This is a genomic window from Cryobacterium sp. N19 (assembly GCF_002929595.1).
GTDB classification, from domain to species: Bacteria; Actinomycetota; Actinomycetes; order Actinomycetales; family Microbacteriaceae; genus Cryobacterium; species Cryobacterium flavum.
This window is the reverse complement of sequence record NZ_PJJR01000053.1, coordinates 1-55930: the sequence shown is the minus strand read 5'-3', so window position 1 is coordinate 55930 and position 55930 is coordinate 1. Positions and strand designations below refer to the sequence as shown.

The 55930-nt window shown below is 62.2% G+C and carries 57 protein-coding genes and 5 pseudogenes (1 of these 62 cut by a window edge); 29 read left to right on the top strand and 33 right to left on the bottom strand.

Annotation, left to right across the window (positions count from 1 at the left end; all coding sequences use genetic code 11):
* The 5 genes and pseudogenes from CXY78_RS16080 to CXY78_RS16060 all read right to left on the bottom strand — a co-directional run.
* Positions 1-247, bottom strand: the 5' portion of a protein-coding gene (locus CXY78_RS16080; protein WP_158253334.1) for an SRPBCC domain-containing protein. The gene continues 215 nt to the left of window position 1, outside the view; the window shows 247 of its 462 coding nt (coding positions 1-247); its start codon is at positions 245-247; its stop codon lies beyond the left edge, outside the window.
* A gap of 340 nt (positions 248-587) precedes the next feature.
* A pseudogene (locus CXY78_RS16075) lies at positions 588-942 on the bottom strand (NAD(+)--rifampin ADP-ribosyltransferase).
* 51 nt (positions 943-993) lie between these two features.
* Positions 994-1371: pseudogene (locus CXY78_RS21750) on the bottom strand (patatin-like phospholipase family protein); the annotation flags it as partial.
* Positions 1372-1484: 113 nt separating this feature from the next.
* Complete coding sequence (locus CXY78_RS16065) at positions 1485-2333, bottom strand: alpha/beta fold hydrolase (protein ID WP_092342083.1); 849 nt, start codon at positions 2331-2333, stop codon at positions 1485-1487.
* A 419-nt stretch (positions 2334-2752) separates the two neighbouring features.
* Positions 2753-3004 (bottom strand): helix-turn-helix domain-containing protein, encoded by a 252-nt coding sequence (locus CXY78_RS16060; RefSeq protein WP_233197520.1) that lies wholly within the window; start codon positions 3002-3004, stop codon positions 2753-2755.
* 501 nt (positions 3005-3505) lie between these two features.
* Between CXY78_RS16060 and chrA the strand changes: the two genes are divergently transcribed.
* The 9 genes from chrA (at position 3506) to CXY78_RS16015 (ending at position 11615) form a co-directional block, all read left to right on the top strand.
* Positions 3506-4720, top strand: coding sequence for a chromate efflux transporter (chrA, locus tag CXY78_RS16055; protein WP_104090237.1), 1215 nt, complete (start codon positions 3506-3508; stop codon positions 4718-4720).
* Between the two features lie 394 nt (positions 4721-5114).
* The gene (locus CXY78_RS16050; protein WP_092342088.1) at positions 5115-5507 is read left to right on the top strand and encodes a metalloregulator ArsR/SmtB family transcription factor; all 393 of its coding nucleotides are present in this window, start codon (positions 5115-5117) and stop codon (positions 5505-5507) included.
* Positions 5500-6738, top strand: a complete 1239-nt coding sequence (locus CXY78_RS16045; protein ID WP_092342183.1) for an MFS transporter — start codon at positions 5500-5502, stop codon at positions 6736-6738. The genes CXY78_RS16050 and CXY78_RS16045 overlap by 8 nt, the downstream gene beginning before the upstream one ends.
* Positions 6739-6903: 165 nt before the next feature.
* On the top strand, positions 6904-7362 hold the full coding sequence (locus CXY78_RS20835) for a hypothetical protein (protein WP_134505341.1): 459 nt from the start codon (positions 6904-6906) through the stop codon (positions 7360-7362).
* Between the two features lie 94 nt (positions 7363-7456).
* Positions 7457-8059: a DUF305 domain-containing protein gene (locus CXY78_RS16035; RefSeq protein WP_104090235.1), complete on the top strand. Its 603-nt coding sequence runs from the start codon at positions 7457-7459 to the stop codon at positions 8057-8059.
* 198 nt (positions 8060-8257) lie between these two features.
* A complete protein-coding gene (locus CXY78_RS16030) occupies positions 8258-9055 on the top strand; it encodes a M23 family metallopeptidase (protein WP_104090233.1) in 798 nt (265 codons plus the stop codon).
* Positions 9056-9215: 160 nt separating this feature from the next.
* Positions 9216-10295, top strand: coding sequence for a M23 family metallopeptidase (locus CXY78_RS16025; RefSeq protein ID WP_104090232.1), 1080 nt, complete (start codon positions 9216-9218; stop codon positions 10293-10295).
* Positions 10288-11253, top strand: a complete 966-nt coding sequence (locus tag CXY78_RS16020; RefSeq protein WP_158252894.1) for a F510_1955 family glycosylhydrolase — start codon at positions 10288-10290, stop codon at positions 11251-11253. The genes CXY78_RS16025 and CXY78_RS16020 overlap by 8 nt, the downstream gene beginning before the upstream one ends.
* Positions 11254-11363: 110 nt before the next feature.
* Complete coding sequence (locus CXY78_RS16015; protein WP_369827345.1) at positions 11364-11615, top strand: multicopper oxidase domain-containing protein; 252 nt, start codon at positions 11364-11366, stop codon at positions 11613-11615.
* A 3-nt stretch (positions 11616-11618) separates the two neighbouring features.
* Here CXY78_RS16015 and CXY78_RS16010 read toward each other — a convergent pair whose 3' ends face one another.
* The 10 genes and pseudogenes from CXY78_RS16010 to CXY78_RS15960 form a co-directional block, all read right to left on the bottom strand.
* Positions 11619-12281, bottom strand: coding sequence for a DedA family protein (locus tag CXY78_RS16010; RefSeq protein ID WP_104090228.1), 663 nt, complete (start codon positions 12279-12281; stop codon positions 11619-11621).
* A 63-nt stretch (positions 12282-12344) separates the two neighbouring features.
* Positions 12345-13148: a hypothetical protein gene (locus CXY78_RS16005; protein ID WP_199182628.1), complete on the bottom strand. Its 804-nt coding sequence runs from the start codon at positions 13146-13148 to the stop codon at positions 12345-12347.
* A gap of 122 nt (positions 13149-13270) precedes the next feature.
* Positions 13271-14281 (bottom strand): sensor histidine kinase KdpD, encoded by a 1011-nt coding sequence (locus CXY78_RS16000; protein ID WP_104090224.1) that lies wholly within the window; start codon positions 14279-14281, stop codon positions 13271-13273.
* Positions 14278-14952 carry a response regulator transcription factor gene (locus CXY78_RS15995; RefSeq protein ID WP_092342107.1) on the bottom strand — a complete coding sequence of 225 codons (675 nt, stop codon included), beginning with the start codon at positions 14950-14952 and terminating at the stop codon, positions 14278-14280. The genes CXY78_RS16000 and CXY78_RS15995 overlap by 4 nt, the downstream gene beginning before the upstream one ends.
* A complete protein-coding gene (locus CXY78_RS15990) occupies positions 14942-15655 on the bottom strand; it encodes a phosphatase PAP2 family protein (protein WP_158253333.1) in 714 nt (237 codons plus the stop codon). Before CXY78_RS15990 ends, CXY78_RS15995 begins: the two co-directional genes overlap by 11 nt.
* Before the next feature lie 88 nt (positions 15656-15743).
* On the bottom strand, positions 15744-16328 hold the full coding sequence (locus tag CXY78_RS15985; protein ID WP_104090221.1) for a sensor histidine kinase KdpD: 585 nt from the start codon (positions 16326-16328) through the stop codon (positions 15744-15746).
* Between the two features lie 6 nt (positions 16329-16334).
* The gene (locus CXY78_RS15980; RefSeq protein ID WP_104090219.1) at positions 16335-17339 is read right to left on the bottom strand and encodes a response regulator; all 1005 of its coding nucleotides are present in this window, start codon (positions 17337-17339) and stop codon (positions 16335-16337) included.
* A 253-nt stretch (positions 17340-17592) separates the two neighbouring features.
* Positions 17593-17883 (bottom strand): annotated as a pseudogene (locus CXY78_RS22180) (YkvA family protein); the annotation flags it as partial.
* 311 nt (positions 17884-18194) lie between these two features.
* On the bottom strand, positions 18195-18416 hold the full coding sequence (locus CXY78_RS15965; protein WP_092342117.1) for a hypothetical protein: 222 nt from the start codon (positions 18414-18416) through the stop codon (positions 18195-18197).
* Positions 18417-18620: 204 nt separating this feature from the next.
* Positions 18621-19295 (bottom strand): haloacid dehalogenase type II, encoded by a 675-nt coding sequence (locus CXY78_RS15960; protein ID WP_092342119.1) that lies wholly within the window; start codon positions 19293-19295, stop codon positions 18621-18623.
* 340 nt (positions 19296-19635) lie between these two features.
* Here CXY78_RS15960 and CXY78_RS15955 point away from each other — a divergent pair, with 340 nt between their 5' ends.
* Complete coding sequence (locus tag CXY78_RS15955) at positions 19636-20463, top strand: SDR family oxidoreductase (RefSeq protein WP_092342121.1); 828 nt, start codon at positions 19636-19638, stop codon at positions 20461-20463.
* A gap of 59 nt (positions 20464-20522) precedes the next feature.
* Here CXY78_RS15955 and CXY78_RS15950 read toward each other — a convergent pair whose 3' ends face one another.
* Positions 20523-21584, bottom strand: coding sequence for a sodium:calcium antiporter (locus CXY78_RS15950; RefSeq protein WP_233206216.1), 1062 nt, complete (start codon positions 21582-21584; stop codon positions 20523-20525).
* 186 nt (positions 21585-21770) lie between these two features.
* On the opposite strand from CXY78_RS15950, the gene CXY78_RS15945 reads away from it, so the two are divergent.
* Positions 21771-22577: a DUF1206 domain-containing protein gene (locus CXY78_RS15945; RefSeq protein ID WP_233206215.1), complete on the top strand. Its 807-nt coding sequence runs from the start codon at positions 21771-21773 to the stop codon at positions 22575-22577.
* On the opposite strand, the gene CXY78_RS21090 is transcribed toward CXY78_RS15945, so the two are convergent.
* Entirely contained in the window at positions 22574-24043 is a 1470-nt protein-coding gene (locus tag CXY78_RS21090) for a phosphatase PAP2 family protein (RefSeq protein WP_158253331.1), read from the bottom strand. The two genes, CXY78_RS15945 and CXY78_RS21090, sit on opposite strands and share 4 nt — an antisense overlap.
* 29 nt (positions 24044-24072) lie before the next feature.
* Positions 24073-25026 (bottom strand): diacylglycerol kinase family protein, encoded by a 954-nt coding sequence (locus CXY78_RS15935; protein ID WP_233206214.1) that lies wholly within the window; start codon positions 25024-25026, stop codon positions 24073-24075.
* Between the two features lie 222 nt (positions 25027-25248).
* Between CXY78_RS15935 and CXY78_RS15930 the strand changes: the two are divergent.
* Positions 25249-26104: pseudogene (locus tag CXY78_RS15930) on the top strand (PPK2 family polyphosphate kinase).
* A gap of 155 nt (positions 26105-26259) precedes the next feature.
* Here the strand turns inward: CXY78_RS15930 and CXY78_RS15925 are convergent.
* On the bottom strand, positions 26260-27084 hold the full coding sequence (locus tag CXY78_RS15925) for a hypothetical protein (RefSeq protein ID WP_104090211.1): 825 nt from the start codon (positions 27082-27084) through the stop codon (positions 26260-26262).
* Positions 27085-27291: 207 nt separating this feature from the next.
* Here CXY78_RS15925 and CXY78_RS21085 point away from each other — a divergent pair, with 207 nt between their 5' ends.
* Complete coding sequence (locus CXY78_RS21085; protein ID WP_158252890.1) at positions 27292-27450, top strand: hypothetical protein; 159 nt, start codon at positions 27292-27294, stop codon at positions 27448-27450.
* 323 nt (positions 27451-27773) lie between these two features.
* On the opposite strand, the gene CXY78_RS15920 is transcribed toward CXY78_RS21085, so the two are convergent.
* On the bottom strand, positions 27774-27899 hold the full coding sequence (locus CXY78_RS15920) for a helix-turn-helix domain-containing protein (RefSeq protein ID WP_158252889.1): 126 nt from the start codon (positions 27897-27899) through the stop codon (positions 27774-27776).
* A 164-nt stretch (positions 27900-28063) separates the two neighbouring features.
* Entirely contained in the window at positions 28064-29206 is a 1143-nt protein-coding gene (locus CXY78_RS15915; protein ID WP_092342133.1) for a glutathione-independent formaldehyde dehydrogenase, read from the bottom strand.
* Positions 29207-29382: 176 nt separating this feature from the next.
* Here CXY78_RS15915 and CXY78_RS20830 point away from each other — a divergent pair, with 176 nt between their 5' ends.
* Complete coding sequence (locus tag CXY78_RS20830) at positions 29383-29922, top strand: hypothetical protein (RefSeq protein WP_104130721.1); 540 nt, start codon at positions 29383-29385, stop codon at positions 29920-29922.
* A gap of 136 nt (positions 29923-30058) precedes the next feature.
* Positions 30059-30412: pseudogene (locus CXY78_RS15910) on the top strand (transposase); the annotation flags it as partial.
* A gap of 806 nt (positions 30413-31218) precedes the next feature.
* Here the strand turns inward: CXY78_RS15910 and CXY78_RS15905 are convergent.
* Positions 31219-32331, bottom strand: coding sequence for an aromatic acid exporter family protein (locus CXY78_RS15905; RefSeq protein ID WP_092342137.1), 1113 nt, complete (start codon positions 32329-32331; stop codon positions 31219-31221).
* A gap of 192 nt (positions 32332-32523) precedes the next feature.
* Here CXY78_RS15905 and CXY78_RS15900 point away from each other — a divergent pair, with 192 nt between their 5' ends.
* Together CXY78_RS15900 and CXY78_RS15895 are read left to right on the top strand one after the other, a co-directional pair.
* Positions 32524-32709 (top strand): hypothetical protein, encoded by a 186-nt coding sequence (locus tag CXY78_RS15900; protein ID WP_092342139.1) that lies wholly within the window; start codon positions 32524-32526, stop codon positions 32707-32709.
* Between the two features lie 139 nt (positions 32710-32848).
* Entirely contained in the window at positions 32849-33172 is a 324-nt protein-coding gene (locus tag CXY78_RS15895) for a low temperature requirement protein A (RefSeq protein WP_104090210.1), read from the top strand.
* Between the two features lie 533 nt (positions 33173-33705).
* Here CXY78_RS15895 and CXY78_RS21275 read toward each other — a convergent pair.
* Together CXY78_RS21275 and CXY78_RS15885 are read right to left on the bottom strand one after the other, a co-directional pair.
* Entirely contained in the window at positions 33706-33849 is a 144-nt protein-coding gene (locus tag CXY78_RS21275; protein WP_166789862.1) for a GPGG-motif small membrane protein, read from the bottom strand.
* A gap of 238 nt (positions 33850-34087) precedes the next feature.
* A complete protein-coding gene (locus CXY78_RS15885; protein ID WP_092342145.1) occupies positions 34088-34747 on the bottom strand; it encodes a recombinase family protein in 660 nt (219 codons plus the stop codon).
* A 16-nt stretch (positions 34748-34763) separates the two neighbouring features.
* On the opposite strand from CXY78_RS15885, the gene CXY78_RS15880 reads away from it, so the two are divergent.
* Positions 34764-35009 carry a transposase gene (locus tag CXY78_RS15880; protein WP_104090206.1) on the top strand — a complete coding sequence of 82 codons (246 nt, stop codon included), beginning with the start codon at positions 34764-34766 and terminating at the stop codon, positions 35007-35009.
* 13 nt (positions 35010-35022) lie between these two features.
* Positions 35023-36390, top strand: a complete 1368-nt coding sequence (locus CXY78_RS15875) for an NAD-dependent succinate-semialdehyde dehydrogenase (RefSeq protein WP_092342149.1) — start codon at positions 35023-35025, stop codon at positions 36388-36390.
* 215 nt (positions 36391-36605) lie between these two features.
* Here CXY78_RS15875 and CXY78_RS15870 read toward each other — a convergent pair whose 3' ends face one another.
* The 4 genes from CXY78_RS15870 to CXY78_RS15860 all read right to left on the bottom strand — a co-directional run bounded on the left by CXY78_RS15870 (position 36606) and on the right by CXY78_RS15860 (position 38796).
* Entirely contained in the window at positions 36606-37433 is an 828-nt protein-coding gene (locus CXY78_RS15870) for an SDR family oxidoreductase (RefSeq protein ID WP_198412838.1), read from the bottom strand.
* A 25-nt stretch (positions 37434-37458) separates the two neighbouring features.
* Positions 37459-37635, bottom strand: coding sequence for a hypothetical protein (locus CXY78_RS21080; RefSeq protein WP_158252888.1), 177 nt, complete (start codon positions 37633-37635; stop codon positions 37459-37461).
* Between the two features lie 96 nt (positions 37636-37731).
* Positions 37732-38259 (bottom strand): GNAT family N-acetyltransferase, encoded by a 528-nt coding sequence (locus CXY78_RS15865; protein WP_092342151.1) that lies wholly within the window; start codon positions 38257-38259, stop codon positions 37732-37734.
* 96 nt (positions 38260-38355) lie between these two features.
* Positions 38356-38796, bottom strand: coding sequence for a GNAT family N-acetyltransferase (locus tag CXY78_RS15860; protein WP_158253330.1), 441 nt, complete (start codon positions 38794-38796; stop codon positions 38356-38358).
* 355 nt (positions 38797-39151) lie between these two features.
* Here CXY78_RS15860 and CXY78_RS15855 point away from each other — a divergent pair, with 355 nt between their 5' ends.
* Positions 39152-39796 carry a class I SAM-dependent methyltransferase gene (locus CXY78_RS15855; protein ID WP_092342155.1) on the top strand — a complete coding sequence of 215 codons (645 nt, stop codon included), beginning with the start codon at positions 39152-39154 and terminating at the stop codon, positions 39794-39796.
* 25 nt (positions 39797-39821) lie between these two features.
* Here the strand turns inward: CXY78_RS15855 and CXY78_RS15850 are convergent, their stop codons facing one another.
* Positions 39822-40310: a hypothetical protein gene (locus CXY78_RS15850; RefSeq protein ID WP_104090204.1), complete on the bottom strand. Its 489-nt coding sequence runs from the start codon at positions 40308-40310 to the stop codon at positions 39822-39824.
* Between the two features lie 511 nt (positions 40311-40821).
* Between CXY78_RS15850 and CXY78_RS15845 the strand changes: the two genes are divergently transcribed.
* A complete protein-coding gene (locus tag CXY78_RS15845; RefSeq protein WP_092342159.1) occupies positions 40822-41595 on the top strand; it encodes a ParA family protein in 774 nt (257 codons plus the stop codon).
* 127 nt (positions 41596-41722) lie between these two features.
* Entirely contained in the window at positions 41723-42163 is a 441-nt protein-coding gene (locus CXY78_RS15840; RefSeq protein WP_092342161.1) for a hypothetical protein, read from the top strand.
* A gap of 47 nt (positions 42164-42210) precedes the next feature.
* Here CXY78_RS15840 and CXY78_RS15835 read toward each other — a convergent pair whose 3' ends face one another.
* Positions 42211-42441: a three-helix bundle dimerization domain-containing protein gene (locus CXY78_RS15835; RefSeq protein ID WP_092342163.1), complete on the bottom strand. Its 231-nt coding sequence runs from the start codon at positions 42439-42441 to the stop codon at positions 42211-42213.
* Between the two features lie 434 nt (positions 42442-42875).
* Between CXY78_RS15835 and CXY78_RS21745 the strand changes: the two genes are divergently transcribed.
* On the top strand, positions 42876-43043 hold the full coding sequence (locus CXY78_RS21745) for a hypothetical protein (protein ID WP_233206213.1): 168 nt from the start codon (positions 42876-42878) through the stop codon (positions 43041-43043).
* 421 nt (positions 43044-43464) lie between these two features.
* On the opposite strand, the gene CXY78_RS15825 is transcribed toward CXY78_RS21745, so the two are convergent.
* Positions 43465-44715, bottom strand: a complete 1251-nt coding sequence (locus CXY78_RS15825; RefSeq protein ID WP_104090203.1) for a CdaR family transcriptional regulator — start codon at positions 44713-44715, stop codon at positions 43465-43467.
* Positions 44716-44883: 168 nt separating this feature from the next.
* Here CXY78_RS15825 and CXY78_RS15820 point away from each other — a divergent pair, with 168 nt between their 5' ends.
* From CXY78_RS15820 to CXY78_RS15795, 4 genes are all read left to right on the top strand, one after another.
* A complete protein-coding gene (locus CXY78_RS15820) occupies positions 44884-46635 on the top strand; it encodes an aldehyde dehydrogenase family protein (RefSeq protein ID WP_199182627.1) in 1752 nt (583 codons plus the stop codon).
* A 58-nt stretch (positions 46636-46693) separates the two neighbouring features.
* A complete protein-coding gene (locus CXY78_RS15815; protein WP_092342167.1) occupies positions 46694-48280 on the top strand; it encodes an AMP-binding protein in 1587 nt (528 codons plus the stop codon).
* The gene (locus tag CXY78_RS15810) at positions 48277-49905 is read left to right on the top strand and encodes a GMC family oxidoreductase (RefSeq protein WP_092342169.1); all 1629 of its coding nucleotides are present in this window, start codon (positions 48277-48279) and stop codon (positions 49903-49905) included. Before CXY78_RS15815 ends, CXY78_RS15810 begins: the two co-directional genes overlap by 4 nt.
* 1105 nt (positions 49906-51010) lie before the next feature.
* On the top strand, positions 51011-51523 hold the full coding sequence (locus tag CXY78_RS15795; protein ID WP_092342174.1) for a pentapeptide repeat-containing protein: 513 nt from the start codon (positions 51011-51013) through the stop codon (positions 51521-51523).
* 232 nt (positions 51524-51755) lie between these two features.
* Here the strand turns inward: CXY78_RS15795 and CXY78_RS15790 are convergent, their stop codons facing one another.
* Complete coding sequence (locus CXY78_RS15790; RefSeq protein WP_092342176.1) at positions 51756-52103, bottom strand: DUF3140 domain-containing protein; 348 nt, start codon at positions 52101-52103, stop codon at positions 51756-51758.
* 205 nt (positions 52104-52308) lie between these two features.
* Here CXY78_RS15790 and CXY78_RS15785 point away from each other — a divergent pair, with 205 nt between their 5' ends.
* Complete coding sequence (locus CXY78_RS15785) at positions 52309-52524, top strand: DUF2945 domain-containing protein (protein ID WP_092342177.1); 216 nt, start codon at positions 52309-52311, stop codon at positions 52522-52524.
* A 30-nt stretch (positions 52525-52554) separates the two neighbouring features.
* On the opposite strand, the gene CXY78_RS15780 is transcribed toward CXY78_RS15785, so the two are convergent.
* The gene (locus CXY78_RS15780; RefSeq protein ID WP_369827329.1) at positions 52555-55158 is read right to left on the bottom strand and encodes an ATP-dependent RecD-like DNA helicase; all 2604 of its coding nucleotides are present in this window, start codon (positions 55156-55158) and stop codon (positions 52555-52557) included.
* A 79-nt stretch (positions 55159-55237) separates the two neighbouring features.
* Here CXY78_RS15780 and CXY78_RS15775 point away from each other — a divergent pair.
* Positions 55238-55930 (top strand): transposase (locus tag CXY78_RS15775; RefSeq protein WP_140425725.1); only part of this gene is annotated, 693 nt, incomplete at its 3' end.

The following is a 55930-nucleotide window of genomic DNA, read 5'->3' as shown; positions in this document are numbered from 1 at the left end:
CCGACCAACGGAAGCCGAACGAGCCGTCGGGCACGACCTCGGTGATTTCGATCGGGAAACTGCCGTAGTCATCCCAGTCGATGCTGCCCGTTGCACCGGGCTCGAGCGCGGCGAACCCCACACCGTCGCCAAACCACTTGACCATCACCTCGGGATCGGTCAGCGCCTTCCAGACGCTCGCGCGCGAGGCTTCGATGTGCACGGTGCGGGTCACGGTGTGCCCCTTGATTCTTGCGTGATCAGACACGGTGTTTCCCTCACGTTCAAGCCGAGCGCGGCGGGACATTGCCCGCCGAGCGGAACGCCGACAAGTTCTGCAAACGCCCCCCATCGAGCGTACCCATGATTGCGTGTCTGTTCACGGCCTGGCGAGCGCCATGAACGCGAAGGGCAACGCATCAGAGGTCGGTCCTTTGGCGCCCATGGTGCGTGTACGCCTTACGAGCTTAAACAGTCGCCAGGCGTGGTTCCCCCAGTCCAGCACTGGTATTCGGAAGAGCCCGGTTTGCTCAATCCTTTCGTTGCCATCGACTAGGAGAGCGCCCGTCGATCAACCGATTGATCCACCTGCGATATCACCGAATGGCCTAGTCGTCGATGACCGCGCGGCCTTTCCGGGTGAGGGCGGCGAGACTATCTCGCATCGACTGCACCTGAACCGGCGAGTGCCCAATCCAATCGACGAGTTCACCGACCACTTTCACCGGTTCGCGGGTGCGGTAAGAGTGAGTCGGATTGCCGGGGAACTGCCAGTTCAGCGCCCCCGGTTGCGGCGTCCAGCGTTTCCGTCAGGTAGACATGGTTCGCTCGCCTCCCGGCTTCGAAATTCGAGTCGCGACCAGCAACTAACAGGTCGCCCAGCGCCAAGTCTGCTTTTGTCCCATGCAACAGAACACGGGGTTCGTAGACATCGAATGGTTTGGGCTCGCCGGTCATCGTCACCTCCACAACAGTTGGTAGCAGATCTGAACTCGAACCGTAGGGTCCACGACCCCGCCAGAATTCGGCGAGGTAGTCAGCGCTTGCTGTGCCCTGCTCGTATCCAGCCCGAGCAGCGAGCGGCCGAAGCGACAGATTCATCGCGTGAACACCGAACAGGTGCTCGGAGCCCTCTTCTGGAAAGATCGTTTCGACCGTGCTGCCCTCGGCGCGGAGCTCGGCGATCTGAGTGGCGAGATGCACTCCCCAGGGCAGCGACGTCAATGATTTGCCGCCGAACGGTGACAGCACCAGCACCCGTCCGTATCCGGCGGCCAGATCAGCATTCTCGGCGTTCGATCGGTAGCCGCCGTCGATGTAGCGGATATCGTCGATTCGGTACGGAAGGCCACTGGCGCAGCTGGCGGCGACGGCATCAGTCAATTCGACTCCGCAACCGGTTGCAACTCGACGTGCCACGGTGATTTTGCGAGCGGGCCGAGTCGAGTCCGACCCCGGGCGGAGGAGAGCCCGCCACCGATCAGCGACGGGCTCTCCTCGAGTCTCTACTTCGCGAGAAACTCGAGAACGTGCCGGTTCCATTCGTCCGTGTGCGACACGGTGAGACCGTGCGGAGCACCTTCGATCAGCACGAGTTCACTGCCGGCGATGGCCTCGTGAGTACGCTTACCGCTGACCTCAAACGGCACGATCGTGTCGGAGTCGCCGTGGATGACCAGAGTAGGCACGGTGATTTTCGTCAGGTCGTCGCGAAAATCCGTCGTCGCAAACGCGGTCGTACAGTCGAGCGTGCCCTTCGGTGACGCTATTTCTGCGATGTCGCGGTTGTAGGCAATCTGCTCGGAGCTGACCTTAGGCTTGTTGACCAACGAGGGCTTACCGGCCGTGAAGAACATTTCAAGAAATTCGTGCAGAAATGCCGGCCGGTCGCCAGTCAGGCCGTCGTGGAACCACTGAGCCAGGCCGGCGTCGACACCGCCCTCGGGGTTGTCCTCCGACTTCCAGAGATACGGAGTTACTGCGCTGGCGAAGACGAGTTTCGCCACGCGGTCGGTGCCATGAGTGCCGACGTAGCGGGCGAGCTCACCGCCGCCCATCGAGAATCCGATGAGGGTGACCTCGTGCAGGTCGAGGGTGTCGAGCACGACCTTCAGGTCCGCAGCGAACGTGTCGTAGTCGTATCCGTTCCAAGGCTGGGACGACTGGCCGAACCCGCGACGGTCATAGGTGATCACCCGGTAGCCGGCGTCCACGAGTGCGGGCACCTGGCCCTCCCACGACCTGCCACTGAGTGGCCAGCCGTGAATCAGCACGACGGGCTTACCGGCGCCTGCGTCCTCGTAATGCAGTTCGACATCGGTTTCATTTGGCGCGGGAACGGTGATGAAGGGCATGGTCTCTCCTTGAAATTGGTATGGTGCCCCGAACGTAGTCGGGATAGTTGCGGGGCGTAATCCGAGTTTGCTAGGAGAAAGCTGAGTCCTGCCCGACCTGGGGGTGCACGCGAACTCCAGGGCGAAGGCGTCGCACCGCCGTTAGCTGCCTTCCTGCCCGTGATTGAGCCGCACCGAACGAATGGCCACCAGGAGCGGATGCCGCAATCGGCTCTCAGCCGGAAAGCAGCTTCACGAAATGGCTGCGCCCGAGCGTCTTCAACACACACGCTCACGGTCGATGGGCGAAAAACGCTCGAAGGCCACTTGGCCGCCCTCGCTCAGATCGCCGGCAGCCAGCCCGACGCCGTCAACTGAGAATCACAGCGTGCGCACCGACCAGATGCCCGACCAACTCGCCGTATTGCTCGACGCGCAAGTCACCCATGGGGCTCGTCCACAACATCGTCTTGGGGCCCGTCGGTGCCTGGATCGACCTCCATGTACATGCGAATACCGGTCTCCCGCATGATCGCAAAGATGCGCTCGATCACGATGGTGTTCTTGCCGGACTCCAAACCCCAGATGTACTTCTGGTCGGTGTCCAACCTCTCCGCGAGATCGCGCTGCGTCAGACCGCTTACGAGACGGCCCCGCTGCAGCATTCGACCGAGACCCTCTGGGCCCTTCACTTCTCCACGTGCAGCCAGGACAAACTCCTTCCGACGTTCTTAAACCCTTCAGCCTGGCTGGCGGTATTATCGCCGTCGAAGCTACCGATGGCTATATGACCGTCAAATTTTCGGCAGAGGTGATCGAACCCGATCATTGGCCGGGCTGTCGCCATGGCTCTTAACGAGAGTCCTGATCAAGGCCGAACAGAATGACGCCCCGCACCGGCTGGGGCACACGACTGCGATGGAGAGCTCATCGTCCTCGCCGGAGTGGCGTTTCCTCTCGGTTTCTTGTTCTACTTTCTCACCTCTAACCTCTAACCTCTAACCCCTAACCCCTAACCTCTGGACCTTGGTCCAGCACGTCACGTATCTTGGCGATCTCCCTGCGGTGCAGGGGGTATCCGCTCGATAACCGGAGCGTGCGACACTTCATTTGTGTCCAGAAAAGTAACTCACAAGCGGAACATCAGGCCGAACGCGTGGGGAGTGGGCCAAACAATAGCCTCGGAAGGCCGCATGGTTGAACCTCGCGTGCGTAAGAGCGCCTGGGAGGTCTTCTGGGTATTTTTGAGAATGGGATTAACATCCTTCGGGGGCCCGGTGGCACATCTCGCATATTTCCGTGAGGAGTTGGTCCAACGCCGCAGATGGCTAAGCGATAGCGATTACTCAGATCTCGTCGCGCTCGGGCAGTTCCTCCCGGGCCCTGCGTCGAGCCAGGTCGGATTCGGTCTGGGCCTGTACCGAGCAGGGCCGCTGGGGGCTATCGCCGCGTTCCTCGCTTTCACTCTCCCCTCTGCCGTCCTGATGGTGGCTTTCGGCTACGGTGCGAGCGTATTTCACGGCGAGATTGGTTCCGGGATCATCCTTGGACTCACGATCGTCGCCGTAGCGATTGTCGCTCAGGCTGTCTGGGGAATGGCACGTATGCTTACCCCCGATCCTGCTCGCGCTTCCATCGCAGTGATTGCTGTTCTCATCGCGCTTCTGCTCGCGGGACCAATGGGTCAGATCATCGCTCTTGTGGCGGGCGCGTGTGCTGGCCTGATCCGGTGCCGTGCTGGCTCCGGCACCGTGACTGAAATGATCCGATTCCCGGTCTCCCGTGCCGTCGGATGGGTTTGCCTGTCGCTCTTCGCAATCTTGCTGGTCGCGTTACCGGTTGCGGCTGCCGCGACCGAATGGGAGACGATTGAAGTGTTCGACGCGTTCTACCGGGCCGGGGCGCTGGTGTTTGGCGGCGGTCACGTCGTTTTGCCGTTGTTGCAAGCCGGAGTCCTGGATCCGGGATGGGTTTCTCCGGATCAATTTCTCACCGGATACAGCGCGGCGCAGGCGCTACCCGGCCCTTTGTTCACATTCGCTGCGTATCTCGGCACCGTCTCAGCCGTGGGCCCGGGCGGTACCGCAGGTGCCACTCTCGCCTTAATTGGTGTGTTCCTGCCAGGATTACTTGTCTTCATCGGGGTATTACCGTTCTGGAATGCGTTTCGATTGCGAGCATGGGCGCAAGCGCTCATGCGCGGCGCGAACGCTGCAGTTGTCGGTATCCTCGCCGCAGCCTTGTATGACCCAGTTTTTACAAATTCGATCACGGGTCCTGCCCCATTCGTCCTGGCTCTCTTGTGTTTCGTGCTGCTCATCGCGTGGCGCATACCGGCTTGGGCTGTCGTAGGCGTCGGTGCTGTCGGCGGGATAGTGCTTACTCTTCTGCCCGAAGAAATGCTTTAAACAGATAGCGATCCCGGCTCCAACGACGTTAGCGCCCCCCCTTTGAATGAGATTCGACACGGGGATGACTGTCTCATTCCCGCTATGACGCGGCGCGATGCCGCCGCGGTCTACTCCAACACTCGGCTTGGCTTGTGCGGCTTGAAGTTTCTTGTAACTATCTCTCGAAACAATATGGTCAATTCCGCAACCTTAAATCTCGCGTTTGATGGTCAGGTATATCTCGGCCAAAGCCGCCATGTGCATGAACGCCATACCGCGCATTCGGGTCTACGGAAGACGTGACAACCAGGGCGGGCTCCGAGTCGTTCGGGTCTCATCTGTGGCTTGGACCGTCGATCCCATCCGGCCAACGCCACTGTCCTGACAGCGGATACTGTGCAATAATCTGCGTATGAATGCAGATAAGAAGATGTGTGCGCTTGATTCTGATGGAGAGTACGTCGAGCTGGCCGTGGAAGTCTTTGCGATGCTCGCCGATGCCACACGTATCCGCATCATTCTTGCCCTCCGCGACACGGAGTTGTCGGTCAACGAGCTCGCCGAGACAGTCAACAAGTCTCAAGCGGCCGTATCCCAGCACCTCGCGAAGCTGCGGCTGGGGCGTATCGTGGCGACCCGCCGCGAGGGCACGCGGGTGTTCTACCGTCTGGCCGATGAGCATGCCCGCCAGCTCGTCGCGGATGCGATTTTCCAGGCTGAACATGCGGTCGAGGGCACACCGGCGCACCACCGGCTTCCGCTTGAGACGTCGGCTGCGGCCCACGATGCGGGCGCTCATGCTTGAGGTTCTGCGCAACCGAACGTATCGCCGGTTGTTCAGCGCGCAGATCGTGGCGTTGGTCGGCACCGGACTGCTCACCGTAGCTTTGGGCCTGCTCGCCTTCGACCTGGCCGGCGGCGACGCCGGCATCGTGCTCGGCATCGCACTGACCATCAAAATGGTCGCCTATGTCGGAATCGCGCCGGTGATCTCCGCCCTGACAGCGCACGTGCCGCGCAAGACTCTGCTGGTGTCAGCGGATGTGCTGCGCGCGATCGTCGCGCTCTGTCTGCCGTTCGTCACTGAGGCCTGGCAGATTTATGTGCTCATCTTCGTGCTGCAGGCCGCCTCGGCCACGTTCACCCCGGCATTTCAGGCCCTCATCCCGGCCGTACTTCCGAAAGAGAGCGACTACACCCGGGCGCTGTCGTTGTCTCGTTTGGCCTACGACCTCGAATCCCTCCTGAGCCCGATTCTGGCCGCCGCTCTGTTGACCGTGATCAGCTACCACTCCCTGTTCGTGGGAACTGTCGTAGGCTTCGTCGGCTCCGCCCTGCTTGTGCTCACAGCAACCCTGCCGGCACACCATGTCTCCTCTCCGACACCGTTCTGGGAGCGCCTCACCCGCGGCGCACGCGTTTTCTGGCGCACACCGCAATTGCGCGCTCTACTCGCTATGAACATGGTCGTCGCGACGTCGACCGGCATGGTCATCGTCAACACCGTCGTGCTTGTGCAAAGCCACTTCGGCCGCGCTCAGTCCGACTTCGCGATCGCCCTGGCCTGCTACGGATTCGGGTCCATGCTCGTCGCGCTCGCGCTGCCCCGGGTACTCGAGCGCTTCGCCGACCGAACCGTCATGCTGCTCGGCTGCTCTGTCTTACCAGTGGGGCTTCTGGCCCTCGCCGGCGTTGTTTCTTTGCCAACAACCACCTTGACCTGGTCTGGTCTTCTCCTGATCTGGTTCGTGCTCGGCGCCGCGACCGCGCTCATTCTGACTCCGTCGGCACGACTGTTGCGCCGCTCGTCCGACGAACCGAATCGACCGGCCGTCTTTGCTGCACAGTTCTCGCTCTCGCACGCCTGCTTCATCGTCACCTACCCTCTCGCCGGGATCCTCGGCGCCCTGCTCGGATTGGCACCCACTGCAGCGGTACTCGCCGGCATCGGAATAGTCGCAGGCATCATCGCGCTTCGTGCGTGGACAGCTCAGGCAACAACCTCATCACCGATGGACGCGCCAATCGCGGTCTGAGAGAAGGGCGCGCTGCGTGTCGTGCTGCCCGCGGAAGGGGGTGTCCAGATCCGTGGCAGTGCTTTGGTAAAACTGGCATTCAGGATTCGCTGCTCACGGTGGGGTACTCTGCGAAGGAAGACATTGGCAGTTCAGTCATGGACTGAGTGCAGAGAAGTAGGTGAAATGACGCTGAAGCGTGCGGTAGGACGGCTGTTTGCACCCGTCTCTGTGTCGCCTTTCGTCTCGTTGCTTGCTTTGGCCGCGCTGCTTTTTGCTGTTTTTGCCATTCATTCCGAGGCGACCGGGCATTCCATGCACACGCCAGCCACCGCGTCATCAAATGTTGCTGCTTCATCGGCTACCACTGAGCAATCTTCAGTGATGGGAATGACTGCTGTCATGGCCGCTCCCGTCGTCGCGGCTATCACGTCCGGAAGCCTGAACGGAATGCTTGATTGCGCTCTGCTGGCAATGACGTGCGTCCTGCTACTGACCCTCGTCGTCATGGTTTTTCTGACTCGGCTTCCGGCCACGTATCGGCGCCTGCTCGATGCCGGCAGCCACCTCTTGAACTCCTGGCGCACCAGCGCTCTGCCGGCTCAGCGCCCCAGCCTCACCCGTCTCTCCATCTGTCGCGTTTAAACCGAGAGGTAGTTCCGAGCCAGCACATGGCCTCGGAACTACGCCGTGCCCACGGCCACTCGATGTCTACAACTTATCGACGAATGGATGAACGATGCTCAAACCACGAACTTTTCTGTATGCGGCTGTGGCACTCGCGGCCACACTGACTCTCAGCTCCTGTGCCGGTGGCAGTCCCGCCACAGATTCAGTAAGCCCCTCGGCCAGCCAAACCACAGCGGCCTTCAATTCAGCGGACGTAACCTTCGCGCAGATGATGATCCCCCATCACGAGCAGGCCGTTCAAATGAGCGATGACCTCCTCGCCAAGGACGGTATCGACCAAAGCGTCACCGATCTCGCAACCGAGATCAAGGCTGCCCAGGAACCCGAGATCACGCAGCTGAAAGACTGGTTGACGGCGTGGGGCGAGGATGACAGCAGCATGTCGGGCATGGACGGCATGTCCGGCATGGGTGGCGGCTCCGACGGAATGATGTCTGACGACGACATGATGGCCTTGCAGGACGCCTCAGGAATCGAGGCCGCCACCCTGTTTCTCGAACAGATGACGGTGCACCATGAGGGCGCTGTCGCGATGGCGCAGCTCGAAGTCGATGATGGTGAGAATGCGGACGCCCAGGCGATGGCCGCCAACATTGTCAAGTCGCAGACGGCTGAAATTGCCGTCATGGCCGAGCTCCTCGCGTCGCTCTAAAGCGACACGTTCGGGGCGCGCTCTTCTTTGGAAGAGAGCGCCCGTGGAGCCCAGCCTTCGTTTCCCGAATGACCCGCAAGGACATAAGTATGCATCACCGTCACACTCCCCCTCTGGCTCACCTCGCTAGCGCGGTGATCCGTGGATAGCACCGGTCACGTCGCTACGGCGCCCCACATCTCCGGCGCCACTCCACCCATGGCGCGACGCGATCTGCGCGCCATGGAAGCCATGCTGCGGACGGGCCGATCCGGCCCATCGGAAGCTGCCCCACCCGCGAAGGTTGTTCCTCGGCAGATCCCGCTTCGCCAACGTGCTGCGGCCGGCAGCGCCATGGCGATGATCGCACTCTTCGCGATCAGCACGTCCCTGCCCGCGCTCGTGGTCAAGACGAACACGCCACAGGCCGCCGCAGCCAGCAGCGCCGCCCCGACGGACGATCTGCAAAGCGTCAGCGCCGCTGGGGCAGCATCCGTTCTCATCGAACGCGACGGATACACCATCACGGAAGCGCCCGAACCGGCCTCGTACACCGACCTCGCCAGCAATGGGGAGTGGGCGAGCCTGAGCCCGGGCCAGATCAGCGATGAAGGCTGGGCCTTACCGGTTTTGGGCCGGATATCGAGCCCGTTCGGTTCTCGCCCGAACAAGCCTGTTGATGGTGTCGGCGACTTCCACAACGGAACCGACATAGCGGCACCCTGCGGCCAGCCCGTCTTCGCGGCTACAGGAGGCAAAGTTGTCACCTCGGGCTACCAGGGCTCCTACGGCAACTGGATTCTCATCGACCACGGCAACGGTGTCGAGACGGGATATGCCCACAACAGTCAGCTTCTCGTGGACTCCGGTCAGCTGGTTGTGGCCGGTGAGATCATCGCGATCGTGGGATCAACCGGTGCATCCAGCGGTTGCCACGTACATTTTGAAACACGCGTCGACGGTGAACGCATCGATGCGGAACCATTCATGAACGCTCGGGGGGTCTCTCTTGGCTAAGCACAGGACTTTCACGAGGGTCGCAGTTGTCGCGGTGACGGTATTGTCGTTACTCGGAATCGCCGGGCCTGCCCAGGCGGTTGAGTATCCGAGCTGGTCTGATGTGGAAAGTGCTCGATCGTCCGAAGCCAGCAAACAAGCGCAGGTCACGGAGTTAACCGTGCTGATCTCGGGTCTCACGACCGAAGTGGATGCCGCCCGTGCGGAAGCAGATCGGCGCGCGACCGACTATGAAGCCGCCCAAAGCGCGTTCGACGGGGCAACCTTGAGGGCGACCAACTTGCAGAATCAAGCCGATGAGGCCTCGGCCGCTGCCGTCGTCTCCGGAGAGCAGGCCGGCCGACTGGCGGCGATGCTCGCTCGCACGGGGAACAGCGATCTGTCGCTGTCCCTGTTCGTGGATGGGTCCAGCGCCAGCGACCTCCTGAATCAACTTGGCTCGATGAGCAAGTTGACGGAGCGAATGAGTCTGGTCTATGCTTCCGCGGCGGCCGACCGAAATTCTGCCCGATCACTTACCGATCAGGCCCAGATCGCCGAGCAAGCGCTGGGCGTGCTGGCCGAGACGGCCCAGACCGCGCTGGCTGAGGCGATGGCCTCGAGCATTCGCGTTGAGACGGCGCTGGCCGACCAGCAAGAAGTAGCCGGAACCCTGCAGGCTCAGCTTGCAGTGCTGACGGAGGATCGAGCCGCGACAGAGGCCGACTATACCGCGGGCGAAGTAATTCGCCGAGCGGCCGAAGCTGCTGCCGCCAAAGCGCGAGCTGAACAGGTTGCGGCCGCGGCCGCAGCAGCGAGCAGGCCTGCGGGCGGTGGCAGCACACCCAACGGACAGGGCTGGACCTTGCCCGTGTCGGGATGGATTAGCTCGGCATACGGAGCTCGCCCCAACAAACCGGTAGCCGGGGTCGGTGCGTTCCATTATGGAACCGACATCGCCGCAGGCTGCGGGAGCAACGTTTATGCCGCATCCGCTGGAACGGTCGTCTACGCAGGCTGGCTCGGCTCCTACGGCAATTGGGTTCTCATCGACCACGGTGACGGCACCCAAACCGGCTACGCACACAACAGTTCCCTCTTGGTCAGCGCCGGACAGCAGGTTTCCACCGGCGCCACCATTGCGCTCGTGGGCACGACAGGTGCGTCCTCGGGCTGCCACGTGCATTTTGAAACACGAGTCAATGGTGCCCGCGTCAATCCGCAAACCTTTATGAGCGATCGGGGAGTCTCCCTTGGTTAGATTGCCCCGTTCTCCACGCCGGTTCCTCGCCCTAACCCTGCTGCTCGTTGGCCTGGTTGCCATCACCGGTTGTTCGGCCAGCGCTTCGAACTCGGCAGCGGGGTCACTCGTCACCGCTCCGGTTCCGAACGCCTTCGAGCACGTGCACGGCCTCGGAGCCGATCCACTGACAGGAGAGACCTATGCGGCCACGCACCATGGGGTATGGCTCGTCCCAACCGGAGTTCTTGCGGATAGCTATCTGGCGGGGGCGCCCCGACCCGATACGACGCAACCGATTCAGATAGCCGGTCTGGCGCAAGACACGATGGGCTTTACCGTCGCTGGGCCCGGTCAATTGCTGGCGTCTGGTCATCCCGATCCAACCAAACCGAGCGACTTGGCGCTTCCGAATTTGGGACTCATTTCCAGCACCGATGGCGCGAAGTCCTGGACGGCGCTCTCACTGGCGGGCGAAACAGATTTTCACGATCTAGATGCCGTCGCTCTCGAAGACGGCACCCTGCGCGTCTACGGCTACGACGCGGGTGCCGGGGCGATCGCTGTCAGCGACGATTCCGGCCTCACTTGGTCCTCTGGAGCGGTCCTCGCGCTGCGCGACCTGGCTGCGGATCCGTCCCAGGCTGATCGACTCTACGCGACAACAGCAGACGGTCTCATGATGAGCACCGATGCAGGCCGAACGTTCGCCCTAATCGTCGGCGCGCCAGCGCTCCTCCTCCTGGATGTTGTCGAAACCGACACCGACACCCAATTGGTCGGTATCGATCCGAACGGTGCGGTTTGGCGGCAGACCGCCGATACGTGGACACAAACCGGCACCACCGGCCGCATATCCGAAGCGTTCACCGTTGTCGGCGGCCCCTCCCCCTGGCTCCTCGTCGCGGATGCCGCCGGCATCGCCGCCAGCGACGATGGTGGTGTCACGTGGACCTCATTGATTTCATTGGCTGACTGACACCCACCATCTGCCGACACCAGCCATACGACCAACCTCCACCTCGTCGACTGAAGGAAACTTGATGAACTCATTCCTCGGAGTCTCTCACTGCGTCCAATTCCGACGAAATCGCTCTGGCGACGTTCACGGTCACCGGCGGCGGCATGAGCGGCGAAATGATGTCCGCCACAATCAACGGCCACGCATTTGATGCCTCCCGCGTCGACACAACCGTGCAATTCGGCAGCGTCGAAGAGTGGATGCTCAGAAATACCAGCACACTCGACCACCCCATGCACCTGCACGTCTGGCCGATGCAGATCGTCGATCGGGCCGGCCAACCGATTGAAGAAGTGATTTGGCAGGACGTCGTGGGCTAATGGTCACACCCGAGCATTCTGGCGGCGTGAAACGATGGCACGGATGACGACGGGAACCACGGAGAGCACCACGATGCCGATCAGCACGAGATCGATGTAGCGTGCGGCGAATTCGGCGACGCCCGGGATATGGGCCAGCCCGAAGCCCAGGAGCACAACCCCGGTCGTCCAGAGCACGGCGCCGATGACGTTGAATATCGTGAACACCCGTCGCGGCATTTTGCCCACGCCCGCCGCGACGGGGGCAAAGGTACGCACGACCGGCACGAAGCGGGCGATGGTGACGGCCGCCGGTCCGAACCGATCGAAGAAGCCCTGCGTTCGGGTGACGCTCGACCGGCTGAACAGGCCGGAGTCGCGCCGGTCGAAAATGCGGCGGCCCGTCGTGCGCCCGATGCGGTAGCCGAGCTGGTCGCCCAGCGCGGCTGAGACGGCGATGGCCGGGATGACGATCCAGAGCGGCTGGCTGATCACCCCGCTGAGGGTGAGCACGCCGGTGAAGAACAGAAGGGTATCGCCGGGCAGGAAGAACCCCACAAGCAAGCCTGTCTCCACGAACACGATCGCACACACGACGACGAGGCCCCAGACGCCGGCCCCTGCGATCACCGCCTGCGGATCCAGAAAACCAGAAGTAGGGAGTGCGGTGACGGTCATAGTGTTCATGCTGCAAGTCCTTTCTCTGAGTTGACTGACGACGAGCCGGGCATCCGCTGCTGCGCGAGGTGTTTAGGCGGTGGCCGTCAGTTGGGCGTTCGTGGTGCGGGCGCGGCGGGTGAGTACGACCACCAAGATGAGAATCACCGTCAGGAACAGCACACTCGTTCCCGTGGTCCCCAGCCCCAGGCCGCCATCAGCGACAGGCTGAGACAGCAGATCGCCGGTGGATGCGCCCAGCGGGCGGGTCAGGATGTAGGCGATCCAGAAGACCAGCACAGCGTTCAAGTGGAAGACGAAGTACGCCACAGCGACCAGCGCGATGGCGGCGGCGAAGACGAGCAGGGCGACGAGGAAGCCCAGGTTGAGTCCTTCGGCGACGAGGTCACCGGCCGCGGTGCCGAGGGCGAACGTGAACAACACGGCCAGCCAGTAGAACGTCTCCCGCCGGGTCGTGAAGATGGAGTGGATGGACAGGGTCTTCTCCGAGATCGCCCAGACGGTGAAGGTCGCAGCCAATGCGATGGCGAAAACGACCGTCGTTACCCACAGGGGAACGCCGAGACTGTCGGTGAGGTTATCGGTGATGAGAGTTCCCACAACGCTGATGAGCACCACGGCCAGCCAATACACAGCCGGGGTGTATTTGTGCAATCTGAATTGCACGATCAATGCGGCGACCAGCAGTACGGCCATGATGACCGACGTGATCGAAAGGCCCAAGCCGAGGTCGACGTTGAGAAAGTCCGCGGCGGTCTCCCCCACGGTCGTCGCGAGCACCTTGATCACCCAGAAGATGAGGGTCACTTCGGGCACCTTGGTCAGGATGTGCCGGATGGGCGAAACGGTCGTGGAGAGCGTTGAGGTCGTGGACAAGTGTTCCTCCTTGAGTGGGGTCGGTAGCACTAGCGAACACGGCTCCGTCTAAGACTTCTCACAGAACCGAACAATCGACACCCTTCTTCCCGGTGCGCGGTAACCCGATCGACGGCAAAGGATCAGGATGCGGCTGGCTTGGCCCGCGGGAGGGTGAGGCTGATCGCGGTGCCCGCGCCTGAGCTGTCGACGACGTGCACGGCTCCGCCGTAGCGCACCGCGATCTCCCGCACGAGGGACAGTCCGATACCGAACCCGGTGCGGGCCTCTCCGCCGCCGTCCACGGCCGTGCCGGAGCGCGCGAACCGATCGAAAATGCGGGCGGGATCGATGCCCTGGATACCGGGTCCGCGATCGCGTACGGTGACCGCCACCGTTTTCCTGGTCACGCTCACGCCGACCGTGATGATCGAGCCGGTGGGGGCGAAGCGCACCGCGTTATCGAGCAGGGCGACCACGCACCGGGTGATGCTGGAGGAGGGCACGCGCACAGGCGCGGGCTGCGGGGCATCCAGTTCGATGGTGATGTGTTTGTCGACGGCGATGAGTGCCATCGACTGCACAGCGGCGTCGACGGCACCGACCAGATCGCCGACGGTCGTGTCCGGCCCGGCCGCGCCGCCGATTTCGGCCGATTCGAGCAGGTCGTTGACAATGTGGATGAGGTCCCTCGCATCACTGCGGAGCTCCGCGACAACCGAGGCCGACGGGTCGTCGGCGGGGAGGGCGCGCTGCAGAATCTGCAGGCGGGCATCGAGCACCGCGAGCGGGGTGCGGAGTTCATGGCTGGCGTCAGCGACGAACGCCCGTTGGATGCGCAGCACGTCACCGAGAGGTTGCACGGCCCGGTGGGTGACCAGCCAGCTCAACACCCCGGCCAGAACGATCAAGGCCACGCCCAACACGGCGGCAGCGCGCAGCAGCTTGAACGCGCTGACCTGCAGATTCTCGGTGTCGGGCACCGGTTCGAACAACTCACCGGGCGAGATCTCGGACAGGATGTACACGAACACGGCCACGATGACCACCGCGACGACCGCGGCACACGCGATCGCGATGCGCGTGCCGACGAGTCGGGAGGCCCGGCGGATGGCGAGGGTGTCGCTGTCGACGACGCGGTTGCTGCGGGTCATGGTTGTCCCAGGCGGTAACCCTCACCGCGCACGGTGAGGACAATGTCGGTGTCGGTCTTGCGCCGAAGATAGTGCACGTAGGTGTCCACCGTTCCAGCGGTGTCCGCGGCGCTGAAGACGGCCTGCAGAATCTGCTGGCGGGAGAACGTGCGCTGTGGCGCATCCGCTAACAGTTTGAGCAGTTCGTTCTCTTTCACGGTGAGCAGGATGCGCCCGTCATAAGGGGAATAGATGGTGCGACTGTCGGGGTAGTACTCCCACCCGCCGACCAGCACGGTGCGGCCCTCGCCGGTGAACACTCGGCGGATGGCGCGGAGCCGGGCGAAAAGCTCGTCGAATTCGAACGGCTTGACCAGGTAGTCGTTGGCGCCGATGTCAAGCCCAGCTACCTTGTCGCTGGTCGTTCCGAGGGCGGTCAGAAGCAGGATGGGCGTAGTGACCAGTTTGCGGCGGAACGCTTCCACCACTTTGAGGCCGTCCAGCGTGGGCAGGCGCCGGTCGATGACCATCACCTCGAACTCGCCAGCCAGGCCGGCAGCCAGGCCGTCTGAGCCGTCGGCGACCAGGGTGACGTTGTAGATTTCCGTGAGCACGTCCCGGATCATTGGGCCGAGCTTGGCGTCGTCTTCGATCAGCAGCAGTCGGGCGCGGACCGTAGTCTCAGCGGGCATGCCTAACTCCTTCGTGCACGCGTCCGGCCGGGAGGACGGATCGACGTTGGCTCCAGTGTGCCAGTAGAAGCGTCCAGGCGGCGTTCACCAACGCCACCGCCGCAAGCGAGTACACGATCGACGCCACCACATCCGACGGGTAATGCACCCCCAAATACACCCGGGACGCAGCCGTGGCGAGCACCACCACCGCGGCATTTCCGATCACAAACGGATGCCAGCGGTGGCCAGCTGTGACGAGGATGACCCCGAGGAGGAAGCAGGCGGCGAAGCTGGTGTGTCCGCTAGGAAAGCTGAGACCGCCCGGTTCAAGAAGCAGAATGTGCGGCAGCGACGGAATGTCGGGCCGAGCCCGATGCACCAGCAGCTTGATCACGTCGGCCCCCACCGTGGGAATCATCACCACCAGCACGAAGCGAATCGCCGGCCCGGGGCGCCGGGTCACCAGCAGCACCGATCCGGCTGCCAGCAGCACGAGCACCGCGCCTGCTGCGGGGCTGAACAGCCAGTCAATGCTGAGAGCCACCGCGTCCAGCGGTTTCGTGTGGGCAATGTTCACTTGACGGAGCAGGCCCATCTCTCCGGCCGTCCACCCGACTGAAGCGCTCAGCAGCAGCCCGGTGAGGATGACGGCGAAGATGACTCCGGCGGCGGGAACAGCGGTTCGGGCGAACCGTCGGAGTGGTCGAAGGTATGTGCTCATCCCCCTAGAGTTGCCCGGGGCGTCACAGAACCGTCTAAGAATCATTTTGCCGGGCTCGCCCGTCTTAGCGGATTCTTATACCGCCCGGCTACGGGCTGGACGGGAAGATCAGGGTGAAGCGGGTGCTCGGCCGGCGGCGTGCCAGCAGCAGTCGTCCGCCCTGATCGGCGGTGAGCTGTTGTGCGAAGGCCAGACCGATCCCACTACCCCCGGCGTACGAGACACCATGGTCGAAGATCTGGTCGGTGGCAGCGATGCCGGTTCCCTCATCGTCAACGTCGATCGCGAGGGCACCGTGCGTGGCCCGGGCACGGAGGGCCACGGTGCCCGCGCCGTGCTGCAGGGCGTTTTCGATCAGCGCATCGAGCACCTGCTCCAGCGCTGACGCCACCAGGATGACCGGGGGAAGGTCAGCGTCGATGATGACGTTGAGCCGGCGAGCGTCGCGCGCTAACGGTCCGCGCCACCGGTCGGCGGCCGCATCGAGTTGTTCGGCCGCATCGACGGGCGCTCCCGGTTGTCGGTGACGACTGAGGCCGATGATGTCGTTGATAGTGTCTTCCAGGTAGTCGGCCCGTTCGATGGCCGAGTGGATGATTTGACGCAGGTCCGAGGCCGGGTCGGCCAACCCGTTCTCCAGTAACACGCGCAGCCCGGTCAAGGGTGTGCGCAGCTGATGCTAGGTCTGCGCGGACAGGTGCCGTTCCCTGCGGACCAGCTCGCCCAGCCGCTCGGCGGTCACGTTCAGCGCGGCATAGGCCTGATCGATCTCGGGCAGCCCCGAGGGGTGGGTGCGCACGAAGAAGTCACCACCGCCGAGGGCTAGGGAAGCGCGGGTAAGGCCCTCCATCGGATCGGTGATCATGCGGGCGAGCCGACGTGCCGTGCCGATCCCGACCAGCAATGCGGCTGCGGCCGCGACCAGCAGCACCAGCCAGGTCAGCCCCACGCGTTGCCAGAGCACGCTGATCGGCATGGCCGCACGCACGGCACCGGTCACGGTTTCGGCCGACGCCACCGGAACGGCGACGGAAATCCAGCCCCCCTCGGTCGTCTCGGCCGGTTTACCGGCAAAGGCGGCGCGCACGGCGGCATCCGCTTGCGCCGGCCCCAAGCCAACAAGGAGGGTGCCGGCCGTATAGAAGCCCAGCTGCTCACCCGGTACGGGTGCACCGATTTCGGGCTGCAGGTCATACTCCCGACCCGGCAGGGCAACGTTAGAGCCGTTGACCTGCACGGTGCGCGCGGCGGCGTTCACGCTCAACGAACCGAGCACGCGTACGTCGTCGGCCGGAACCGACTGGACCAAGCCGGAGTCTCCGTTGGCCCGGCGTAAATGCGCGCCCACGCGGGCCAGCACCTCAACGACCCGGAACGGTTTCGTGAGGTAGTCATCCGCTCCCGACTCCAGCCCAGACACCACATCCAGCTCTTCCCGATGAGCGGTCAGCAGAACGATGATCGTGGCCGGCAGCAGACTGCGAATCTCCCGGCACACACTTAACCCGTCGAGATCGGGAAGACCCAGGTCAAGCAACACCAGCTGGGGCTTGTGCGCGATCGCGGCGTTGATCCCCGCACGGCCGGTCGAAGCCCAGAAGACCGTGTGGCCACCGGCACGCAGAGCCAACTCCAAGGTCGTGGCGATGGTCACGTCGTCTTCGATGACCAACAGACGGGACATGCCCGCAGCTTATCCACTCCCGGTGGCGCGGGGTCACGGACATCGCCATGCCGTCAAAGCGTAGGCCCGGCGGATCGCACGTTGCGCTCTCGCACAGCGACCGCGGCCGGGCAACTGCGCGACCTACCAAAGTACTGAGATTCGGACTCAACGCGCGACCAACAGCCTGTTGGCGTCCACAATGACGGGCATGGCAAACATCACTCGCGCCGCGATAGCAAGTCGCGAATCGTAGAGCGATCGCGACAACGATGGCATCGTCGGCGTAACCGAGAACGGGTATGAAATCCGGAATGAGGTCGATCGGCGACAGCAAGTAGAGCAAAAGGACCGCGAGCCAGATTCGAGCCTCGATCGACACGGTTCGATCGGAGGCCAGGCGTTTGAGTAACCGGGCGACCTCGGGCGCGAGGCGCAGCAGATCACGAAGTGACGCACCGCCAGGATGCCGGCGTTGTTCGATCCAGAGAACCAGAACAAGGGCCAGCCACAGCACCAGCAATCCGCCGAGCACGCTCAGAGCCGTGGCCCACCAGGTCGTCATGAGCTGCCCCGTTCGAACGAAAGATACTGACGGCCTCGCGAGCCGCGTAATAGACGATAACGTAACCCGCGAGAGGGATGTCCCACCACTATCCGAGTGCCAGATTGAGCACCAAGCCGAGAAGTACAGCGCAAGCGAGGAGACCGTCGATGACTGTCACCCGTCCTTCGGTAACCAGGACTGGGTTGCCCAGCTTCGCGGGCCAGTCTTTTAAGTAGGTATCGTCGTCTGCCGGTTCCGTGCGGTAACGCAAGGAATTGAATTGGCGAATTGAGCCAGCCACTTGCGCCGGGAAGCTACTGGTATAACTGCTAATCAGCAGAGCGGCGCCTTTTGGTAATGGACTGTATTCCCTTGTATGCAAGAGTGCCTGCGAGGCAAAGGAGGGCAACGCCGAAAACGTAGTCGAACCATTCCGACGCATTCCCAAAAGTGAGTATCGAGAAGCTAATAATAGCGATGGCGCCACCGAGATAGGCGGTGCTGGTGCCCTTCGACTCTGCTTCGGACTCAGCGCGGTCAAGACGTGTCATGCTCGAAGCCTACTGCGCTCATTCATCACGTTTCTCAGTCCGCTCCCAATTCAGATTCGCTGAATTTGCGAGGTCCGCCGTCGGAGACTACGGGCAGAGCCGCGACGAGTTGTTCGCAAAGGCGAATGTCGTCCTGCTTATCGAAGCCGCGCGACATCGTTCTCGACGTTCGCCTGCTTGCTTTCGCCGCTGGCGCACAGCTGCCTAAGCGTTCAGGCGTGCAGCCAACTCGTGGAGGGTGGGAACGGTGTAGTCCGGTTGCGCGAAGTAGCTCGGATAAGGGGCATCGCCTCGGTTGATCCAAGCGGTGCGGAGTCCCGCTTGGGCTGCCCCGTGGGTGTCCCAGGGGTGCACGGCGACCAGGAGCATCTCCGCCGTTTGAACCCCGAGTGCTTTCGCGGCGTAGTGATAGGCGGAACCAACGGGTTTCCACGCCGGTGCGTCCTCGACAGTGAGAAGGGTGTCAAAGTTGTCTCGAATCCCCGCCTCGGTCAGCATGGCTTGTGCCAACCGTGCCGACCCGTTGGACAAAGTCGCAAGGCGGTATCCCGAGTCCTTCAATGCCCTGACCCCGTCTGCGACGTCGGGGTGCAGTTTCAGCGTGCTGAGGCCCTCCAAGACATGGGATACGGCCTCATCGAGAGTGCACGTCAGGGCGACGCCGCGGAACAGATGATGGAGCATCTCGGTGCCTATCACGGAGAATTTCGCACTGCCGCCAGACGCGGCGAGGGCGAATCCATCCCGAAGCAAGGCTGCGAACCAAATGTGGGCCAGATAGCCCGGGGCACCGACCTCCACGAAACGACTCTCCATCGGTAACATGTCCGAGAGAGTTTCATTGACATCGAAAACGATCACTGCTGTGGCTGCATTCATGGTGGAGTCCTCAAGATTGGTCAACGCGCCGGATAGTGGGAAACGACCGATAGCGACTGGTTCACGCCGGTCTTGCATCGACCCAAACCTGAAATCGGACAAAAGAGTTGTTCGTGCTTTCCCATACGCTTCCGGCAGCGAACACGATGCGATCCACCGATCCGCCCTCATCCAGTCTACGAAAGTCTCGCCCACGCCCTAGAGCTGATCCTGTGAGGCGTGGGACGCACCGCCGGGAATTCCTCCCGTGCCTCATAGTTGTCTTTTAGACGCATCGGAATCGGCGGGTGCAATGCCGTCCGAATGACCGACGCTGAACTCAACGGAAAGAAGATCGCCCATGGACCTCAACAATCTGGATCTCACCAATCGCCGCGGAATTATCACGGGCGCGGGACAAGGCATTGGCCGGGCCATCGCCCTCGAGTTTGGTCGACGCGGTGGTCACCTCCTTCTGGTCGGCCGCCAACTGGCCACACTCACCGAAACCGCCCGCCTCGTCGCCGCCGCGGGCGGAACAACAGCGATCTTGGTCACAGACCTGACCCAGCCTGGCGCCGTTGAACGGATCGCCGCAACCGTCGCACCGTGGACCACTGTTGATCTGCTCGTCAACAATGCCGGAAATGTACGCGCGGGCCGGCTAGAAATCATCGGCGATGCGGATGTCCATTCAATGATCGATCTGAACCTCACCGCCCCGATCCTGCTCACCAAAGCACTGCTGCCGGCGCTTCGTCAGAGCGGCAAGGAACGCGGAAGTATCCTCTTGAACGTATCCAGTGGGATAGCCCTAGTCGGGATGCCGTTCTACTCGATTTACGCGGCCACGAAATCAGGATTGGCCCAGTTCGGAGAATCCTTGCGCCGAGAATTGATCGGAACGGGCGTGCACGTTGCGACCGTCTACCCCGGGGCGACCGATACCGCCATGATGACCTCGCAGAACGCTGGCGCCGAACTCGGCTGGGGCCGCCGCAGCCTGGCCGACGTCATCACCGACTTGATTGCAGCTCTGGAAGCAGGCGAGCATGAGATCAATACCGCGCCACAAGACCGCCGAGCCATGCAGGAACTCAACCTCACCGACCCTTTGGCCGTGGATGCCGCCCTCGCACCCGGCCTCGAGGCCCTCGAACTCGCGGTGCGCGACCACCGCAGCATCTAGGGGCCCGCACGAGTCCACCACGTGATTCGCGGTCACTCGCCGGGAACCTTTAGCTCGGTTTAGTCCGCGGCCGAAATAGCAAACAGTCCGACAACACTCAGGGCATATACGATGAGCACCAGAACCGAGTCGGCGCCCATCCCGAGGATTTTACGTTTGGGGCGGAACAGGATGCCGAGCAGGTAGATGAGCGTCAGCACGATGGCGATTGCGGTGAGGTAGATGTCGGAGGACTGTGCGGACGGGAGCACGGATTTTCCGGAGATGAGGGTCGCGACGAGGAACAGCACGGGGAGGAATGCGTTGTCGCCAAAAATATCGCTGATGGCGAGCTTGTAATCACCCTGCCGAACAGCGGTAAGCCCAGTGGAAATCTCGGGCAGCGACGTGGCAAGCGCGAGCACCGTGGCACCAAAGAGCACGCCAGAGAGCCCGATCTGATCTGCCATTGCGCTGCCACTCTGTTCCAGAAGAACGCCCGCGATCAGGGTCGCCAGGGCGGCGATACCGAAGATGACTGCGGACTTCACTGTGCTCGTTCCGGCCTGGGTGGCGGCGGCGACCCGCTTGGTTCGGCTGTGCCCGCGAGGCTCGAGTTGGGCATCCGGAGCTGAGCCGTTTTCGTGCCACGGCATGTTCTTGCCCGCTCGGTTCACGAGAGCGAGACTCACTACCCAAACCACAGCGATCAGCACAACGGCGGGAGTCATCCGGGCGATGACGAGCCCTTGCGGCATCTGGGTTCCGGCAATGACAATCCCGAGCACGGCAATGACGGCCGTCGCCTCAACGACGAGCGAGAGCGACGCGGCCCGGTACGTCAGCGAACGGTTTCCCTTCACTCCGAATACGTCGAGAATCACGAGAACGACGGTCTGCAGAGCAATCCCACCGAGAATGTTTCCAACAGCTATAGACAGGTCGCCGGACACGGCTGCGCTGATCGTGATGGCCAGCTCAGGAAGATTCGTTGCGACGGCGAGCAGAATGAGGCCGCCGAGGGCAGCGCCAAGGTGCAGGCGTTCCGCGATCACATCGGTGTGCTTAGTCAGCTGCACGCCCGCGATCCAGGTAGCAACCGCCGCGCCCAGAAAGATAATGAGCAGGAGGAGAAAAGGCATGCTTCCCATCTCGCCACGCTAGCGAGGCGGCGCGGTTTTCGTTAGGGCTTATAAGCCCTGCGCATCCACCCGACTGGTGGCAGGAGACAACGGTCAGAGACGGATTTGCCGATACTTTTGGGTCAGCATGCATTTCGACCCCATCTTTGTGACCCGCAATTGACCGTCCGGGCATACTATGGCCCCGTGAACGCTGCATCGCCATCCGGAGTTGCCCGCAAAGCGCAAAGCAGCGCGCCCCTGCGCATGTTGGCTCGATTGGGATTCGCGGTCAACGGCCTGCTGCACATTCTGATCGGTTTTCTGGCCATCAGCGTGGTGTTCGGGGCCGCCGGCGGTTCGGCCGACCAATCCGGCGCTCTGGCACAGCTGGCCGCCACTCCGGGTGGAGCATTCCTGCTGTGGACGGTCGTGGTGGGCCTGTTCGCCCTCGGCCTGTGGCTGCTGATCTCGGCCTTTCTGGTGCACGGCGACCCGAAACACAAGTGGGGCCAGCGCGCCGCGAATATCGGCAAAGCTGCCGCGTACTTCTTTCTCGCCGCCACCTCCGTCACCTTTGCTCAAGGTGGCGCTACCAGTTCGGCCAGCAGCACCAGTGATGCCAGCGCGAAACTGCTCTCCTCTCCAGGTGGCGTGTTCATTTTGTTCGTCGCCGGGCTGCTCGTGCTCGCCATCGGCGGCTACTTCGTCTACAAGGGTGCCGCCAAGAAATTCACAGCGGACCTTGCCATGCCGAGCGGCCCGGCCGGACAGGCCGTGATCACCCTCGGAGTCGTTGGTCACATCGCCAAGGGAATTGTGCTGGGCGTCGTCGCCGTTCTCATCCTGGTCGCGGCCCTCACCCTGGACCCGAGCAAATCCAGCGGCCTCGACGGGTCGTTGAAAACGCTGGCCGGCTTGCCGTTTGGGAGCATCATTTTGGTGGCCATCGGCATCGGCCTGATTGCCTATGGCGTCTACTGTGTCGCCAGGGCGTGGCGCGCCCGACTTTAACCGTTGTCCAGGGTCGGGGTCGATGTTCGCGTCGGAACGCCCCCTGTGTGCGGAACCGGAACGGTGTGCCGGCTGTCGAAGGCGATCACGCAGCCGACAATGATCAGCGAGAGCGACACCGAGGCCAGAACATCGCTAGCCCAGTGGTAGCCCAGATAGACCCGGCTGACCGCTGCAGCAACGATGCAGAGCACGGCGAAGGCACCAACCAGGGCTGTACCGAGACTGCCCTTCCGACGTGAAAACACCAGGTAGGCGGTGAGCAGCACGAAATCCGAGGCGCCCAATACGTGGCCGGACGGAAACGAAAACGATGGGTCCGCTCCGAACAGCATGAGATCGGTCGGCGGTCGGCTGCGATCGACGAGATGTCCGATGATCTGCGCCAGAACGACGCCGATGAGCATCGCGCCGGCCAGCACCAGCGGCCGCCAGGCATGCCGTGTCACGAAACCCCAGGTCACGGTCACGACCAGCAGAATAATCGGGAGCGCGATGGGCCCAAACAGAACGGCCAGAACGATCATCACCGCGGTGAGTCCCGGCGAGCGCAACGATGCCAACCAATCCTGCACCGGCGCATCCAGCGAAGTCAGTCCGTTTCGTTGGATCACCGACACGAGGAGGGCGGCGAATACCAGCGTCCCCACTCCGATCAGAAGCAGCGACAAAGCTGTGCATCGGCGGCGATAATCTGCCTCCAGATATCGTCTCTCGACCACGTATTTCTCGAACCATACCCGCCACGCTGAGACTCGACCAGGCGGGTGGGCGTGCCCTCGCCCAGACGGATGCAGGCGCGCGAGTTCACGTTCGCCATCAAGTTTGGCCGCAACCGGCGCCCAGAGCACGATCGCCACACCGATTCCGAGCAGCATCGCTCCGACGGTATCGGACAGCCAGTGCGCACCGACGTAGGTGCGGCTGAGCATCATTCCGATTGTGTAGATGGTGCCAGCCACCCGCATCCACCAGAACGGGAAGAGAATCGACAAGAGCACGGCCATGACCACCGCATTGGCCGCGTGGCCAGACGGGAACGATCCAAAATCCACGGTGACGATGATTTCTCCCGGCCGAGCCCGCCCAAACAGGTGCTTGAGCACCTGCACCAGACCACCGGTCAGCGCCGTCGCTACCAAAAAATATCCCGCACCCCACGGGCGTTTCAGCAACACCAGCAGAACAATGATCAACACCGGAATAATCAGCGTGCCCGGCCAGCCGCCGCCAATGAAGTTCAGTGCCAGCGCGACGACGGTGAAGGCAGGCGCTCGGTGCAGATCGATGAAGTTCATCCACCCGGTGTCGATACTGAAGGGCGCACCGTTGTCGCGGAACACAATGTAAGCGCCCAAGCCGACACACAGTAGTAGGGCGACGACACCGCTGATCAGCGGCCAGCGGCGGGTGACACGTTTCGCCGGTGGTGTGGCAGCAACTTCCGGATTCCCGTGGGCGTCCATGAGGTAATGGTAGATCGTCCGTAGCAAGACTACGAGGGTGAACCCGGAACGGGAACGCGCACCGTGAGCGCCCCCGGTTCGATCCAGATTTTCAGCGCGAGGGCCGAGCCAAAGGTATCGCCGTCGAGCTCGATTTCGTGCGGCCGCTCCAGCCGGAGGACGACTTCGCGGCCCTTGATATAGCGCAGTGCCCGGACTTCCTTGGCAAGGCCCATGAATTTGCGGCCGACTTCGGTGCGGCGCAGCAGCCCATTTTCCCAGAGGATCTTGGTCGTGATTTGCACCCAGCCAACGAGGCCCCGCGGGCGCAGGAGAACCATCTCGAACATCTCGTCATCAATGGCTGCGTCGGGAAGGAGGAGCACATTTCCCGGGAGAGACCCGCAATTGCCGATGATGATCGTGTGAGCGTGAACGGAACGGTTACCCGTCCCATCGACGTTGTAGTGCAGGTGCAGCTGGTTCTGGTCGAGCATTGCGCCGCCGAGAGCGCCGACGTAGGCCAGCCACCCCACCTTGTCCTTGGCGGCATCGTTCGTGTTCGCGAGCATCGTGGCATCGAGGCCGAGCCCGGCCATAACCAGGTAGGCGTGCCGAGAAATCGACTGATCATCGCGTCGAATATCGATCAGGGGCAGGTCGATTCGGCGGTCCAGACCAGCGAAGGCCGTGCGCGCCGAACTTGCTAGGTCGTCCAGGGGAAGATTCAGATTTCGCGCCAGCAGGTTGCCGGTTACCGACGGCAGTAACGCCAACGAAGCGTCGCTGTCATACATGGCCTCGGCCACGGCCCGCACGGTGCCGTCTCCCCCGGCCGCGATGACCATGATGGCGCCGGCCTCGAGCGCTTCGGCCGTCGGCCCCAGGCCCGGGTCGTCTTTCGTGGTCTCGAACCATAGTGTCGGTGCCCACCCGGCAGATTTCTCTGCGGAAGCAATCTCGGCCTTAACAGCGGCCAGGTCCACCTTCACGGGGTTGTACACGACGGCAGCCACCCGGTGGGAAGGGGGGGGCCAGATGTCGCTCGGTGCTCCGTCATGAGCGCAGCCTTTGGCTTGGTGGGTGGCCGCCTTGGCACGATCGGATCAGGCCCGCGGATGGGAAATCGACGAGATGAAGGGAGTCTACTCGCACAGCCCCGCCCCCGCTGGCTCTAGCATCGGCGCTGGACCCGGTACAGAATAAGCGGCAGCGAAGGGTGCACCATGTCCAGCAGAAACTATTGGAGCGACGATTCGATCAACCAGCTGCGGGTGACCCCCCGGGTTCGCCCTGGCCGGTGTAGACACCCGGGCGACGCCGGGGTTTTACGGAAGAAAGAAACACGCGGCCGGGGCGGCCAAGCAAGCCGCCGGCATCCTGTCGCAACTGCAAGAGAAACTCTTTGCCAACAGCAAATCCGGCGATAATCGCAAGGTTCTGCTCGTGCTACAAGCCATGGACACGGCGGGCAAGGGTGGCATCGTGCGGCACGTGATCGGTGACCTCGATCCGCAGGGAGTCAGCCATTATGCGTTCAAAGCCCCGACCAAAGCGGAACTGACGCACGACTTTCTGTGGCGTATTCGCAAGCGCGTTCCAGCGGCAGGAATGATTGGCGTGTTCGACCGCTCCCACTATGAAGACGTGCTCATCGCGAGGGTTCACGAGCTCGCGCCTCCGATCGAGATCAAAAAACGCTACAACCAGATCAACGCGTTCGAGCAGGAACTCGTTGACGACGACACCACCGTGATCAAGGTCATGCTGCAGATCAGCTCCACCGAGCAAAAGTCACGCCTCGGCGAGCGCCTCGACCGACCAGACAAATACTGGAATTACCACACGGTCGACGTCGACGAGCGGATGCACTGGTCGGCGTATCAGGAGGCTTTCCAGATTGCCTTGGAGCGCACGTCAACGGCGGCGGCACCTTGGTATGTCGTGCCAGCCGACCGCAAATGGTACGCCCGCCTCGTCGTGCAACACCTGCTCACCGAAGCGCTGAAGAGCATGGTTCTCACCTGGCCGACGGCCGACTTCGACGTGGAAGCCGAGAAGGTGCGCCTCTCCACCACCTGACCCAGTGGTGCCGGTGTTGGGGTCACATCGAGTCCGCAGGGACCGAAAGTGTCACGCCTGGGCCCTGTCTCAGCCACCAAGTACGACTGTGAATTTTTAGCTTGTCGTTACATCGTCTTGACGAGCCTTCCGAATCGCCGCGTCCGGTGGCGCTTCTACTCGCGCCCGAAGAAGTTGCCGAGACCGGAGAGTCCCGGTATCTCAAAATTTGATCCCAGTTCGGACAGCTGATCGCCGAGCCCCGATGTGTACTCGCCAGCTCCGCTGGCGACTCCTTCGAGTCCACCCGAGACTCCATCAAGCCCTCCGGTGAGATCAGTCAGGCCACCCTCGAATCTCCCCGCGAGGGACTCAAAATCAACGCCCAACCCGGCGGCTTGTTCCAGCAGAGGGGCGGCAACACTGCTGAGCACGGCCCCGCCGGCAACAGCTGCGAGCAACCCGCCTGCTGCACCAAGCCCGGCACCGGCGACAGCACCCATGCCCACACCAGCAATGCCGCCACGGCGACCCGACTTGGCAAACAACTTGCGGAGAAAACCGGGGTTCTTTGCTTCACCGCGCGTGGCCGACCGGGCCAGATCATCCGGGCTACTCGACGTCGGGTATTCGCCAGCCGGCAGTTCGGCGCGCAGTTGCGTACTTACTTCGTCGCGTTGCGCCGGCGTGAGCCGCGCGAACGCCTCCCGATGAACCTGTTCGAGCTGCTGTGGCTGCGCGGTATTCAGCAAGTATTCATAGCGGCCGATCACCGCACGGTCTTCAGCACTCACCGCCCGCTCGGATCTAGACACGCGCGGAGCGTTGACCGATGCCTGCGGCGCAACGTTCGCCGGGGTCCGGCTATCGCCGGTTACCTTATCGGCGGCGGTCCGCACCATTTCCCGCCAATCCGCCTTGCCGCCACCATTCGAAACGGCCTGTCCTTTCTTGTCGAGGGCCTTCGATGCCATGTTTAAAATGCGCTGGAGATTGCTCACAAAGGTCCTTCGTTTTGGATCGAAATTCCAGTGTGCGTGGGCGTCCTGAGTAAGTCCCCTAAACTCGCGGCAGACCATCGCGCAGTCGTCCACTAAAGATTGGGCCTGCGATCGTCACATTTCACATCGGAACTGGAAATTCGCGGTCATCCGGGACACCCGGGAACTACGACGCAAACCTGTCCAAGAACCTCAAGGTGCTTACCGATGCGGGCATCGTCGCGGTGGAAGGAGAGTTCACCCGAACGAAAGGATTCACGGCGGCTCACCTGGGTATTGCCCACGGTCGATGGGCGAAAAACGCTCGAGGGCCACCTGGCCGCCCTCGCTCAGATCGCCGGCAGCCAGCCCAACGCCGTCAACTGAGAATCACAGCACTCGGCGTCAGCGAGGGCGTCGCGAAGTAAATCTCTGGCGCCACCATCGGGCCTCAACGGTATCAAGGACCCGAACCATTCGAAGCTCAGGGTACCGTCCGCGACAATTCCGTGCTTTTGATAAAGGGCTTGCGCGGGGGATTCGGGTCAGCAACCCACAGGGAGATAGCCGGAAGGCGGCATAGAAGTACATATCGTACAGTTGCCACGGCTCGTCGGCGTCACTGAGCGAGGGTCCTGACATTGCGATGCCGATCGGCTTGCCATCCTGCAAAGCGGCGGCGGCAATGTTCTGTTGGTACCGCGGTTCGGTCAGGGCAGCAGTCCAAAACGGCCCACCAGAGCAGCGATCGCACGCACGCCGGTGCCACCCAAATGCAAGTCCGCGATCCGCAGTCGCTCCTCCAGGGACAAGTACCGCCCAGATACCTCTGCCACAGGAAGAGGGATCCGCCCGCCCGTTGCTTGACGCCAACGCCGTCCAGTTCGTCGATATAACCCCTCATATACTTCCGAAAGCTACACTGGAAGACGTCGAATTCACCGCCTCAATGGTCGAGTCGGGCGGTGACCGCGCCGCGGCGAGTTCGTTCAGCAGTGGCCTACTCGGGCTTGAGGATGACCTTCGTCCAACCCTTCGTGCGGTCGCCGAAGTTCTTGTAGGCGTCCACGGCTTTGCTGAGGGGGATCTCGTGGGAAACGATCCACGATGGCTTGGCCTTGCCCACGGCAATCAGGTCACGCAATTGCCGGTTGTATTTCTTCACCGGGCATTGGCCGCTGCCCATGCTTTGCCCCTTGAGCCACTGCAGGCCATAGTCAATGGCCAGCTTGCCCTGCTTGGCGTTCTCGTCGAAGCCGCCGGGATCTGCCGGCAGAAAGACGCCGACAACGCCAATGCCCCCGGTGATGCGCACGGACTGAATCAGCCGATTCAGAGTCATAGCGGGATCTTCGGTGCCCTGTGGATCGTGGGCCTGATAGCCCACGCATTCACAACCACGGTCCGCGCCGATACCCTTGGTCTGGTCCAGTACGAACTGAACCGGGTCCGTTTTTGAGTCATCAACGGCGATTGCACCGATCTGCTCGGCGAGGGCCAGCCGGTCCGGGCGTCGGTCCACAACCCAGACTTTACTCGCGCCCTTGATCGTGGCAGATAGGGCGGCCATGAGCCCGACCGGACCCGCACCGTAAATCACCACTGTGTCACCGGGGATAACGCCGGCCATTTCGGTAGCGTGGTAGCCGGTAGGGAAGATGTCCGACAGCATCACATAATCGTTTTGCTTTTCTATGGCGTCTTCACCCAGGCGCAGGCAGTTATTGTCGCCGTAGGGCACACGCAGCATTTGGGCCTGCCCGCCGGGATACGGACCCATTCCCGCGAAGCCGTAAGCGGCGCCCGCGCCGACCGGGTCCGGTTGAGTGGTCATGCAATAGTTGGTGAAACCGCGTTCGCAATTCTTGCAAAACCCGCAGGAAATATTGAACGGCAGCACGACCCGATCGCCGATCTTGACGGCGTCGACGCCGTTACCGATCTCGATGACCTCGCCCATGTTCTCGTGACCAAACGTGCGTCCCACCTCGAAATCGGTACGTCCCTCGTACATGTGCAAATCTGAACCGCAAATATTTGTCGCCGTAATGCGTACCAGAACGTCAGTGGGACGTTCGATCTTGGCATCCGGAACATCTTCAACCTTGACCGAGTTGGGCCCCTTGTAAACGACTGCCTTCATTTCTCTTCACTCCCTGAATTTCATGACCGTGAACACGGACGGTCCGTCTTCACTTTCGGAGGTGTTCAATCGATGATTGTCCGGACAGTCTTAGACCGCGCGGAAAGTCTGCATGGCTTTGGTCTATCACGATCGCGCTTGACCCGCCACTGTGCGTTCGTACGGGGTGGCCGGCAGTGCGTTGGCCGGATCAAGAGAACCCGACTCGGCCAAAGGCGCGCATCAGGAGAAAGCAGACAGCGTCACGGAATATCGAGCTGTCGCTTGTCGCGAGGGCCGATACCCGTCCCTTCAAAGATCCACTCGGTGACGGCCTCGCCAGCGCCGTAGGCACGCAGAGCAGTGCGTTCGCGGACGCCCTCAGGAGCGACGCAGACGCGCTCCCCGGCACCTATTGGGATGGTGCTGCTGATCCGGCCCTACTCGGCCTCGCCACTGGCGGCCTTGCCTTTTCAAACGTTCGAGAGAACGCAAACAGCGTAATCTTCGACGCCCTCATCAGTTCTGGCACACGCAACCCCGGCGGCGACAGATTCGCCGACTCAGAGAATTATTTTGGGCCATCTTCGATCTACACGTGTTTCAGTGTGGTCATCAAATCTGCCTCTGAAGCGATCACCGAGTGGACCTACGTGAACGCTGATTGCGCATCGGATCTTGTCGCTACCCTGACCGATGAGGCGAAGTTCTATCCAGTGGCTGAATTCAACGGATGACAGTGGCCCGCTAGATCCGAACAACGCAGCGGAAATTGGGGGCAGGTTCACTTTCCTACCGATTGACGACCCTCATTCCTGTTCCGGAACACGACCCCTGACCGGGACTTGTGAAGGCCCTGAGTACCTGACCGGATACCCCTGCGTGCTCCTCGACGCCACGTATTGCAAGGCCCGCGTCAACCACCGCGTCATCTCCCAGGCTATGGTCGTCGCCATCGGCGTGGCCGCCGACGGGCGCCGCGAGGTTCTCGGCTTCGACGTCGGTGATAGCGAGACCGAGGCGTTCTGGACCAGCTTCCTCCGGTCGTTGAAGACCCGCGGCCTCGACGGCGTCAAACTCGTCATCTCCGACGTTCACACCGGATTGAAAAAGGCCATCGGCACCGTGTTCCAAGGCGCCAGCTGGCAACGCTGCCGCGTGCACCAAATGCGAAATATTCTCTCGATCGTGCCGCGCGCCAGCCAAGAGATGGTCGCCAGCGTCATGGTCATGGTTGGCTTGACGTTTTCTGGAACCGGTTCACCGAGTTCGCAGATGATGACCAGACCAGTCACTGACAGGCCGAAAATGTCGAACGGCAGGCGCTGAGCGCGCTCAATACCGACCGTTCCTCGTTGCTTCGGTAGGGATCGACCCTGCTCATCGGTATCCGTCGTGCTGGCAGCTTAGGTCCTTCGCTGTTCCGTTGCTACGCAGCTGGCGAGCCACCCTGTGACTCGTCAATGCGACGTTAACCTGTTCCGCTCACCCTTACCTTATGAAACATTGAGCGCGCTACCCCTGACTCTCAATCTGCTCCCCAATCTGCGTTGATCAAGGTTCGGCGAATTCCAGCAGTCGTCTTAACGAAGGGATGAATTCGTCGAACCTGGAGTGGGACTTGAGGAGAGACCACTGACCACGATCGAGGCCACCTCTTCGGGCCCAAATACCTTTTCGAGATGCGAACCCACGCGGGGCTATTCCGGATGGCCTTAGCTGGGTCTTGTCCGCCGCAATTCTTCGCGTGGGGTTTCGGCCACCTCGTCCTCCCACTCGTCCATGTCGGTCGCACGCGTCAGCGGCTGCGGCTGCGGATAGCCCATGCGATGACTGCGATGACCAGGAGGACGGCGCCTACCCAGAGCAGGAACTGCAAGGCCTGAATGAAACCAACGACCAGCAGCAGCTAATGGCGACGATGACGAAAATTTTCATGTAATGCTCCTTTAGCGTGGTGAGAAACAGCGACGCTACGTGGGTCTGGGGCAACGATGCGAAAGTCACAATGTCCTGGCATCAGGGCATCGCAACTAGTCATCCGTCGCCGGACTTTCGAGGCGGGAGAGGAGGGCTGCGAGCGCCCGGGCGATATCCATCGCGATGGATATCGCGGCGCCCATCGACGTCGCCGGAGTGGAGTCCTTTCTGTCGTCAAGCTCGGCCATGAGGGACGCAAGCGCATCCGCGGCGGCGGAGTGCGCCGTCAGATCCGTATTTCCCGAATCCCAATCACGCAGCGCCGCAGCCATCGCGTCAAGGGCCAGGCTCACCGACGGGCGCAAGTCCTCTCTCAGTTCCACCTTGATCGGGGTGCCCCACACTGCCCCGGCCAATACCTCCGTGAGATCCCTCACGTGAAAGGCGATGGTTTCGAGCGCGGCCAGGTCCTCGTAGTCGGCGCTCAGGTCTCGGTGGCGGTGGATTCGAGCCCGCGGATTGACTTTGCGGCTTTCGTCGGCCTGCTGCAGCGCAGTTCGCAGCCCGCTGGAAAGGTTGATGAGCGAGTCTTTGCGCGACGCCCAGCCGTCCCGCTCCGGTGGCCAGTGCTCGGCGAGGGCTTCGGCGACCTCGGATAGGTGATCGGCCAGCGCTGAGCGATAGTTCGAGAGCTTCTGGCCCACGCCATTGAGGTTTAGCGCGGGAAAGACCAACATGTTGACCAGGAGCCCGATGACGATGCCGAGGCTGATTTGCACGATGTAGCCAATGGAGTAGGAGTCCGCGTCGGGGCCGCCCACTATCAGCACGAATAAAACCGTCACCGGTATGTATTCGCGGTTGTTGCCGAACCACCCTGTCGCGGCGATCAGCGCGCCAATGCCGACGGCGACCGAAATCGTCACCACGTTCGGCTGGCTGAGAACGAGCACAGCCGCGGCGAGCACGATTCCGACTGCGAGACTGCCGAGGGTCTGCAGAGCATTCCGAACCGAACCCATGAGCGTGGGATACATGCTCACAAGGGCGCCGAGCGGTGCGTAGTAGGGGTAATTGTCGGCGACCCCGGGCAAGTGCGGAGCGATTGACCATGAAATGCCGACGGCTACTGCGGCTTTGCCGGCCTGCAACATGCGCGACCTGGTTATCTGCGATTTCAGCTGCCACGCCGTGTGTGTAACTGATGCCAGCGTGGTGCCTGTCATTATAGTTCCATTCAATCACGGTGCCCACCGGGCGTATGTTGCTTCGTTACGGTACTGACCGAACCGGAGAATTTCCCGGCAATGCACTCCGTTCGAGTTGCCCGGTCATCGTTGTAGGTCGGTTGACAACAAATATCTGCGAATTCTCGAACCGCACCGCTCAGCTCGCCCCCAGCACGGGAGAATGAGCCCGTGACCGCACCGAAAGAAACGGCCCCGCAGCTTTCGGCATCCGTCGGAACCTCCTACGGCCCGACGATTCAGAGTGCGCACTCTGTCGCCTACATCGAGATTTTCTTCGACCTCATCTCCATCCTCGCGCTGACCCAGCTCTCCCGGCATCTCTTTGACAACCAGTCGTTGATCGGTTGCCCTTGAATCCGCCGTGCTCGAGCTCGCTTCTGGTGGATTTGGATCTACACGACCTGGGCGACCAACTGGCTCGACCCGGTGCGATTGCCCGTACGCGGCGCGATCATCGGCCTCGTGATGAGTCCGTCCATCTACGAGTCGTTCGGTGACCGGGGCGCTGGTCTTAACCGTCTCCTATGTCACCTTGCAGCTCGAACGCACCGGGTTCGTGTTGCTGGCGGTCGCCCGGCACGACAGGGCGCTGCATCACACCCACCTGCGGATATTCGTCTGGATCCCGGTCGCCGGGAACTTATGGAGTATCGGCGCCCTTCGTTCGCTCGAATGGCGACTACCGCTCTGGGGCATCGCCCTGGCCACCGAATACCTCTCCGCCAGCCTAAGTGTCCGCGCGCCCGGTCTGGGAAAATCCACCGCAGACGACTGGGACATCTCCGGCGCCCACATCGCCGAGCGGAGCGTCCTATGAGTAATCCTCGCCCTCGGGGAGTCCTTCCTCTTCACCGGTTTCGCATTCATCGACCAGGACATATGACGTGACGGCGTCCTCGGCCTGCTCGTCGCCTTCGTCACCGCCGTCACCATGAGGTGGCTGTACTTGGATCACGGCGAGCGCGTCGGGAGCAGGGCCATCGCGTCGGTATCGAAGCCCGGCTGACTCGCCCGACTCGCCTATACGTATGTGTACGCGATCATCATCGCGGGGATTGTGCTGAGCTCCGCAGCCGACAAGAAAAGGGTGAAGCAGAGGAACCGCACTCGCGAGAGCAGTCCAGCCCACCCGCGCGTCCATCTGGCTTTGTCGAGCCCCGGGTTTGGTGAAGGCTCGGTTAGACCCGTCCATGCCGGTCCAATCCGCGAGACGATCGCAAGTATCAGGAAAAGCTACGACCTCCTCGACGTCATGCAGCCCTCAGACAACGAAGAGCGTCAGTGGATCATTCACGCCGAAACCGTTCCGGAGCTCCGCCACGCCCCGAAACGGCTACTCGATCCGCAGTCTCAAGTGAAGACACTCACGCCACCTGGACCAACCAACAGTCCCACGACGATGAGCACAATACCCCAGAGAATCTGGCGTCGAAATAGCGCGACAATGCCTGCAATAACGAGGACTACCGCAATGATCCAGAGAATTGTTGCCATGGTGCTGCTCCATTTCATTCAGCGCCGACGGGCCGTACGCCCACAGCGGTTTTCGATCTGTTAAAGCGAACGTACCCCCGCTCGATCTCTGACCACTGTGTTTTTCCAGAATGTCGTGGAGGTGAGACTCTGTCATCATCTGTTCGCGGCCATGCGAAACGACCAAGAGAACCCAGGCACGGTCACGTCCCGCTGAGTGGTGGAGTTTCTTAACATCGTGCGGGACGTGACCTAACGGCTAGCGCTTGGTGGCGTCGTCACGTCCCAGAGTCTCGTCAGCAGGTTGATCTGGCAGTAACCCGAGGACGCGCGCCCGGCGGTAGAAGGTCGCTCCGGACATTCTAAGATCGAGCGCGACCTGCGCCGCTGTCTCTCCACCGTTTATGAGCCGGTGGGCGTTTCGGATTTCACTGTCGGTAATGAGTCTCGGTCGCCCGCCCAGATTTTTTCCGGCGGCGCGGCGCTTGATGATCGAGTCGACTACGCGCTCTCGCTTGATTTCGTGATCCATTTGACCGGGCGCCGCCATGATCGTGAACAGCATGGACCCCATCGGTGTCGCGGTGTCGACGTCGTCGCCGCCCAGGTTGAGCACCCTCAGGCCGGCACCGCGGGCGCGGAGCTCTTCGGCGAAAGCGAGCATGTTCTGCGTCGATCGCCCGAGCCGGTCCAGAGCCGTGATGACGAGAGTGTCGCCCGCCTCGAGGGCGTCAAGCGCGCGATCGAAGCAGGGCCGCGATGTGCGAGCTCCTGAGATCTCATGGTCGACGTAGACGTCATCACGCCGGACGCCAGCGGCGAGGATATCGACTTGCTGTCGGTCGGTGGATTGCTGACGCGTCGATACGCGCGCGTAGCCGATCAGTTGGCCCTGCCCCCCATTGAGTGGACACCTCACAAGAGAGAATGTTCACATGGGAAAGACACGCAGGGAGTTCGCTCCTGGGTACAAAGACGAGGCCGTAAAGCTCGTGATCAACACCGGCAGGGCGATAGCGACCGTGGCCCGCGAACTCGGCATCAACGAGGCATCGCCGGGCCGGTGGGTCAGCGCATTCAAGGCCCGTAACGACACCGCTGGTTTGATTCGCCTTGACAAATTCAGCGAACATGATCAACTCGTAGTACGTGACAATTTCCGGCACAGAGTTCGACCGTGAAAGGAGGTGGCTCGTGAGCCACCACGCCGTGATCAACCCCGCCACAGGTGAGACTATCAAGACGTACCCCCAGATTTCGAGTGATGAACTCGAGCAGGTCATCGCAACGGCGGATGAGGCTCACTACGGCTGGTCTCGGAACTCTTCCGTCGACGAGCGAGCCGCACTCCTGCGGAAGGTCGGTGAATTGCATGAGGAACGCCGCGATCAACTGGCGGCCGTAATCGTGCGCGAGATGGGCAAGCCCGTCGATCAAGCGCTCGGCGAGGTCGACTATGCCGCCAACATTTACCGGTACTACGCCGACAACGCGCAGGAATTTCTGAAGGACGAACCAATCACCCTGCTCGGCGGAGAGGGTTCCGCGTTCATGCGCTCCAGTTCTGTTGGTGTGCTCATTGGCGTCATGCCGTGGAATTTCCCGTATTACCAGGTTGCGCGCTTCGCTGCACCGAACCTTATGACGGGCAACACGATCATCCTCAAGCATGCGTCGCAGTGCCCGGAGTCGGCCGCGGCGATTGAGCAAATCTTTCACGACGCAGGCTTCCCGGTCGGCGCCTATACCAATGTGTACGCGGACAGCGAGCAGGTCGCCACGATCATCGCCGACCCGCGGGTACAGGGCGTCTCCCTCACCGGTTCGGAGGGCGCCGGCGCGGCCGTTGCCGAGGTCGCCGGTCGCCACCTCAAGAAGGTCGTGCTGGAGCTGGGCGGGTCAGACCCGTTCATTTTGCTGAGCACCGACGACATGGCCGCCGCAGTGGATGCCGCCGTCGCCGGTCGCCTCCGCAATGGCGGACAGGCCTGCGACGCCGCCAAACGATTCATCGTGATCGATGGACTTTACGATGAGTTCACGGAGAAGTTCACCGCCGCTATCCTGGCGTGCTCTCCCAGCGATCCGACCGTCCCCGGGGCAGACTACGGACCCATTTCGTCCCTCGCCGCGGCGGAGCATCTCGAGGAGCAGGTCGAGCGCGCAGTCGCGCAGGGAGCGACCCTGGCGACCACGGGCAAACGGTCTGGCACCTTCTACCCATCGGCTGTGCTCACCGACGTCACGCGAGACAACGACACCTACCACGAGGAGTTCTTCGGCCCCGTAGCGTTCGTCTACCGGGCAGCCTCAGAAAATGAAGCTGTCGCCCTCGCAAACGACACTCCCTTTGGGCTGGGCTCCTATCTGTTCACGACCGATCCTGAGCAGGCCCTTCGGGTCGCCGACCGCATCGAAGCTGGCATGGTCTTCGTCAACCTCGTCGATGCCGGCAGCGCAGAGCTACCGTTCGGCGGAGTGAAAAGAAGCGGCTTCGGGCGCGAACTCGGACGCTTCGGTGCCAGCGAGTTCGTGAACAAGAAACTCATTCGCATCGGCTGACACATAGACGAAATCCTCAGCCGACGCGGTAAAGACCGTTCAGTTGCCGATAGTGCCGTGTGCCGACCCAAACGCGACCCTTCAGCTAGTGAGTCCGTACAATGCTGCCGTCTTCGTACTCGAAGAGGATCTCTCCACCTTCTGGGCCAAACTGCATATCTAGGCAACATTGATGCGTGAGCCGCGCGAGATGGTGTCTGCTGTGTTCTGTGGTGCTAGATGCTGCGGTGGTCGCGGACCGCGAGTTCCAGGGATTCGAGGCCTGGTGCGAGGGCGGCATCCACGGCCATCGGGTCGGTGATGTTGAGTTGTTGCATCTCGCGACGACCTTCTGGTGCCGTGTTGATTTCGTGCTCGCCGGCCTCGAGGGCAGTTATCAGGTCGGTGATGACGTCGTCGAGTGGTCGGCGTCCCCAACCGAGTTCGGCGCCGGCGGTCTGCGAGGTCATCATCGCGGTGTCGGTAGCGCCGGGGTACACGGTCGCAACATGTACGCCCGTTCCGGTCAACTCGCGGCGGAGTGACTCGCCGAACTGTGAAATACCCGATTTCGTTGCCGCATAGACCGAATAGAACGGCATCCCCACGAGCGCAATTCCGCTGGAAATGTTCAAAATGATGCTCCCGCTCTCCGTCGCGCTCTGTCGAAGCGCGGGAAGCAAGGTCTTGGTCAACAGAATCGGGGCGGTGAGGTTCAGATCGATCATCGAGTGGACGTCCGCATTGCTGGTCAATTCGAGCCGGCCCGCCCACACATTCCCGGCGTTATTGACGAGGAGGTCGACGGTGCTCCACGAAGCGACTGCGTGTGCGATTCGTTCAACAGCGCCGCTCTGAGTGAGGTCCTCGACGAGGATCTCGGTGGTTCCGCCTTCGGCGGCAACGAGACGTGCGGTTTCGGTCAATGTAGCGAGCTGGCGCCCAACTAAAAGGAGATGTCCTCCTCGTCGTCCGAATTCGAGCGCAAGTGCCCGACCAATGCCCTGCCCGGCGCCCGTGATGATTCCGCGTCGGTTGTTGAGATTCAGACTGTTCAGGTACATCAGGCACGGTCGAAAGCGGTGGATTTCACGGCCGCCGACATGGCCGCCTGGAATCACGGATGGCAACCACTCCGTAAGGAACGGGTATCGGCACGCGGCGCTGAAGTTCCGGATCCTGGCAGGCGGCGGTGATGACATTGACATCAGCCAGTGTCGGCGCCTGCAAAATCAGCCGATCGGTACTGAGTTTGAACTTGTCCATTTTCCACACTATCGGTTGACCATGCCGCCGATTTAGGAACCCGTTTGCGGTCTGTTCGACATCGCAGTACCTGAGGCGTCAGTCGCTGATGTCATCTCACTCGAGCGGGGTCGTCGTTCCCGACTCCCAATCCCGTCGCAAAATTGCGTAGCCGAAGGAGGCCATGGGGACGCGACCCGCAACCGGCCACCCGTCGCGGTAGCAAGCTTCCTGAATGAAGCCGGCACGTACGAAGGTCCTTCGCATCGCGATGTTGTCGGAGCGGGTGTTTCCCTCGAATCGATTGACCTCGGGCATCGACGAGAAGACGTGAGTCGTCAGCGCGTTGAGGACCGGCGACCCGAGGCTGCGCCGGCGATATTTGGCTGCCAGACGCAGATCGAACAGCGGCGCTCCGTCGGTCAGGTCATCGAGAACCGCGTATCCGACGCGGCCCAGCGTGTCGACGTTGATCCAGAAACCGGCGTGGTCCGGCCCCTCGAAGCGTCCCCCAGAAATTCGATCCTCGACCTCGCCAATAGTCAGTCTGCCGCCGCCGTGGAACGGAAAATCGTTTCCTGTCAGGAAGCGAATCAGCTCATCCCGGTCCCCCGGCAGATTCATGGGGACCAGGTCAATTTCCATGGAACGAGCCTATCGGCTAGACATCAGGCGGCAGACGAAGCTCCTACGCACAGCGAGCGGTGCCTCGGAACAACGCCTTTAAGGCTTACTCACGATCTACTGAAGCAGCTTCTCGAAAACGATATTGACCGGGGTGAACCCCTCTGCCTCGAAGAATCCATGAGCGTGCGTGTTGAATTGCCAAGAATCAAGGCGGAGCGTCGTAACGGCCAATTCGCCAGCGAGTTTCACGGCAGCGTGCATGAGCTGTCGACCTACACCGGAGGATTGTTGCTCCAACTCGACAGCGATGTGGTGGATGTACAGGATTGAGGAAGCCACCTTGAACGGGTTGGCAGCACGAGTGGCGTGTTCGGCGAGGAGATAGCCGACCGCGACATGGGCATCCGTTTCTGCGAGGAGGATATGACTGCCATCTGAAAAGCGGGCGCGAAAGAAATCGTGCAATGCGTCGCCGGATGGTTCGACGAACAAGTCCGGTCGGCCAGCCGCATGCATCTTCTGAATACCGAGCTCCAGCAGTACCAAGGCGACCAAGTCATGCCCCGTTGCGGGCCGAACGGTCGTTGGCGCTCCGGAGCGGTTCATGGCTACAACGATAGGCGGAGAACGTGATCCAGGCCGGTGAACAGTGCCGCACGGGCAGCTTCCAAAGCGCGCGCCGCAAATTGCAGGGAGGCGCGGCCAGCAATCTGAACGAGGTTTGCGGCCAACCCACCTGAAGCGACGGGTGGTCGTATGCGTGCGGCCCATCCGGGAGGGATTTCCGGCCAGATGGGGGCAAGCGATAGGCGCCGCACGCGGTGACGCCCACTACAGTTTCCATTCCAGACTTGCCATTACGCCAGCGTATCGAAGCCGCTGACCCGGACCCGCCCATAGGCTTCAGAGCATGATCGAGCCTGACGACACGAGCGCTGCCCGCGCGGCATACGACACCGTTGCGGTGGACTACGACGAACTGCTCCGAGACGAGCTGGCGGGCAAGCCCCATGATCGCGCCCAGCTCGCGGCCTTTGCTGAACTCGTCCAGGCCGACGGAAACGGGTCTGTTGCCGACATCGGGTGTGGCCCCGGTCGGATAACGGCGCATCTTCACGATCTCGGTCTTCAGGTGTTTGGGATTGACCTCTCGCCGGAAATGATCGCGGTCGCGCGACAGGCTCACCCCTCGCTTCAGTTCTTAGAGGGAACGATGGAAGCGCTCGATCTCGCCGACGACACTCTAGGCGGCATTGTTGCGTGGTACTCAATCATTCACACGCCGCCAGAACGACTGCCTCTGGTGTTCGCCGAATTTGCTCGCGTACTCGTCGCCGGCGGGTACCTGCTGCTCGCGTTCCAAGCCGGCGACGAGCCACGGCACCTAGCGCACGCTTATGGCCACGACATCGATCTCATGGCGTATCGGTTGCCGCCTGATCGCATCGTCGACCTGTTGGCCGCGGCGGGACTGGCCGTGCAGAGTCAGCTCGTACGCGCACCGGACCAATCGGAGAAAACTCCCCAAGCCTTCCTCCTGGCACGCAAACGCTAATTTATAACGTTCTTAGGCCGCTGAGTCAGTACGCGCAGGAAATATCGGAGGTCGTCGATGAGGAGTTCTGGCTCTTCGAGGGCGGCGAAGCGGTCGCCGCGGTCTTCGATGTCGGTCCAGCGCACGATTGTGTAGGCTTAAATCTATTCTGAGCGATGCCGACATCGTGAGCGAATTGGATCGCAGCTGTCGGGACTCCGGAGTTCGCTGGCGCGGCACCCCAAGAGTTCTGGGCGTAGCCGACGTACGCGGACGAGCCCCCACTACCGGTGAACCAGTACAGCGAGGCGTTTGCCAGGATCCACTCGCGTCCGAGGATCTCATCGGGCAGCTTCTCGACCGGCCAGGTCCAAGCCCGGAATTTGTCGAACATCCAGGCCAACTGCGCAACTGGTGAGTCGGTTAGGGCTATGCCGAGGAGACCGGGCCGGGTTGATTGGATGGCGATGTAGCCGCACTCGTCGTTCATGAACGTGCCGACGCGCTTCAGCCAGTCCTGGTCAAGCTGGCTCATCGCATTCCGCGCCGTGTTGACGATCTGGCCCGGGAAGCTAATGCTTCGCTGACGTGAACGCCGATCACCCGGTCGGGTGCAACGCGGACGATTTCTGGGGAGATGGTGGCGCCGAGGTCACCGCCATGGACCGCGAAGTTCTCGTAGCCGGCGCAAGAAGAAGTAGCTGCGGGCCGTGGCGGCCAGAATGCATTCAAACATGGTGCGGCCTTTGAGACGTTCGGCAACAAGAACCTGAAAGGACTGAACGTCGTGCCATCGCAACGAGAGACAGCGCGTAATAGAGGTTGTCTACCAAGACTGTAGAACCGGATGCCCGCAGGCAAAAGAGCCGCGCAGACCATTTCAGAGCAGTTGCTCCCGCTGGCCCCGTAGCTGTTGTCGCGGGGTTGGTCGTGACGCCAAGGGCACCAGCTCGTCGATCCGGTCGAGGATCTCCGACGCAGCACCATATCGGCCGCGGGCAGCTGCGGCGACGGCCCCCAATGCCGCGTGCTCCTAGGATGGGGGCATGAAGACGGTTGCGGTGTACAGCACCAAGGGCGGGGTCGGCAAAACAACGGCAGCCGTCAATCTGGCCTGGGAGGCGTCTCGGGAGTGCCGGGTACTGCTCTGGGATCTCGACCCGCAGGGTGCCTCAACCTATGTGCTCAATGTAAAGCCGAGGGTCAAGGGCGGCGTGAACTCCCTCATTCGAGGGAAGACCGAGATGGATGCCGCGATCCGATCTACCGTCTACGAAAATCTCGCCGTACTGCCAGCAGACGAAACTTACCGAGATTTGGATCTGGTCCTGGACGCGGCGAAGAAGTCCACGCACCGTATTGCCAAGGCGCTTGAATCGGTCGCAAGAGAATATGACGTCGTGATCCTGGACTGCCCGCCCGGGGAATCCCGTGTCGCCGAGAACGCGCTGCACGCCGCCGACCTCGTCGTTTTGCCCCTCGTTCCGTCGCCGCTCTCGCTTCGGTCACTGGCCCAAGTCAACGAGATCATCGCGGATTCCGACAGTCCCCCCAAGGTCTTTGCATTCCTGTCGATGGTGGACCGCCGCAAACTTTCGCACCGCGCTGCTGCCGAGACTCTGCCGCGTGAATATCCGCAGGTGATCGACCTCGTGGTCCCCGCGACCGTTGTGATCGAGCGGATGGGTTCAGAGCGCGCCCCGGTCGGATCGTACGCTCCCGACACCGAGGCGGCCCGCGTGTTCGCGGAACTTTGGGAGTATGTTCGCACCTCGTCCAAGGTCAAACGGGCAGCACCGTCAAAATTGCGTGCGCGCTAACATCACAGCCAAGCGCGCATCGAGATGCTCTCGTGCAGCGCCGAATGTATGAATCGCCGTGCACATCGCCGTGTAATCAGCATTGTGGAGAAACGGCGGACTGCCGCGACCTAGGGGAGGTGCGGAGATGGCCCAGACTGAGAAGAACAAAACAACGTCCGTTTCGACCAACAGCATGCAGAAGCAAGCCAAGAAGGCCTTAGTACGCGCCGAGAAATCGGTGCAGGCCGCCCGCGAAGCCGTCGCCCACGCCAGCGCGAAGTTGCGCAAAGAGGCGCAGGCCTTGTCGAAGCAGACGCAGAAGTTAGCGACGAAACAGGAAAAAGCAGCAGGCAAGATTGCCGCCGCCACAGAAACAGCCCGGGCACAGGCCTCGACCATAAAAAAATCGAACCGTCCGGCCCTGCCGACACCAGCGCCGGTCCGTCCCACAAAAGTTGCGGCGCAGACTCTGACCGAGCAACGCGGACATCCGCGGGGCTTCAGCGGGACGAACGGTTCCTGTCATCGAGAACAGGACCATATCCTCGGCGATCAAGGTAATCCGCGGGTGAACTGCACCCGATGAATCGCTGAGGATTTCTTAGCCGCGAACCGCGGTCGCTCACCCTGACATTACGCCACGTGCGGGGCTGTGTATGGCGCTGGGCGTCGTTCGGCGCGCAGCTGGGACCGCGCTGCGTGTTCCACGAGCACGGGAATGAAGTCCCGGATGGGCTTATCGTCGAGCGAGGCGTGGCACGCCGACACGACGGATTTGACCCGACCTGTCGGAAGATCGGCGTACCTGACCTCGAGCCGACGCACCACATCGTCGACCGCATTCTTCTCCTGCTTTGAGTCCATATCTCATTGTGACCGTCTTTCCGTGTCGATTCGAACCAGATCCATCCCCTAAAAGGGGTGAAGAACCTCAATGGCGTTGAATAGCCTGCGGCCCCAGGGGGTGCAATCTACTCCAAGGGTGATCGCCCTACGGCTCCACCGATAGCCAGGCTATGGTCTGGCTCGTACCGACCGCGCGCAGCTCGAGTATTCTCGACCTGACCAGGATTTCTTCGGTCTAGAGGCCTCCGTTCTCTCGAAATAGCTGGACTGACTTCGGCCTGTTTCGAGGCAATAAACGTTGAATAAACGTGCGTGCGTCAAATCTCACCGCGAACGGCCATCGCGACCCGGCGCCTTTCCGAGATCAAGCACGGCCGAAATTCTAAAAGACCGCCCGAATGTCGTCAAGAGTGCACGTTGACTCTTAGAAAACCTCCGCGTTACTATATTCATTGCTGACGATTTTTAATCGCGTTAACAGCTTGCACCGCATCGGCGCGAATGGCGTCGGGATGCCCGACTTCGAGAAAGCCTGGGTCGCAGCCTACAACACTCCTGGCTGCGCTGGCACGTTCCTGTGTGAATATTCGGCCTTCACGCTGTTGGTCATTGACGAGTAGCGGCTGGACTGGCCAGTGGAATCGAAACGCGACACGCTGCTGGGTCGACGGGCTTCTGCACTCAGTATCAGCAGAAGGGCTGACACCAGCGCCTCGGCCCCGGAGTTCATACAGACGCGATCATGGCCCGGATCATCCACAACACGGTCTGTGTGGTAACCCGCCCTCTCCTCTTGAGCCGCCTTGAAATAGACCCAGCCGCACCCAGCGGCCCTGTGGCCCTGTGGCCCTGTGGCCCTGTGGCCCTGTGGCCCTGTGGCCCTGTGGCCCGAAAATATGCACCCGCGCCGCCGCCCAGACCGGGGAGAGCCATGGTTCTTTTCCCCTAGGACCAACGTTCATCGCGACCACGACGACGGCGAAAGCTGCGACGACCGTTGCAGTGCCCAGCGAGCGACAACACCATCAGACGTGAGTCCGCTCAAGCGCTCCGGGGGGCTGCCCGCAAGGGCGCGCGCACGGGGGTCGCCCACAAACCGGCCAGTCGTACCGCTCGAAGGGCGGTGAAAAGTTCGGCCGCCTGCACGGGTTTGGCTACGGAACGCCCGGTCATCTCGGTTATCCGCCCCAGTCGGTGAAGTACCGTATTTCGGTGGCAATGAAGTTGCTTGCCGCACTCGGCGGTCGAACCGTCGGTGGTGAACCAGCATTCAAGCGTGTCCAGAAGCACGCGGGCATCGTCTGGATCAAGGTCAGCCAGCCCGCCGAGAACGCCATCGCGGAGTTCGGCAGCGTATGCGGGTTGAGACACGAGAATGGTATCGATCGGGGCCGCGCCGTAGAGATGCACTCCCACCGCGGCGGGGGCGATGCAACGCATGGCCAAAAGCGCTTGTCGCACCGCGACAGGCGCGCGCTCGAGGGCTTGTATCGGCAGGCTCACCCCGATTCGTGAACTGACGGTTCCGACCAGTGCGTGCGCGGCGGCGGAAGGGTGCGCACCCGCCACACTTCCGAGCAGGCCCAGATACTCACCTTTCCACGGAGCCCAGGCGGAGCTGACCCCCATCCCCCGCAGTCGGTCGGTTATGGCGGGAATTGGGTCATCGTCTGAGTGCCGCATCTCAACGGCAAGAACGACGAATGTTGCCTCCTTGGGAAGGCCAAGAGCACGAACCGCTCGACCGGCATCCCCCGAGAACTCGCCTTCCAGAATCGCGAGCAGCACGACGTTCTTGCTCTGCTGGTCTTTGCGTTCCCATTCGTCGACGACCTCTCGGTACGTCTCCGCGGCGGCGTTCGAGTACCGGTCGATAATGCCCCATACTCCGGATGACGCGGTGAGCAGCGCTGTAGCGTGTTCGGGCGTCGTCGCCTTCGCCATCAACGCGTCCCACAGGTGCAGACCGGCAAGCCGGTATGCGTGCAGGAGACTCGCCATGGGGATGCCGTGCTCCGCTTTCACGCGGCCGGCATGGCGGGGTGCGGCGAGCGAGTCGTTGATGCCGAGCAGGCACTGCAGGATCGCCTCGAGGTTGTCATGCACGATACCTTCGAGCACACCGGCGCCGAGCACGCTCTCGGCGTAGTCGTGCTCGCCGTTGATGATCTGGGCAACGATGCTGTCTGATAACTCGCCGACCGAGTCGATCATGCCCGAGAAGAGCTCGCGAGCGCCGTCCACCATGACATCCTGGGTCGGCATGCTCAGCGGCGCTTCATTGCGTTCCATTTGCACAGTGTAATCCGGTGACTCTTGCGTTTGGTTGTGCGGCCGCACAATGCACAGTTCCGAAATCGCGGCGGCGGCCCATCGCTATCGCTGACGGTGGAGCCGAGACTAGCCTGACACCGCAACCCGGAATCCGGGTCGCCGTCAGGCAACAATCAAAGGAGATTGATGACTACCACCGATCCGATGTCGAGGACACAGCCCATTCGGGCCCTCGACCAGCAGCAGCGCGACCAACTCGACGCCGCCATCATCGAACTGGCCTCGGGTGCCAAGCGCTGGGCCAGCACCCCACTTTCCGAACGAGCCGCATTACTGGGAGCTGTGCACGCAGCCATGACGGGGGCCGCTCAGGAATGGGCGGAGACTGCCGCTGCGATCAAGGGACTAGACCCGTCATCACAGCTCGTCGGGGAAGAGTGGATCTCCGGCCCGTATGCCAGCCTTTCAGGCGCCGGTACCCTCGCTCAGTCCATCGCAGCCCTCGCTGCGGGGAGGAGCCCCCTTGCCAGCAGCCGCTTCGGAACGGCTCCCGGCGGTCGCGTCATCGTCCCGGTACTTCCGACCAACGGGTACGAGTGGTTGCTGCTGCACGGATTCAGCGCTGAGATCTGGATGGCTCCTGGCCGCTCTCCCGAGGAGGTACGGGCCAGCGCTGGCCTCGGTGAACTCACGCCGACAACGTCGGGCGGAGTGGGACTCGTGCTCGGCGCCGGCAATATCACGTCGATTCCGCCGCTCGACGTGCTGTACGAGATCGTCGCGAACAACCGGTCGGTGCTGCTCAAACTCAACCCGGTCATGGCTGGAATGAAATCCGTTTTCGATAAGGCTCTCGCCCCCCTGATCAAAATCGGAGTGCTTCGTATCGTGCAGGGCGCCGGCGACGTCGGTGCGTATCTCACGCAGCACGATGGCATCGCGCACGTGCACATCACCGGGAGTGCGGCAACACACGATGCCATCGTCTGGGGAACGGGCGCGGATGCCGCGAGCCGCAAAGCAACGGGCACCCCGTTACTAGGCAAACCGATCACCAGCGAACTCGGCGGAGTATCGCCCATCATTGTGCTTCCGAGCGCATGGACGAAGCATGACCTGCGCTATCAGGCCGAGCATGTCGTTACTCAGCGCCTGCACAACGGCGGATACAACTGCATTGCCGGCCAAGTGGTTGTCGTCAGCAGCAACTGGCCCCAGAAGAAAGCGTTCCTCGCCGAACTCCGACGGGCACTGGCGGCAGCACCTCAACGCCCCGCCTGGTACCCCGGCAGCGATGGGCGCATGAGAGCCGCATCGGCCGCGTATCCGACCGCCGAGCGGATGGGCCAAGACGGCTGCCGCCTGCTGATCGATGTCACAGCCGAAGACGACGCATCGAACGTGATCACCACGGAATATTTCTCCCCGGTGCTGGGCGTTGTCGAAGTGCCGGGCACGGGGCAAGCCTTCCTCGACGCCGCCGTCACGCTGGCCAATGACGAGTTCGTCGGCACCCTCGGTGCGAATCTCATTGTCGAGCCCAAGGTCATCCGGCAGCTCGGAACCGGGTTCCTCGAGTCCATTGCACGCCTGCGCTACGGCACGATCGCCATCAATGCGTGGACCGGCCTCGGCTTCCTCACAGCAACCGCGTCGTGGGGCGCCTTCCCCGGTGCCACCATCGACAACGTGCAGAGTGGCATTGGAACCGTGCACAACGCGCTGCTCATCGATCGGCCCGAGCGCACGATCGTTCGCGGCCCGTTCCGGCCGTTTCCGCGATCGTTCGCACACGGAGAATTCACTCTGTTCCCGAAGCCGCCGTGGTTCGTGCAGGCGCGTTCCGCCGCGACGACCGGACGTCGTCTCGCGGGTTTCGCGGCCAAGCCGTCATGGCTGAAGATGCCCGCCATCTTCCTGGCGGCATTCCGGGCCTGACCCTCCGGTCATCCCGCACGCTCCCCCATACTCATCCCCAGCCAGAAGGCGAGCCGCCGTGTTCACCAGTCCCTTTCCCGACGTCGAAATCCCCAATCTCAGCGTCTTTGACCATCTCTTCGGTTCACTCGAAGTCGCATCCGCGAACCACATCGCCCTCGTCGACGGGGCGACCCGTGAGACCACCACGTACGGCGAGTTGGTGCGCCAGATCGAAGCAGTTGCGGGGGCACTCGCCGCTCGTGGCATCGGTGTGGGTAGCGTCGTGGCGCTGCACTCCCCGAACCGACCCGCTTTCGCCGTGGCGTTCCATGGCATTCTGCGAGCTGGCGCCACGGCGACGACCGTCAACGCACTGTCGACGGCCGGTGAGATGGCCACGCAGCTGGCCGACTCCAAAGCGGTAGCCATCATCGCAGCGGATATGCTGTTCGCCGTCTCTGCGGAAGCCGGCGATCTCGCCGGTGTGGCAGCAGACAACATCATCAGTATCGGGGAGGTCAGCGGGAGCACGAGTCTGGCCGACCTGATCGCCGAGGCGTATCCCGCGCCCGAGGTACATTTCGATCCGGCAACGCACCTGGCCGTGCTGCCATACAGTTCGGGCACGACGGGCAAGGCCAAGGGCGTCATGCTCACCCACCGTAATCTCGTGGCCAATGTTGCGCAGTCAGCACCCATCATCGGCGTGAGCGCCGATGATCGCGTTCTGGCTGTGCTGCCGTTCTTCCACATCTACGGCATGACGGTGTTGCTCAACATCTCTCTGGCACAACGAAGCACCCTCGTGACCATGGCACGATTCGATCTGACTGATTTCCTCAGTCTCATCCAGTCCGAGCGCATCACCTACGTCTTCATCGCTCCTCCCATCGCGGTGGCGCTTGCGAAGCATCCGCTGGTGAGCGAATTTGACCTGTCGAGCCTGCGCACGGTGTTCTCGGGGGCGGCGCCCCTGGACGGCATCGTCGGCGGCGCTGTTGCCGAGCGGCTGAACTGCGAGGTTCTCCAAGGCTATGGAATGACCGAGATGAGCCCGGTATCGCATGCTTCACCCCGAGGTCGAACCGATATTCCCCTAAACTCGGTCGGTCTGACGGTGCCAAACGTGCAGTGCCGTATCGTTGACCCGCTCACCGGAGACGACATCGAGATCCCGGCCGTGGGCGTGAGTGAGCCCGGCGAATTGCTGTGCCGCGGCCCGAACATCATGGTGGGCTACCTCGGAAACGATGAAGCAACCCGGGCGACCATCGACGCCGACGGTTTTCTGCACACCGGCGATATCGCAACGGTGAGCTCCGAGGGGTACGTGACTGTCGTTGACCGACTCAAAGAGCTCATCAAATACAAGGGATATCAGGTCGCGCCCGCAGAGCTTGAGTCGTTGTTGCTGGGGCATCCCCAAATCGCCGATGCCGCAGTCATCGGTGTGATCGACGCGGATGGTGAAGAGGTGCCGAAAGCATTCCTGAGACTGCAACCGGAGGCCACGCTCACCGGGGAGGACATCATGATGTGGGTCGCCGATCGGGTAGCCCCGCATAAGAAGGTTCGACAGGTGGAAATGATCGACTTCATCCCGAAGTCGGCGTCAGGCAAGATCCTGCGCAAGGATCTGCGGTCAAAAGGAGCGCTCGTATGAGTACCAACACTGAAGAATTCGACTATATCGTCGTCGGTGCCGGATCGGCCGGAGCAGCTGTCGCAGCTCGACTCACCGAAGACGCGAGCATCTCCGTTCTGCTGCTCGAAGCCGGTGGTGTCGACGATAAGCAGGAAATCGTCATCCCGGCCGCGTTCCCGAAGCTGTTCAAGTCCGATGCCGACTGGAACTACCAGACCGAGCCGCAGGCCGAGCTAACGGGGAGGTCGATCTACTGGCCACGTGGCAAGGTGCTCGGCGGCTCATCCTCCCTGAACGCCATGATGTGGGTGCGCGGATTCGCTGCCGACTATGACAACTGGGCAAGGCTCGCCGGGGACGGCTGGTCGTACGAGGCGCTCCTGCCGTATTTCCGCAAGGCGGAGGCAGTGGAGGGCAACAGCGATCCCGACCAGGGCACGGACGGCGCGAATTCGATCTCGCACCAACGCAGCCCTCGATCGCATACCGCAACCTTTCTTGAGGCTGCCGCCGAGGTCGGAATGCCCCTCGTCGCGCCGAACTCGGCAAACCCGGAAGGGGTCAGTCAAACGATGGTGAGCCAGCGTGGCGGCATGCGGCACAACACGTCGGCCGCCTACCTTGCGCCGGCAGCCGAGCGCTCCAACCTGCTCGTTCGCACCGGGGCACACGCCACTCGCGTGCTGTTCGACGGAACCCGCGCTGTCGGTGTCGAGTACCTCAGCGAGGGCACCCCGACCTCGGTCTTCGCGCGCCGCGAGATCGTGCTGAGCGGCGGAGCGGTGAACACACCGCAGTTGCTCATGCTGTCGGGCATCGGCGATGCGACGCACCTTCGCTCCCTCGGAATCACCGTGCTCGTCGATGCTCCCGAGGTCGGATTGAACATGCGCGACCACCTGTTCGCGGCGCTGGCAGTCGAGACCGACGATGACACCCTCTTCGGTGCCGAGACCGAGGAGCAGCTCAACGACTTCGTCTCGCAGCAGCGCGGCATGCTCACCTCCAACGTTGCGGAGGCGTACGGTTTCGTCAAGACCGACCCATCGCTCGCCTTCCCCGACATCGAGGTGCTCTTCGCCGCCGTGCCGTATATCGGTGAGGGGCTTGTGGCCGCGCCGCGGCACGGCGTCAGTGTCGGCGCTATTCTGCTGCGGCCCAAGAGCCACGGAACCGTGCGACTCGCCTCCGCCGATCCGCTCACGAAACCGCTGATCGATCCGAATTACCTGGGCGATCCGAATGGAGAAGATCGTGACACCTTGCTCGCGGGCCTCGGCGTGTGCGAGCGTATTCTTGCCGCCACGGCGTTCGCTCCAACGCGGACTGACGGCAAGTTCATCCAACCCGCCGGGTCGGATGCTCAGACCGCGGCCGAGCGTGATGCCACGGTGATCAATGAGTTCTCGCAGACGCTCTACCACCCGACGAGCACCGCTCGCATGGGATCGGATGCTGGATCGGTGGTCGACCCGGAGTTGCGTGTGCGCGGCGTGCAGGGACTTCGCATCGCCGACGCGTCTATCATGCCGGAGATCATACGGGGGCACACGAATGCTCCATCCATCATCATCGGAGAGAAGGCGGCCGATCTTCTGCGCGCATCGGTGCCGACCAGAGTGGAAGCGGCTTCAGTTCATTGAGGTGAGTCCGGCGGCGAGGATCGCGCGGCAGCGCGCATCCACCCGGCGCAGGATCACGGTCGCGGCGAGAGTCTCCCTCGCGACCGGCGGTGGCGCGAATGAGAGGCTGGTCAGCGATGTTTGCGAACAGATTGGGCTTCATCCGCACGCATTCCGTTCCCTGTTCCCTACCGATGATGTGCTGTTGGATGCGGTGAATGATCTCTTCGTTGAGGAGTGTGCGCAACGACTTCGAGGTGGGGTTTCGGCGTTCACCCCGAAAGGTGTTGGTGTGATTCTCGACACCTGGGAGCGATCCTTTGAAGCTTGGCTTCTCGACGGGTATACCGAGTCGAACTTCTCCGAGTCCCCCTATATTGCTAGAACACTGCCTGCGCTGCTAGAGCAGGTCAGCGAAAGGCGGTCGTAGTCGAGTAAAACCGCGAGGTGGCAACGATGATGCCTGTCCAGATCGGAAGCGTGCATTTATCGCGCCCAGCCATGCGCTCGCTACTTTCCGGTGGCAGCGGGCCCGTGACCCTCCGGTGGATTGCTTGACTCCAGAATCGCACTCTTGCGCCGTCCCCAGCGGATGAAAAGCCCCAGAGCCACGACGATCCCAACCACAACGAGAACCTGGACCACCACCCAGAAGATCCACCAAAAAAGAGCACTGAATTCCATTTCGACCACCCCTCGATTCGCGGACACCTGAGCGCCCTACCCAGCGCGACCCTAGGCCCGGGTTGTCGTTCGAGGCAGTACGCCGTCGAGTGCCTGGCCAGGAGAGATCATCCCGAGCATCTCGTTTGACGGACCTCCTACGGGAATGGCCCCGCGAAGACGGGGCTTAGCGGCCCGCGTTGACAAGAAAGTCGCGTTTGCCCCGTCCATTAGAATCCCGCCTGGCTCTTACGCAACAACCATTCCAAGCTGACGAGATCTTGGACACCCGGTATCTCTGCGTAACGTTGGACCATGAGTGGCTCGCGCAGACGCGCCACACGCACCAATCAACGTAGTGAGCCACGCCGCCGGGGAGGGTACAGTTTTGCTGCGGTGGTCCTCTCCCCCGCGATTCATCCGTGATTCGAGTGCAGGCAAACCCCGCAACCATCCTTCACAAATGAAGGATCACCTCCGCTCCGGTCTTTCCGGAACCACGGCTTGCGTACCGAGCTCACCAGCGAACAGAAAAGCCGTCAAGGTCTTGGACGGCCTGGATCTCAGTGGTGCCAATTTCAACGGCGCCGTACTCACGAACACCAGTTTCAGGTTGACCAAACTAGATGGCGCCATCTTTATCGGGGCCGATCTTCGAAACGCGGACCTGACAGCAGCGAGAGCCGATAAGGCAGAGTTCCTGGGAGCAAACCTAGACGGTGCAACTCTGCACACTGCCTCCCTCGATGGTGCATCGCTCCGGAACGCCGACCTGCGGAACACCGATCTAAGCTACACATCCGTCCGTGGCACGCTTTTCTACGGGTCCAAGTTCAGTAAACACACGTTTAGCGTCGACCCGAAAATGGGTGGTCAGGATTTCGTGTGCTACGACGAAAACACCCAATGGCCAGATGGAGCGATCCCATCCGAGGGGCTATTCGCCAAGGATCAATACGACCGAAAGCTCGAATGACAGCTTCCGCTGCAAAATGCGTTGCGTTGAGATGCCCGGTCACGGGAAGTCGCGGCAGGTGTCCATGTGGCAGATGTATATCTTCTCGCCCTTGCAAGTGTTCTTCGATGCCCGCACCAGCACCATACTGCTCAAAAACGTCGCGTGAATGTTGCGAGCAAGAAGGGAAAAACGGCGCATCACATTTGTTGGGACGTGACCCCAGCGCTGCTCCGCCCGCAGTAGCGCGAAGCTAAACCTTCTTCAGCGGATCATTTCCCCAATTCATCAGCGAGTAGCGCCAACGCGAGTGCTCGACATCGGAATCCGGTTTCTGTGCCCTATGTCGCTTGACGTAACTGACGACCTTATGCATGTGTTCGATATCGGACGCGGTGAGATCGCCCTTCTTCGTTCCAAGAATCGTGACGATCCTGCGTCCGGACCGATGGCCGGTGGATTCCCCGCTACCATCGTCTTTCTGTCCGACCTCTTTGGATTCGTCTGTATTGAGCCACGACGAGATCTCACTGGCGGTCATCGTGACCGCGCTTTTCCAGTCGTCCCAGATCGCATCGACATCGTTCGCTTTAGCTGCCATAACTCAATCATCGTGGTGAAGCTTCACCTCGACAAGGGCGTGTGTTGGCTTCGTGGCGTGATCCGAACTTTTACGAAAGGGCTCGGTCAAAAGGAGCATTTTTGGCCCTACGAACATTCGATTTGCGCGCATTGGACGAACTGCCAGCGAGCTGATAGTTAACTTCCCACTAGTACCTGGACACAGCCGTCCGTAGGCTGCGAGCATGAGCGATTTCAGCAAAGGTGACCGAGTGAGTTGGGCGACGTCTCAGGGACGAACTCAGGGGGAAGTCGTCGACAAGAAGACGAGCGACTTTAACTTCGCGGGCACAACGTTTCACGCCTCGAAAGATGACCCTAAATATATTGTGAAGTCCGAGAAGACGGATGCGGAAGCCGCCCACAAGGCCAGTGCCCTGCGCAAGCTGTCGCCACGATAGGGCAACTGCTATTCGAACAAATAGGCTCTTCTATCTGACCGCCGGTACCTTCGGTTTGCACTGCATGAAGGACGGGGGCGGGGCTGGCCGAAGCGAACCCGATCCAGGAGTTTGACCTAACTCCTGAACCGTTTGGCTATTGACGACGGCTCGCAGACCAGCGGCACGCTTCCGCGATCTCGTCCAGCGATTTCCGCGCGGGCTTTCGGCCGACCTAGCTAGGATCCCCTCAAGACATTTCAGAGACGGATGCCCGCGGATGGGAGTCCCGCGGCGACAGCCGGTAGCAGTGCATCGAAGGTGTGACCTTTTTTTTGCGAGCCGCTGCGCTGCCTCAAGCGCAGCACGAGCAAGGGCGGCGTCGAGCCTTTGCGCCGTCGATTCCGGAGCCGCACCGAGCGGCTTCGCACCGGTGATGCCGTAACGGTCCCGATAGGCCGCAACCGCGCATCCGTTTTGGCGCCACGCGGCGGCGGCCAACCCGCGCGGCGCGGCGCCGAGGGCTCGAGTCCACGGCTCCCCCACAAGCAACGCGTGGTCGAGCACGTCGGCCGCTCGCGACTCGATCAGGTCAGCGCGCTCGACCAACGCCTGGTGCATGGCGGTATCCATCGGCCCGAGTGCGCGAGGGATCAGCCCGGCGACGTGACGCGGAGAACGGCGCGTGCGACCCGCTCCGGTATACCTCGACACGACCGCCGCGACCCGGGCTCGCAGCACCGCCGCAATGTCCTGCGCATCCTCGAACCCGCGAGCCACAACAACCCGGGGCAGCAGGGCCACCTCGTCCACAAAGTGGGCCTCGGCTCGCCGAAGCTCGGCAGTCAACGGGCCGAAGGCATCCGAATTGATCACGTTCAAGGTCTGTTTGTGCGACAGACCGCTCGCCCGCACCGCGGCCACCCACCGGTCGTGCTGCGCGGCCGCCGCGAGAGTCTCGTACTCCGCCGCGAGTTGCGCCACCGAGCCCCACGCATCCTGCTCCGCCGCCAGAGTCTCGTGCGCCGACAGCTCGGCGCCGACGTGCTGCAGAATGCCGAAGAGGATGCTTCGCGCCGTCACGTCCGCAGCGTCACCCGGCCGCGGCCCCACATGCGCCACGTCGGGCCGGTCGACAGCGATGTAGGCGGTGTTCGCCTCGCGGCCCCGCGTCATCGCGACGTACAGGTTCTCCCGCGGCATGCTCGGCGCCACGACGACGTGCGCGGTGTCGGTCGTGATTCCCTGCGCCCGGTGCGAGGTGACCGCGTAGCCCAGCTCCACGTGTTCAGCGACGTAGGAAGCGGGCAGCAGCACCGTGCTCCCCCACCGACGACCCCACCGTCGCACCTCGACCGCACCATTCCGATGCACGCCGATCACGCTCCACCGGTCGCCGTTGCGCACCCAGCTGCGGGACGCGTACAGCCGACGATCGTTGCGGCGGGTGATGACCGTGTCACCGACGGCGGCGCGGGTTCCGTCGTGCAAGGCGACTTCGTGCAGCGCGTCGACCCGGCCCTCCAAGATCAGTTCGGTTCGGGCGCGCACGTTCAGCGCCGCGACGGCCTCGTTCGAGTCGCTGATCAGCACGGTCGACTTGCCAGAGCGGATGTCCGCGCGCCAAGCCACGTAGGCGGCATCCGCCATGGCTTCGGTGCTGCCATCGCGCAGGCGGTCATGCGTGGCGTAGAGGTCGATCGACTCGGGGTGGCCTTTGCGCAGTCCGAGTGACGCGGTCTTCTCCCACTCGTGCACTAAGCGGTGCACGTCGACGAGTTCGGGCGCATCCGCCCGGTCGTGCACGAGCAACGAGAACGCACCGCCCGCGTCAACCGACTGCAGTTGGGCGTAGTCGCCGACCAGCAGCACCTTCGCGCCCGCATCCACAGCCAACGCGGTGACCCGATCGAGCGGCAGCGTGCCCGCCAGTGACGCCTCGTCGATGATCACGAGCTGCCCGGCCCGAAACGATGAACCCTGGTCGATATGTGTCTGCCACCACTTCGCCAGGTTCTCCGTCGCAATACCAAGATCCGTCGCTAGTACCGTCGCGGCGGCGGCCGAGGGCGCGAGCCCGACGACGGAGCCTGCACCGTGCGCCGCCTCCCAGGCTCGCCGCAGCGCGTTCATCGCCGTCGTCTTGCCCGCACCGGCCGGCCCCACCAGCACATCTATCACGCGGCCCGAACCAGCAACGCAAGAGAGCGCCGCGAGCTGGTCATCGGCGAGCCGCCCGCCACCCGGCAACCGAGAAGAAGCGGCCGCCCTGAGCGCCACACGTGATGCAGTCAAAAGCACGGCACGCTCCAGCAACCGAGACTCAGCATCCAGCAGCTCGGTCGAGGTAAACACCACGGAGTGCTTCGGTCGAAACACCGATGTCCCGTCATCTCGTTGAAACTCCACAGGGCTCGAGGCGAGCTCGGGTGGCGTGAGGCGCAGGGACGTGCGCTCGGCAGCATCCACTATGAGGCCGACGACGGCTTCCCGATCGGACGCCGACGCGAACCGGTACGACATCGTTTGGCGCGCAGCCTCGGCCGTGAGATTCCAGTGCCGCCACGTGGCGCGCTTCTCGCTCACGACCATCATCACGCTCACCCCGAACGCATCCACAGCCTCGCGCGGCAGGTCCTCGGCACGCAGCAACACCGGAGACGAGCCGACAACCGTCGAATAGTGAACCGTCCCTGATTTCTTGCCGCTTTCTTTCTAGTGAAAGGATTCGGTTATGCCCAAGAAATACCCAGATGAGGTTCGTGAGCGAGCGGTTCGTATGACGCTTGATCGTGTGAAGGATTATCCGTCGATGTGGGCCGCGTGCCGCGACCTTGCACCCAAGCTCAATGTCGGCCCGGAGACGTTGCGGAAGTGGGTCAGGCAGGCGCAATCCGACGCGGGAGAACGGACCGGCCCAACGAGCGAAGAGCTCGAGGAGATCAAGCGCCTCAAGCGCGAAAACCGGGATCTTCGGGAAACTAACGAGATCCTCAAAGCAGCGGCGTCTTTCTTGAGCTCAGGGAGCTCGACCCTCGCAACCGTCCATAGTCGCCTTCATCGTTTCGATGAAGGCGAACGGCCATGGAGTCGAGCTGACTTGTGGCGTCCTGGGTGGNCGTCCTGCGTGAGCAGGGCGTCGCGGTCACTTCACAGCGCGTATCGTGCGTGGAAGATCCGCGCTGCTGCGGTTAGGACCCGCAGCGACGCTGTCCTTCTGGATCGGCTTAAAGCGTTGACAGTGCGGGACGTTCAAGGCCGGCAGCAGCCAGAGATTCTCTACGGCCGCCGCAAGATGACGGCGTGGCTGAGCCGGGGCGAGTTCGCCGGCGTGTCCAAGCACACGGTGGACCGGTTGATGCGGCTGGAAGGCATGAACGGCCTCGTTCGTGGCCGTAAACCGCGCAGCACAGTCTCCACCGGGAAG

What these genes read in the sequence shown, in the direction of transcription:
- CXY78_RS16065 (WP_092342083.1), bottom strand. Translation starts at nt 2,333, where the DNA reads ATGCCCTTCATCACCGTTCCCGCGCCAAATGAAACCGATGTCGAACTG.
- chrA (WP_104090237.1), top strand. Translation starts at nt 3,506, where the DNA reads ATGGTTGAACCTCGCGTGCGTAAGAGCGCCTGGGAGGTCTTCTGGGTA.
- CXY78_RS16050 (WP_092342088.1), top strand. Translation starts at nt 5,115, where the DNA reads ATGAATGCAGATAAGAAGATGTGTGCGCTTGATTCTGATGGAGAGTAC.
- CXY78_RS16045 (WP_092342183.1), top strand. Translation starts at nt 5,500, where the DNA reads ATGCTTGAGGTTCTGCGCAACCGAACGTATCGCCGGTTGTTCAGCGCG.
- CXY78_RS20835 (WP_134505341.1), top strand. Translation starts at nt 6,904, where the DNA reads ATGACGCTGAAGCGTGCGGTAGGACGGCTGTTTGCACCCGTCTCTGTG.
- CXY78_RS16035 (WP_104090235.1), top strand. Translation starts at nt 7,457, where the DNA reads ATGCTCAAACCACGAACTTTTCTGTATGCGGCTGTGGCACTCGCGGCC.
- CXY78_RS16030 (WP_104090233.1), top strand. Translation starts at nt 8,258, where the DNA reads ATGGCGCGACGCGATCTGCGCGCCATGGAAGCCATGCTGCGGACGGGC.
- CXY78_RS16010 (WP_104090228.1), bottom strand. Translation starts at nt 12,281, where the DNA reads ATGAACACTATGACCGTCACCGCACTCCCTACTTCTGGTTTTCTGGAT.
- CXY78_RS16000 (WP_104090224.1), bottom strand. Translation starts at nt 14,281, where the DNA reads ATGACCCGCAGCAACCGCGTCGTCGACAGCGACACCCTCGCCATCCGC.
- CXY78_RS15995 (WP_092342107.1), bottom strand. Translation starts at nt 14,952, where the DNA reads ATGCCCGCTGAGACTACGGTCCGCGCCCGACTGCTGCTGATCGAAGAC.
- CXY78_RS15990 (WP_158253333.1), bottom strand. Translation starts at nt 15,655, where the DNA reads ATGAGCACATACCTTCGACCACTCCGACGGTTCGCCCGAACCGCTGTT.
- CXY78_RS15980 (WP_104090219.1), bottom strand. Translation starts at nt 17,339, where the DNA reads ATGTCCCGTCTGTTGGTCATCGAAGACGACGTGACCATCGCCACGACC.
- CXY78_RS15965 (WP_092342117.1), bottom strand. Translation starts at nt 18,416, where the DNA reads ATGACACGTCTTGACCGCGCTGAGTCCGAAGCAGAGTCGAAGGGCACC.
- CXY78_RS15960 (WP_092342119.1), bottom strand. Translation starts at nt 19,295, where the DNA reads ATGAATGCAGCCACAGCAGTGATCGTTTTCGATGTCAATGAAACTCTC.
- CXY78_RS15955 (WP_092342121.1), top strand. Translation starts at nt 19,636, where the DNA reads ATGGACCTCAACAATCTGGATCTCACCAATCGCCGCGGAATTATCACG.
- CXY78_RS15950 (WP_233206216.1), bottom strand. Translation starts at nt 21,584, where the DNA reads ATGCCTTTTCTCCTCCTGCTCATTATCTTTCTGGGCGCGGCGGTTGCT.
- CXY78_RS21090 (WP_158253331.1), bottom strand. Translation starts at nt 24,043, where the DNA reads ATGGACGCCCACGGGAATCCGGAAGTTGCTGCCACACCACCGGCGAAA.
- CXY78_RS21085 (WP_158252890.1), top strand. Translation starts at nt 27,292, where the DNA reads ATGCGGGCATCGTCGCGGTGGAAGGAGAGTTCACCCGAACGAAAGGAT.
- CXY78_RS15915 (WP_092342133.1), bottom strand. Translation starts at nt 29,206, where the DNA reads ATGAAGGCAGTCGTTTACAAGGGGCCCAACTCGGTCAAGGTTGAAGAT.
- CXY78_RS15905 (WP_092342137.1), bottom strand. Translation starts at nt 32,331, where the DNA reads ATGACAGGCACCACGCTGGCATCAGTTACACACACGGCGTGGCAGCTG.
- CXY78_RS21275 (WP_166789862.1), bottom strand. Translation starts at nt 33,849, where the DNA reads ATGGCAACAATTCTCTGGATCATTGCGGTAGTCCTCGTTATTGCAGGC.
- CXY78_RS15880 (WP_104090206.1), top strand. Translation starts at nt 34,764, where the DNA reads ATGGGAAAGACACGCAGGGAGTTCGCTCCTGGGTACAAAGACGAGGCC.
- CXY78_RS15870 (WP_198412838.1), bottom strand. Translation starts at nt 37,433, where the DNA reads ATGTACCTGAACAGTCTGAATCTCAACAACCGACGCGGAATCATCACG.
- CXY78_RS21080 (WP_158252888.1), bottom strand. Translation starts at nt 37,635, where the DNA reads ATGGACAAGTTCAAACTCAGTACCGATCGGCTGATTTTGCAGGCGCCG.
- CXY78_RS15865 (WP_092342151.1), bottom strand. Translation starts at nt 38,259, where the DNA reads ATGGAAATTGACCTGGTCCCCATGAATCTGCCGGGGGACCGGGATGAG.
- CXY78_RS15855 (WP_092342155.1), top strand. Translation starts at nt 39,152, where the DNA reads ATGATCGAGCCTGACGACACGAGCGCTGCCCGCGCGGCATACGACACC.
- CXY78_RS15850 (WP_104090204.1), bottom strand. Translation starts at nt 40,310, where the DNA reads ATGAGCCAGCTTGACCAGGACTGGCTGAAGCGCGTCGGCACGTTCATG.
- CXY78_RS15845 (WP_092342159.1), top strand. Translation starts at nt 40,822, where the DNA reads ATGAAGACGGTTGCGGTGTACAGCACCAAGGGCGGGGTCGGCAAAACA.
- CXY78_RS15840 (WP_092342161.1), top strand. Translation starts at nt 41,723, where the DNA reads ATGGCCCAGACTGAGAAGAACAAAACAACGTCCGTTTCGACCAACAGC.
- CXY78_RS15835 (WP_092342163.1), bottom strand. Translation starts at nt 42,441, where the DNA reads ATGGACTCAAAGCAGGAGAAGAATGCGGTCGACGATGTGGTGCGTCGG.
- CXY78_RS15825 (WP_104090203.1), bottom strand. Translation starts at nt 44,715, where the DNA reads ATGGAACGCAATGAAGCGCCGCTGAGCATGCCGACCCAGGATGTCATG.
- CXY78_RS15820 (WP_199182627.1), top strand. Translation starts at nt 44,884, where the DNA reads ATGACTACCACCGATCCGATGTCGAGGACACAGCCCATTCGGGCCCTC.
- CXY78_RS15810 (WP_092342169.1), top strand. Translation starts at nt 48,277, where the DNA reads ATGAGTACCAACACTGAAGAATTCGACTATATCGTCGTCGGTGCCGGA.
- CXY78_RS15795 (WP_092342174.1), top strand. Translation starts at nt 51,011, where the DNA reads ATGAAGGATCACCTCCGCTCCGGTCTTTCCGGAACCACGGCTTGCGTA.
- CXY78_RS15790 (WP_092342176.1), bottom strand. Translation starts at nt 52,103, where the DNA reads ATGGCAGCTAAAGCGAACGATGTCGATGCGATCTGGGACGACTGGAAA.
- CXY78_RS15785 (WP_092342177.1), top strand. Translation starts at nt 52,309, where the DNA reads ATGAGCGATTTCAGCAAAGGTGACCGAGTGAGTTGGGCGACGTCTCAG.